The organism is Catenovulum agarivorans YM01 (assembly GCF_000281085.1).
Taxonomy (GTDB): domain Bacteria; phylum Pseudomonadota; class Gammaproteobacteria; order Enterobacterales; family Alteromonadaceae; genus Catenovulum; species Catenovulum agarivorans.
Genome location: NZ_JH767525.1, coordinates 208,973 through 263,632, shown reverse-complemented (window position 1 = coordinate 263,632; position 54,660 = coordinate 208,973). Strand labels below are relative to the sequence as shown.

Annotated in this window: 45 protein-coding genes and 1 other RNA gene (1 of these 46 running past the window's edge); 26 read left to right on the top strand and 20 right to left on the bottom strand. The window is 40.1% G+C overall.

Translation table 11 applies throughout. From position 1 onward, the window contains the following. Window positions 1-264: 264 nt before the first annotated feature. The 4 genes from WSC_RS24070 to WSC_RS0108515 all read right to left on the bottom strand — a co-directional run bounded on the left by WSC_RS24070 (window position 265) and on the right by WSC_RS0108515 (window position 4,168). Window positions 265-630 carry an antiterminator Q family protein gene (locus WSC_RS24070; RefSeq protein WP_016955507.1) on the bottom strand — a complete coding sequence of 122 codons (366 nt, stop codon included), beginning with the start codon at window positions 628-630 and terminating at the stop codon, window positions 265-267. A 10-nt stretch (window positions 631-640) separates the two neighbouring features. Further along, window positions 641-1,192 carry a recombinase family protein gene (locus tag WSC_RS0108525; protein WP_016955506.1) on the bottom strand — a complete coding sequence of 184 codons (552 nt, stop codon included), beginning with the start codon at window positions 1,190-1,192 and terminating at the stop codon, window positions 641-643. Between the two features lie 162 nt (window positions 1,193-1,354). Continuing rightward, window positions 1,355-2,056 carry a DUF2290 domain-containing protein gene (locus WSC_RS0108520; RefSeq protein WP_016955505.1) on the bottom strand — a complete coding sequence of 234 codons (702 nt, stop codon included), beginning with the start codon at window positions 2,054-2,056 and terminating at the stop codon, window positions 1,355-1,357. A 15-nt stretch (window positions 2,057-2,071) separates the two neighbouring features. After that, window positions 2,072-4,168 (bottom strand): DEAD/DEAH box helicase, encoded by a 2,097-nt coding sequence (locus WSC_RS0108515; protein ID WP_016955504.1) that lies wholly within the window; start codon window positions 4,166-4,168, stop codon window positions 2,072-2,074. A gap of 510 nt (window positions 4,169-4,678) precedes the next feature. On the opposite strand from WSC_RS0108515, the gene WSC_RS0108510 reads away from it, so the two are divergent. Next, window positions 4,679-5,527 (top strand): type 2 periplasmic-binding domain-containing protein, encoded by an 849-nt coding sequence (locus WSC_RS0108510; protein ID WP_016955503.1) that lies wholly within the window; start codon window positions 4,679-4,681, stop codon window positions 5,525-5,527. An 807-nt stretch (window positions 5,528-6,334) separates the two neighbouring features. Here the strand turns inward: WSC_RS0108510 and folA are convergent. From folA to rplU, 4 genes are all read right to left on the bottom strand, one after another. Next, window positions 6,335-6,832, bottom strand: a complete 498-nt coding sequence (folA, locus tag WSC_RS0108500; RefSeq protein WP_016955501.1) for a type 3 dihydrofolate reductase — start codon at window positions 6,830-6,832, stop codon at window positions 6,335-6,337. Between the two features lie 12 nt (window positions 6,833-6,844). Beyond that, complete coding sequence (gene cgtA, locus WSC_RS0108495; protein WP_016955500.1) at window positions 6,845-8,014, bottom strand: Obg family GTPase CgtA; 1,170 nt, start codon at window positions 8,012-8,014, stop codon at window positions 6,845-6,847. Between the two features lie 162 nt (window positions 8,015-8,176). Beyond that, on the bottom strand, window positions 8,177-8,434 hold the full coding sequence (rpmA, locus tag WSC_RS0108490; RefSeq protein WP_016955499.1) for a 50S ribosomal protein L27: 258 nt from the start codon (window positions 8,432-8,434) through the stop codon (window positions 8,177-8,179). Window positions 8,435-8,451: 17 nt separating this feature from the next. Continuing rightward, a complete protein-coding gene (rplU, locus tag WSC_RS0108485) occupies window positions 8,452-8,763 on the bottom strand; it encodes a 50S ribosomal protein L21 (protein WP_016955498.1) in 312 nt (103 codons plus the stop codon). A 266-nt stretch (window positions 8,764-9,029) separates the two neighbouring features. Between rplU and ispB the strand changes: the two genes are divergently transcribed. Then, complete coding sequence (ispB, locus tag WSC_RS0108480; RefSeq protein WP_026016745.1) at window positions 9,030-10,001, top strand: octaprenyl diphosphate synthase; 972 nt, start codon at window positions 9,030-9,032, stop codon at window positions 9,999-10,001. 9 nt (window positions 10,002-10,010) lie between these two features. Here ispB and WSC_RS22270 read toward each other — a convergent pair whose 3' ends face one another. Then, the gene (locus WSC_RS22270; RefSeq protein WP_016955496.1) at window positions 10,011-10,856 is read right to left on the bottom strand and encodes a DNA ligase; all 846 of its coding nucleotides are present in this window, start codon (window positions 10,854-10,856) and stop codon (window positions 10,011-10,013) included. A gap of 230 nt (window positions 10,857-11,086) precedes the next feature. Beyond that, on the bottom strand, window positions 11,087-11,605 hold the full coding sequence (locus tag WSC_RS0108470; protein ID WP_016955495.1) for a TIGR02281 family clan AA aspartic protease: 519 nt from the start codon (window positions 11,603-11,605) through the stop codon (window positions 11,087-11,089). A 1-nt stretch (window position 11,606) separates the two neighbouring features. Between WSC_RS0108470 and ampD the strand changes: the two genes are divergently transcribed. The 5 genes from ampD to WSC_RS0108445 all read left to right on the top strand — a co-directional run bounded on the left by ampD (window position 11,607) and on the right by WSC_RS0108445 (window position 14,836). Continuing rightward, window positions 11,607-12,176 carry a 1,6-anhydro-N-acetylmuramyl-L-alanine amidase AmpD gene (gene ampD / locus WSC_RS0108465; protein WP_016955494.1) on the top strand — a complete coding sequence of 190 codons (570 nt, stop codon included), beginning with the start codon at window positions 11,607-11,609 and terminating at the stop codon, window positions 12,174-12,176. Then, the gene (gene ampE / locus WSC_RS0108460) at window positions 12,173-13,012 is read left to right on the top strand and encodes a beta-lactamase regulator AmpE (RefSeq protein ID WP_016955493.1); all 840 of its coding nucleotides are present in this window, start codon (window positions 12,173-12,175) and stop codon (window positions 13,010-13,012) included. Before ampD ends, ampE begins: the two co-directional genes overlap by 4 nt. A 13-nt stretch (window positions 13,013-13,025) precedes the next feature. After that, window positions 13,026-13,493 (top strand): transcriptional regulator ArgR, encoded by a 468-nt coding sequence (gene argR, locus WSC_RS0108455; protein WP_026016743.1) that lies wholly within the window; start codon window positions 13,026-13,028, stop codon window positions 13,491-13,493. A 71-nt stretch (window positions 13,494-13,564) separates the two neighbouring features. Beyond that, window positions 13,565-14,077 (top strand): hypothetical protein, encoded by a 513-nt coding sequence (locus tag WSC_RS24065; RefSeq protein ID WP_016955491.1) that lies wholly within the window; start codon window positions 13,565-13,567, stop codon window positions 14,075-14,077. Between the two features lie 9 nt (window positions 14,078-14,086). Beyond that, window positions 14,087-14,836 (top strand): NRDE family protein, encoded by a 750-nt coding sequence (locus tag WSC_RS0108445; protein WP_016955490.1) that lies wholly within the window; start codon window positions 14,087-14,089, stop codon window positions 14,834-14,836. A 1-nt stretch (window position 14,837) separates the two neighbouring features. On the opposite strand, the gene WSC_RS0108440 is transcribed toward WSC_RS0108445, so the two are convergent. From WSC_RS0108440 to WSC_RS0108415, 6 genes are all read right to left on the bottom strand, one after another. After that, window positions 14,838-16,598: a lysophospholipid acyltransferase family protein gene (locus tag WSC_RS0108440; RefSeq protein ID WP_016955489.1), complete on the bottom strand. Its 1,761-nt coding sequence runs from the start codon at window positions 16,596-16,598 to the stop codon at window positions 14,838-14,840. Then, on the bottom strand, window positions 16,586-17,212 hold the full coding sequence (locus tag WSC_RS0108435) for an HvfX family Cu-binding RiPP maturation protein (protein WP_016955488.1): 627 nt from the start codon (window positions 17,210-17,212) through the stop codon (window positions 16,586-16,588). The genes WSC_RS0108440 and WSC_RS0108435 overlap by 13 nt, the downstream gene beginning before the upstream one ends. A 65-nt stretch (window positions 17,213-17,277) precedes the next feature. Beyond that, on the bottom strand, window positions 17,278-18,654 hold the full coding sequence (locus tag WSC_RS0108430) for a phospholipid carrier-dependent glycosyltransferase (RefSeq protein WP_016955487.1): 1,377 nt from the start codon (window positions 18,652-18,654) through the stop codon (window positions 17,278-17,280). 60 nt (window positions 18,655-18,714) lie between these two features. After that, window positions 18,715-19,689: an SEL1-like repeat protein gene (locus WSC_RS0108425; protein WP_016955486.1), complete on the bottom strand. Its 975-nt coding sequence runs from the start codon at window positions 19,687-19,689 to the stop codon at window positions 18,715-18,717. A gap of 11 nt (window positions 19,690-19,700) precedes the next feature. Next, on the bottom strand, window positions 19,701-19,976 hold the full coding sequence (locus WSC_RS0108420) for a hypothetical protein (RefSeq protein WP_016955485.1): 276 nt from the start codon (window positions 19,974-19,976) through the stop codon (window positions 19,701-19,703). A 27-nt stretch (window positions 19,977-20,003) separates the two neighbouring features. Next, window positions 20,004-20,705 (bottom strand): DUF445 domain-containing protein, encoded by a 702-nt coding sequence (locus WSC_RS0108415; RefSeq protein WP_026016742.1) that lies wholly within the window; start codon window positions 20,703-20,705, stop codon window positions 20,004-20,006. Window positions 20,706-20,931: 226 nt separating this feature from the next. On the opposite strand from WSC_RS0108415, the gene WSC_RS22260 reads away from it, so the two are divergent. Next, complete coding sequence (locus tag WSC_RS22260) at window positions 20,932-22,956, top strand: EAL domain-containing protein (RefSeq protein ID WP_016955482.1); 2,025 nt, start codon at window positions 20,932-20,934, stop codon at window positions 22,954-22,956. On the opposite strand, the gene WSC_RS22255 is transcribed toward WSC_RS22260, so the two are convergent. After that, the gene (locus tag WSC_RS22255) at window positions 22,953-23,705 is read right to left on the bottom strand and encodes a tRNA-uridine aminocarboxypropyltransferase (protein WP_157447235.1); all 753 of its coding nucleotides are present in this window, start codon (window positions 23,703-23,705) and stop codon (window positions 22,953-22,955) included. The two genes, WSC_RS22260 and WSC_RS22255, sit on opposite strands and share 4 nt — an antisense overlap. A 134-nt stretch (window positions 23,706-23,839) precedes the next feature. On the opposite strand from WSC_RS22255, the gene WSC_RS0108395 reads away from it, so the two are divergent. From WSC_RS0108395 to WSC_RS0108360, 8 genes are all read left to right on the top strand, one after another. Then, window positions 23,840-24,442 (top strand): DUF2726 domain-containing protein, encoded by a 603-nt coding sequence (locus tag WSC_RS0108395; RefSeq protein ID WP_016955480.1) that lies wholly within the window; start codon window positions 23,840-23,842, stop codon window positions 24,440-24,442. Between the two features lie 57 nt (window positions 24,443-24,499). Next, a complete protein-coding gene (mtnN, locus tag WSC_RS0108390) occupies window positions 24,500-25,192 on the top strand; it encodes a 5'-methylthioadenosine/S-adenosylhomocysteine nucleosidase (RefSeq protein ID WP_016955479.1) in 693 nt (230 codons plus the stop codon). Then, entirely contained in the window at window positions 25,186-26,163 is a 978-nt protein-coding gene (locus WSC_RS24060; RefSeq protein ID WP_016955478.1) for a cobalamin biosynthesis protein CobD/CbiB, read from the top strand. Before mtnN ends, WSC_RS24060 begins: the two co-directional genes overlap by 7 nt. Window positions 26,164-26,189: 26 nt before the next feature. Then, window positions 26,190-27,191 carry an adenosine kinase gene (locus tag WSC_RS0108380; RefSeq protein WP_016955477.1) on the top strand — a complete coding sequence of 334 codons (1,002 nt, stop codon included), beginning with the start codon at window positions 26,190-26,192 and terminating at the stop codon, window positions 27,189-27,191. A gap of 52 nt (window positions 27,192-27,243) precedes the next feature. Continuing rightward, window positions 27,244-28,608, top strand: a complete 1,365-nt coding sequence (gene ahcY, locus WSC_RS0108375; protein ID WP_016955476.1) for an adenosylhomocysteinase — start codon at window positions 27,244-27,246, stop codon at window positions 28,606-28,608. A 190-nt stretch (window positions 28,609-28,798) separates the two neighbouring features. Next, complete coding sequence (locus WSC_RS22245; protein ID WP_016955475.1) at window positions 28,799-30,055, top strand: extracellular solute-binding protein; 1,257 nt, start codon at window positions 28,799-28,801, stop codon at window positions 30,053-30,055. Further along, window positions 30,056-31,159, top strand: coding sequence for a carbohydrate ABC transporter permease (locus WSC_RS0108365; RefSeq protein WP_016955474.1), 1,104 nt, complete (start codon window positions 30,056-30,058; stop codon window positions 31,157-31,159). Then, entirely contained in the window at window positions 31,149-32,027 is an 879-nt protein-coding gene (locus WSC_RS0108360) for a carbohydrate ABC transporter permease (RefSeq protein ID WP_016955473.1), read from the top strand. The genes WSC_RS0108365 and WSC_RS0108360 overlap by 11 nt, the downstream gene beginning before the upstream one ends. Before the next feature lie 63 nt (window positions 32,028-32,090). Here the strand turns inward: WSC_RS0108360 and WSC_RS0108355 are convergent, their stop codons facing one another. Beyond that, window positions 32,091-33,053, bottom strand: a complete 963-nt coding sequence (locus WSC_RS0108355; protein WP_016955472.1) for a carbohydrate kinase family protein — start codon at window positions 33,051-33,053, stop codon at window positions 32,091-32,093. A 164-nt stretch (window positions 33,054-33,217) separates the two neighbouring features. Between WSC_RS0108355 and WSC_RS0108350 the strand changes: the two genes are divergently transcribed. From WSC_RS0108350 to WSC_RS0108310, 8 genes are all read left to right on the top strand, one after another. Next, the gene (locus tag WSC_RS0108350) at window positions 33,218-34,222 is read left to right on the top strand and encodes a LacI family DNA-binding transcriptional regulator (RefSeq protein WP_026016739.1); all 1,005 of its coding nucleotides are present in this window, start codon (window positions 33,218-33,220) and stop codon (window positions 34,220-34,222) included. A gap of 121 nt (window positions 34,223-34,343) precedes the next feature. Next, window positions 34,344-36,434: a glycoside hydrolase family 32 protein gene (locus tag WSC_RS0108345; protein ID WP_016955470.1), complete on the top strand. Its 2,091-nt coding sequence runs from the start codon at window positions 34,344-34,346 to the stop codon at window positions 36,432-36,434. Between the two features lie 141 nt (window positions 36,435-36,575). Next, the gene (locus tag WSC_RS0108340) at window positions 36,576-39,569 is read left to right on the top strand and encodes a SusC/RagA family TonB-linked outer membrane protein (protein ID WP_016955469.1); all 2,994 of its coding nucleotides are present in this window, start codon (window positions 36,576-36,578) and stop codon (window positions 39,567-39,569) included. Window positions 39,570-39,615: 46 nt separating this feature from the next. After that, a complete protein-coding gene (locus WSC_RS0108335) occupies window positions 39,616-41,370 on the top strand; it encodes a RagB/SusD family nutrient uptake outer membrane protein (RefSeq protein ID WP_016955468.1) in 1,755 nt (584 codons plus the stop codon). A 57-nt stretch (window positions 41,371-41,427) separates the two neighbouring features. Continuing rightward, entirely contained in the window at window positions 41,428-44,472 is a 3,045-nt protein-coding gene (locus tag WSC_RS24055; RefSeq protein WP_016955467.1) for an FG-GAP-like repeat-containing protein, read from the top strand. Between the two features lie 193 nt (window positions 44,473-44,665). After that, complete coding sequence (locus tag WSC_RS0108325) at window positions 44,666-46,615, top strand: hypothetical protein (protein WP_016955466.1); 1,950 nt, start codon at window positions 44,666-44,668, stop codon at window positions 46,613-46,615. Between the two features lie 272 nt (window positions 46,616-46,887). Then, on the top strand, window positions 46,888-47,211 hold the full coding sequence (locus WSC_RS0108320) for a hypothetical protein (protein WP_016955465.1): 324 nt from the start codon (window positions 46,888-46,890) through the stop codon (window positions 47,209-47,211). 108 nt (window positions 47,212-47,319) lie between these two features. Then, on the top strand, window positions 47,320-47,706 hold the full coding sequence (locus WSC_RS0108310; protein ID WP_016955463.1) for a hypothetical protein: 387 nt from the start codon (window positions 47,320-47,322) through the stop codon (window positions 47,704-47,706). Between the two features lie 256 nt (window positions 47,707-47,962). On the opposite strand, the gene ffs is transcribed toward WSC_RS0108310, so the two are convergent. After that, window positions 47,963-48,059: signal recognition particle sRNA small type (ffs, locus tag WSC_RS24620), an RNA gene on the bottom strand. Window positions 48,060-48,261: 202 nt separating this feature from the next. Between ffs and aroA the strand changes: the two genes are divergently transcribed. After that, window positions 48,262-49,548: a 3-phosphoshikimate 1-carboxyvinyltransferase gene (gene aroA / locus WSC_RS0108305; RefSeq protein WP_016955462.1), complete on the top strand. Its 1,287-nt coding sequence runs from the start codon at window positions 48,262-48,264 to the stop codon at window positions 49,546-49,548. Between the two features lie 501 nt (window positions 49,549-50,049). On the opposite strand, the gene WSC_RS0108300 is transcribed toward aroA, so the two are convergent. Continuing rightward, window positions 50,050-52,443 carry a glycoside hydrolase family 31 protein gene (locus WSC_RS0108300; RefSeq protein ID WP_016955461.1) on the bottom strand — a complete coding sequence of 798 codons (2,394 nt, stop codon included), beginning with the start codon at window positions 52,441-52,443 and terminating at the stop codon, window positions 50,050-50,052. Between the two features lie 251 nt (window positions 52,444-52,694). Between WSC_RS0108300 and WSC_RS0108295 the strand changes: the two genes are divergently transcribed. Continuing rightward, window positions 52,695-54,660: the 5' portion of a glycoside hydrolase family 97 protein gene (locus WSC_RS0108295; protein WP_157447234.1), read on the top strand. It continues 11 nt past the right edge of the window; only the first 1,966 of its 1,977 coding nucleotides appear in the window; the start codon lies at window positions 52,695-52,697; the stop codon falls past the right edge of the window.

Below are 54,660 nucleotides of genomic sequence, written 5' to 3'. Positions count from 1 at the left end.
TTAGCATCGATTTGTATCAACCGTTTAAGAAAACAATGACCATCGTGGATTGGCATCGATTTGTATCAACCGTTTAAGAAAACAATGACCATCGTGGATTGGTAAAGATTTCTGTAAACCGTCTAACAAAATGATGGGCATCTGGGATTGGCAGCGATTTGTATCAACCGTTCAGGAAATTGATGACCATCGTGGATAGGTAAAGATTTGTGTAGCTATCGAAAGAAAGGGCAGCGTTTTAAACGCGACCCTTTAGCAGGTGGGCTATTTTGCAAGACCAAGGCATAATAAAAAGGCATCTAACCAGCTAACCGCCTCTTTTAGCAGCTTGGCGGCCTTTTCACGCCCTACGCTTATTTGTTTGCTAATAGCTTCAAACGTCAGGCCAGCCAAATAATAAAGCTTAATGGTTTGGGCTAGTTGTGGGCTTCTATGTTCAAGGGCTGTAATTGCTCTATCAACTGCTAAGCCTATATCATCGGTAATTCGCATTGTTCGGCATAATCTTCGGCCTGATGTTTGCCCCATATCGACAATGGCACCCATAACAGAAGAATAACCAAGGTTGTTTCGTGTTTTACTCCAATTTCCCCAGGCATCTAATAGCCGTTCAGTGTATACAAAGCTCATTGTTTCCCCTTTATTGTTCAGATTGATTAAGTACACGTTGGACGGTTGAAAGCGCGCAACCGCACTGATCGGCAATTTTACGCAGTGACAAACCACCCGCTTTCAGTTCTAAAATTTTATCGTGCAATTCGGTATTGGTGGGGCGGCCTTTATACTTGCCTTTAGCTTTGGCCTGTGCGATTCCTTCTAGTTGGCGTTCCTTAATCATTGAACGTTCAAACTGGTAAACACTACCCAACAGGCTAAGCATTAAATCTTGCATAGGGTTTGATTCGCCCGTAAATGCAAGGTTCTCTTTGTGAAAGTGAATCGCTATGCCTTTTTCATTCACTGATTTAACGATATTCAATAAATCTTCAAGGTTACGGGCTAGGCGGCTAATATCGTGTACGTGGATTTCATCACCTGCCCGAACATAATCAAGTAGTTGTTTTAAGGCTGGTCGGTTTGTGTCTTTACCACTGCATTTATCTTCAAATGTTTTATCCAGTGTTAAACCTGCTAATTGACGGTCTGTGTTTTGTTCAACAGTAGAAACCCGAATATATCCAACCTTTGCCATAATGTATCCTTAAAGTGTACCGATTTAAGTCTAAGATGTTTTAATCTTATTGTACCGATAATTAAAAATCAAGTTAAATGAATACGGATAATGCAGGTTTTTGTACTCGTGCTTACTGTACCGATTTGGGTATAGGTAAAAGAATGTGTTTGTTGGCATTTATCAACTGAAGTGTAGACGCTCCAACTCTAAGTTTGAAAAATGTTTTGGGCTGTATATTGATATCTTTGGGCAATTCTCTTTTAGTTCTTTTCTATAGTGAATGTCTAACTCATTCTTGGTTGGATTTGTTGCATCAGCACTTTTTTTCCAAATATCGGGGTAATAGTGCATCAATATCTTTAGAAAAAACGCAAATGGTGTTAGTGCTCTGTTTACTGGCCATCGATTTTCGCTGTGGAGGCCTATATGGAAATGTGCCGCAGGGTGATACATTTCACAATGTTGTTGCATGGATAGGTCGTATCTTATGATAGGGATTTCTGAGGTAAAATCACACTCAGCTAACAACTGTTCAACTTCATCTTGAGTAAAGCCGCTTTGTTCATTGTATAAAGAGATTACTTCTGAGTGGTAACTTTTATACTCTGCAAATTGATACGGGTTGGGGTAAAAAACCAACCTACAGTTTTGTAGTTGTGTTTTCTGAGAAAATTGAAATATTGAGCGGTCATTTAACATAAGGTTGAAATGTTGTTTTGAGACGATTGCATCGTAAATCTCTTGATAACGAGCTGATGACCGCGTCATAGTTTTTACTTCGTTTGAAACATTTAGAGATGAGCTAGACCCAGCTTGAAACAAAATTTCCAATGAGTCTGCTAAGTCAATTGCACGAAAAATACTCTTTTCAAAGTCACTCAAAATGATTCTCTCCCGCTAAATATTTTTTGTTGACCACAATTCCAATTGATCTTTTATTTCTTGGTCTGACATGCCTTGCTCACGTAAATCGCTCCACATTTCTTGTATTTTCACAAGTTCTTTCGGTCTAGCGTCCAGATCTCTCTTAATTTTCTCTACATCTGGAACTTTAAAAATTAGCCTATTTTCATTGCCTAGGCTTGTACGGATTTCTTGGAAGAATCCATCGACTTTTTCTCCTATTCCAGTGACATTCAACCAAGCTTTTGTCCTTGTAAAGGCTGTAAATATTTTGTTTCGCCCGCTTCTAGTGTTTCGGTATCTATGCAAAGCATCTAATCCAATAGCAAATACTTCGGCCGCTTCATTTCCTTTTGCTCTGTGTACAGTTGTAAGTGTAACCATGTCATCAATTTTAAATGGCGGCGCATATGAGGTTGATGTCAATACATTGTTTGACCGAACACCAATGTTAGTTAGGTACTTAGATAATTTTGCAAAATAATTTTTTGCGTTGTAGTCATCAAAGCATATGACCATAATATCTTGAGGTTTCAATCCAGCTTCTATCGATTGCTGAATTTTGTCCGAAACCCATTGGCACTCCTCGCTTAGGTCTTTAGCCTTGAAACACCTTATTAGGTCTGACGCCGTTTGGTGACGATAAATAGACAGTGGACTATTCTCTCTATCTCGAATGATTGATGTTGTTGAGCCTACATCCAGAGTATATTTATCTTCTACTCTGTAGCCTACATCTTCCCAATGTTCTTTGTTTTCCAACATTTGAACAGGGTAATCACTATATAAACCAAAACCGAGAGCATGAGCTGTCACTAGAATTTCCAATGGATTACGATAACACTTGTACAGCACTAGATCGTTAGATTGCCCACCAGTCAATTCATTTTTTAGCGCTACAAGGTCTATTAACGGTTTACCTTTTTCATCGTGGCCAAAGAGTTCTTCAGGCGTTCGCTGGTAGACATTGAATATTGACTGTAATTCATCATAACCCCAAACTATATTTTTGTTTTTTGCAGTGGAGCCTTTACATAGTTTGTAGCAGATTTGAAAAAATTCATTTGGTAAATCTTGCGCTTCATCTATAAGAATGTAGTCATATTTCGCTTCGATTTTGTGTGGTAACAAATGTTTACAAACTTCTCTAAACGGATCATCAAAATTGATCGAGCGAGCTGTACTGAAAGTCATAGCCCCAACACCGTTTTCAAAACTAGCGTTATAGGTAACACCCTCTAAATTTTTCCCACCCCATGAGTGGTGCACGTCAATGACATCCCAATTTGGTTCTGTACCAGCAAAGTGCCTGTAAAATCTGTCTAGAAGATCGACAATCAGGCCATATAAGCTTTTTGTATAAAACGTGAATAGAATTTTTTTATGAGGGTGCTGCAAATGTATGTGAGCAGCTTTCATAGCCAATACGACTGTTTTACCCGAACCTGCTAGCCCTCGAATTCTCTGTGGACCATTGATCAAGCTAATGGCTATTTTGCGTTGTTCAATATCAAAGTTGGATATTTCGTTTTCTAGAGCGATCAGTATATTTAGTTTAGAGGCTGGATCTTCATCTGTTCTTGTTCTTTTGGAAGGTCTGCTTAATGCCTTTGCACCTTCTATGATAGACCTGACTTCGTCAAACTGGAAGTCGTCTAAAGGTGTCTCCAATTGTAGTTCACCAAATACTAGATCAATAGATTTGTAGGAATTTACAACGTCATTTTCGAATTCATCTGCGTCAACAGAATCCAAACAAACCAAATAACTTTCTAGTTCTAACGCTAGTGTTTTTTTATTTTTACGTAACAGTTTGCTTTTCTTAAGTGCTGCTTCTATAAAATTGTATACTTGGCTTAAGTTATCATCTGCCTCGAAAATATTGGCTTCAGTGCATGTTGAAAGCAAAATTAAGCCATGATTTTTCGATAAAACTACTATTTTAGATTTGACAGTTTGCTCTTCATAATCTTTAAAAACAGGAAAACCATAATAAAGTATAGAATCATCAAGTTGGATTTTCTCAATGTGTTCCAATACTTCTGCATCTAGGCCGTTAGGCTCTAACTCGGTGGCAATAATTTTTTCCAAAGTAATCTTCCCGTATTTGATATAGTCGGCTAACTATTTGTTATCTTTACAGATTATAGCTCAATATTACAAGTGGTTGAAAAGCAATTTTTACCATGGAATTCCATTAAACTATTATAGGTGTTTTGATCTTTTATACTTGAAGTAACACTGGTTGTAACATTTTATATTTAACTTTACTTAATTTTATTGTATATCAAATATTTGAATCTATTTATTGCTCCCTCCCTCTCCTTTTTAAGCAGTCCGAAATAATCCTTTTAAGCTAATAAAAATTTACTGGTTATTCCAGTGATTGCTCTGTCGTTTACTTCACTATTTCTCAATAAACTCGATTAATTTCCACTGAGTGATTTTTCATATTTTAATTGTTTAATAATTTGTTAATATCAACTACTTATAGCTATGCTTAGCAATAGATAGTTAAGCAGGTTATACAATAAAAATAATATTTTGGTTATAGCTAAATATAACCCGTTTAAAAACACATACACGAAGTTGGAAAACAAAATGAAGAACCTAGTTATAAGCTTGGCATGCAGCTTAGGCATTTGCTTATCTGCTGCTGCCGCACAAGTGACTTTGAAAGTGAACAATTCAGAGTCCATCAATAATAAGTACCAGTTACAACTATTGAAGGAAGCGCTTTCACGCGATCCGAACAATCAATACAAAATTCAAACTTCCCCGGTTGATTTAAACGAAGGGCAAATGCTTAATTACATTAGATCCGGTGAAATGGATGTGATGTGGGGCGGAACCAATAATGACTACGAAAATGCCATGCAGCCAATTCGTATTCCATTATTTAAAGGTTTATTAGGCCACAGACTCTTTATCATTCGAAACGGAGAGCAGGCAAGATTTAATGGCGTATCTAGTCTCTCTGGCTTGAAAGACTTTAAAGTAGGACAAGGGCGGCAGTGGGCTGATACACAAGTGCTTAAGTCTGCTGGCTTAGACGTTGTGACTTCGATGAAATACGATGGTTTGTTTTATATGTTAGAAGGAGGGCGCTTTGATGCTTTTCCTCGTGGCGTACATGAACCATTTGCAGAAGTAACAGCTCGTCCCGAGCTTAATTTAACCGTCGAAAAAAACTTACTCTTGGTTTATCCATTAGCAGCATATTTTTTTGTCGCGAAAGACAATAATAAATTAGCCAAAGTGATTGAGTCGGGTTTGATGGAGATGATAGATGATGGTTCGTTTGACCAATTTTTTTATCAAAACCCTATGGTTGCTGAAGCGTTAGAAAATGCGCAGCTCGCTAACCGAACTGTGTTTAGAATTGATAACCCTAATATGCCGCCTTTAACGCCATATGATAACGAAAAGTTGTGGTTTAAGATTGAGTAGGACGCTTGAGGTAAAGCGAGAAGAGTGAATGGTGGCGACCTCAGTCGCCACCCAAAGACATATCATCTAACCTTGATGAAGACTTGCCTGTCGTGTGTATCCCTAAAAGCACCTTGCGGTGTGTCCTAAAGTATTATTCTTCTTTTATTTTGCATCCAGCGGGATTCCACCCATCTTTCCTTATACCTCGTCCTGAGCTATCCCATTTCCCTAGCATCAATGCTCTCTGCTCCTTGCTTGCTAACTCCTTAGCCGTTGCTCCATTTCGTCCTACTTCCTATAATCCTTATTCCTATGTGTGTCCTTGGTGCTTATCCTAAGCTATTTTGTCCTTGTGTCCTTAAATTCCATACCGTCCTGGTTATCCAATCCTTCATCCATTCCTTTTTAACAGCAGTACCATCCGAGTACCCTAGTATCCATACACCTTGTTTTTCCAACTCCACCGGCGTAAGACCATTTACACCTTTTCTTTCCTAGAAAACTAAAATATCCATATATTCCATTTCCTGTTTTGTCCGTGTCGCTCTGAACCTTGGGTGCGTCCTTTTTCCTAAGCAACGAGTGTTATAGTACTTAATTGACTGTTAGTCTGGAACTAACTAAATGAAAATTAATTTTATTCATCAATTTTAAATATTGTTCAGTTGGATTAAAAAGTCAATTAATACAATTGTTTATGTATTTTTGTTTCTAAAGGATTGCGATAAGTAGGGATAAGTCTCAATGTTGGTGTGAGAAATGTCTTACATGGAAAGGGCGAAAATGATATTCAGCAGAATGAAATGGGAGCCTAGCTGCGCCGCATCAACGGCGCGTGTAAGTATAAAAGGTATGAGCTAGTGGATTTTTGTCGTCTACTAGGCCGGCTGTTTCTTCAGATACTTGCCAATCTTGTGGATCAATCTCAGGAAAGTAAGTGTCTGCATCCACTTCTGTTTCTACTATAGTTACGTATAGCTTGTCAGCATGGCTGAGCATGCTTTGGTAAATATGACCGCCGCCTATGACGACAATTTCTTGTTCGTCAGTTAATTCTCTTTTAGCGATTTCAACAGCTTGTTCAATTGATGAGGCGAGCTGCACATCTGGGTGAGGGCTGGTTTCCTGACGACTTATAACAATGTTTAAGCGACCCGGCAACGGGCGGCCAATCGAGTCATAAGTTTTACGCCCCATGATAACGGGTTTGCCTAAAGTTTGTTGTTTAAAAAACTTTAGGTCATTGGGTAAATGCCACAAGAGTTTATTGTCTTTACCTATGGCGCGTTGTGGCGTCATGGCCGCTATCATTGAAATGATCATGCAAAATACTCGCTATTTTTGATAGATAATTTCTGGGCCATCGTCATCATCATCCCAGTCATCGTCGTCCCAATCGTCATCGTCCCATTCTTCCGATTCCATCACACTATCATGGTAGTTTTGCCATTTGAACTCAACTTGTTCTTCAGTTTTTTGTTCTTCAAGGCTAGGTAATGGATGTTCTAACAACCAGTCACCTAATACGTTAACTAAATCTTGTGTGCCATTGCGCTCAGCAGCAGACATTGAATAGATAGGACCTTGCCAATCTAACGCTGCAACAATTTCATCCATTTTTGCTTTGGCGTCTTCTTCTAACATAAGGTCTATTTTGTTGAAAACCAACCAGCGCGGTTTTTCAGCCAACTCTGGGCTGTATTTAGCTAGTTCGTCAACTATAGTCACTGCGTCTTCAATTGGATCTGAGCCGTCAAAGGGTTCAATATCCACTATGTGGAGTAATACGCGACAGCGCTCTAAATGTTTTAAGAAACGAATACCTAAACCAGCACCTTCTGAGGCGCCTTCAATTAACCCTGGAATATCCGCAACAACAAAACTATTACCTACACCTTGGCGAACTACACCTAAGTTTGGTACTAAAGTTGTGAAAGGGTAGTTGGCAATTTTTGGTTTAGCCGCTGAAACCACGCTAATGAAAGTTGATTTACCCGCATTTGGCATACCTAACAAACCAACATCCGCCAGTAGCATAAGCTCTAATTTCAACTCGCGAACTTCACCCGAGGTGCCTGGCGTTTTTTGCCGCGGCGCGCGGTTTACACTACTTTTAAAACGTGTATTACCTAAACCGTGAAAACCACCTTTTGCCACCATTAACTTTTGTTCATGGCGTAATACTTCACCTATTACTTCACCGGTTTCCGCGTCAGTTGCACGCGTGCCAACAGGCACTTTTAAGTATTTATCTTGACCGCGACGACCTGTACAGTTTTTGCTTTTGCCGTTTTCACCACGCTCAGCTGCATGGAATCGTTCGAAACGATAGTCAATTAGGGTGTTTAAACCTTCATCGGCAATTAAATATACATCACCGCCATCGCCGCCATCACCGCCGTCAGGGCCACCGTTTGGAATGTATTTTTCACGACGAAAACTGACACAGCCATTACCACCGTCACCAGCATCTACTTTAATTTCAACTTCATCGACAAAATTCATGGGTTACCTCTTGGTGCTTACCATTAAACGCCAGCTTATTCTAATCTCAGCTTGATTAAATATTGTACATATTAATTTTAGTTGAGATTGGAATAAACTTGCGGAAATAAAACAAAAAACCCCGCCAGAGCGGGGTTTTTACAAACTTAAATCGGATTGGTCTTAAGCAGCTTCGATGCTTACAAATTTACGATTTTGTGGACCTTTAACTTCAAATTTAACTTTACCATCAGATAAAGCAAATAAAGTGTGGTCACGACCAATACCAACATTGCTACCCGCGTGGAACTTAGTACCACGTTGACGAACAAGGATGTTACCCGCTAATACTGACTCACCACCGAAACGCTTAACACCTAAGCGTTTACTTTCTGAATCACGTCCGTTACGAGTACTACCTGCAGCCTTTTTATGTGCCATTGATTCAGTCTCCTAAATTAAGCGTTAATGCCAGTGATCTTAACTTCAGTGTACCACTGACGATGACCAGCTTGCTTGCGAGAATGCTTACGACGTCTAAATTTAACAATCGTTACTTTCTCACCACGACCGTGACCAACAACTTCTGCAGTCACTTTACCGCCGTTTACATAAGGTGCGCCAATTTTGATGTCTTCGCCATTAGAGATTAACAATACGTTGTCGAATTCAATAGAAGAACCAGCTTCTAATTCAACTTTCTCTAGGCGGACGGTTTGGCCCTCAGTTACACGGTGTTGTTTACCACCACTTTGGAAAACCGCGTACATATTCTACTCCGCTCACTATAAAGACGTTAGCTTAACTAACGTACAAATCTTCAAAACAGGGCGCGAATTCTAAGGCAAAGCTTTTAAGATCGCAACCCTAATTTAGCTTAAAATTACTATTTATTCAGTGCTTACTCATATTAATTGTTTATGTTGACTAAATGGCTGAGTTACACGGCTTTGAAACTAGTATCTTGGGTATATTTGAAAAAGCGTGTAAACTTAGCGCAAATTTTAACTCAGACCAGACAATTCAGTTTTTATCAATGCAGCTAGAACAAATAAAGCAGTTGGCCAGCGAAGATATGTTGGCAGTTAACAAGGTTATTGCCGACCAATTACAAAGCGATGTTGCGCTTATTCAGCAGTTAGGTTTTTATATAGTTAATAGTGGTGGTAAACGAATTCGCCCATTAATTACCACGTTAGCTGCTAGAGCACTTGCCGCAAACACGTCTGAGCACATTACCTTAGCTGCAATTATCGAATTTATCCACACAGCTACCTTATTGCACGATGATGTTGTTGATGAATCAGATAAACGTCGTGGTCGTGATACGGCAAATGCTTTATTTGGTAATTCTGCGTCTGTGTTGGTTGGTGACTTTTTATATACTCGCTCGTTTCAAATGATGGTGTCACTCAATCAAATGAAAGTGATGCAGGTCTTATCCGATGCAACCAATGTGATTGCCGAAGGTGAGGTGATGCAATTAATGAATTGCAACGACCCTAGCACAACTGAAGCTTCATATATGGAAGTTATTTATTGTAAAACGGCTAAATTATTCGAAGCTGCGACACGTTTAGCTGCAGTATTAACAGATCAAGATGAAAAAGTTGAAAAAGCTTTAGCTGATTATGGCTGTTATTTAGGCACTGCCTTTCAATTAATGGATGATTGGTTAGATTACGCGGGTGAGTCTGAAAACTTAGGCAAAAACGTTGGTGACGATTTAGCCGAAGGCAAACCTACCTTGCCGCTTATTCATGCAATGCAACATGCACAGGCAACAGAAGCTGAGCTAATTAGTAATGTGATTGAGCAAGGTGATGGTTTAGCGCAACTTGATGCTGTATTAGCTATTATTAAACAAACCAATTCGTTGGACTACACCTACCAGCAAGCGGAAAAACATGCGCAAATGGCGGTTGATGCTTTAGCTGTGTTACCTGACTCTGATTATAAACAAGCACTAGAGTCGTTAGCTTGGTTATCTGTGCACCGAGACAGTTAGAAGCGAAAGTTAGAAACCTTCGCTTCTAATCCGCAAAAATACCGGAAATCTCGGTAATTCGTTTTTAGTTAAACCTGTGAATTTATAAGTGATTATGCTGCCAATTGCTGGTGGGTTGGCTCGCTGCGCTTTTGATAAACCACTGCCTATCTTAAATTGTTTACCCGTTAATAAATCTTCTACTAATAAAGCGCCAACTAAACCAGTAAATTGGCCTTTGCCTGCAATATATTCAATGACTTTCGCTTCAGCATCGGTAAATTTTTTCACTTTAATTAGGTCGTCGCTGCGTTTACCCCGATACAGTGCAGATTTTTTATGCAGCATTAGTCCTTCAGCACCATTATTTACGTATTGATTGAGCAGAGTTTGCAGTTTTTGGTGGGTATTTACATCAAATTGTTCAACTATTTTAATTGAACTGTTGCTGGGTAACTGCTGCATAAGCTCTAGCATTTTTTGATAGCGGGCAGAGAATTCAACCGGCAAATCCGGTAAATCAAACACCATGAAGCTCACTTGTTGCCACCTTGGGTCGGTCGCATCATGGATAATTGACATTAAGTCAGCAAATTGATTGTGCCCAAGCCACAATTCTCCATCAAGTGGTCTATTCGGGAAGTCTGCAACAAAACTAGCGGGTGGATTTATCGGATTGCCTTGTCTCGTCCAAAATTGTTTTCCATCCCAATAAGCACGCACACCATCATATTTTTCACTGACTAGATAGTCGCTGAGTTTTATGTCGGTAGAATATTTTTCTGCCAACATTAAATCTATAGGTTTGGCTTGGATTGAATAGCCGCAAGTTAGCAGCACAACAAAAAGAATAAAGCTAAGAGATCTTGGAAACATAGAACACTCCTTGTTCAAATTTTATTTTAACCTGAACTCGGAATAACAAATTAGCTAACGTTTTGAATTCATTGTGAAATGAAATTACGTTGGTTCTAGTGTGATATTTTTTCTTAGAGCAAGGCGAATTTGCGTACGTAATAGCTGGCTATTACTAGCGAATTCAACGTAGGTATAAGGAAAAATAGCCACTAGAAAGCAAGTTGTTATCCCGAGTTCAGGTTATTTAGTTAATTATATTGGCGCAAAGTCAGTATATTGCCACGTTGACTAAATTCAATACGTTTTAATGCACTCATGCCAAGTAAGATTGAGTCTTGTTGCATGTGCGGATTAATATTAGCTCGTACATTGGTTAAGGTGATATCACCTATTTCTAAACGCTCTATATTGGTGCTATACACAGTGACTGTGCCATTTGCCGTACCAACTGGGAAACTCTCGCCGTAACGTAAACCTAAACCTTGAGCTATATGTTCAGGTATAGAAACATGGGTTGCGCCCGTATCCAATAAAAAAGTGACAATGCGGCTATTAATTCTGCCATTGGTTACATAATGACCTTGGCGGTTGCGAGTTAATTCTACTTCAATGGCACCTTGACCTGTATAATGACTAGAAGGGTTTTGATTCGGGTTTTCTTTTTTGTTTAAATAGCCTTCAAACCAATAGGTTAATAGAAAAAATGCAATGATCCATGCGGCATAATTCATCCATTTGCCGGTTTTTTGATTTAAATCTGGTTCCACTATGACTCAACCTCAATTTATGTCTGAGCAACATGATATTTTAACTGACGTAATTTTTAAACCTTCGGCGTTTTATAATCAAAGGCCACAAGGCTGTGATATTGATTTATTGGTGATCCATTGTATTTCTCTGCCAGAAGGTCAATACGGTTTACCCTATATTGAAGATTTGTTTTTGGGCTGTTTAGATTGCACTAAACACCCAAGTTTTATTGACTTGCAAGGTTTAGAGGTATCGGCACACTTTTTAATTAAACGAAATGGCCAAGTGCTGCAATTTGTCCCTATGAATCAAAGGGCGTGGCATGCAGGTGTGTCTAATTTTGCTGGGCGAGATAATTGTAATGATTTTTCAATTGGCATAGAGTTAGAAGGCACAGACCAAAGTGACTTTACCCAAGTTCAGTATCAAGCTTTAGCAAAAACGACACGACAAATCATGGCTTTATACCCTAAAATAACCTTAGAACGTATTGTTGGGCATAGCGACATAGCACCGGGGCGAAAAACTGATCCTGGTATAGGTTTTAATTGGAAGACATATAAACAATTGGTGAGGGACATAGAATGACATTACTCAGTATCTTCATTGTTGTGCTACTTGAGCGTGTGGTAAAAGTAGAAGAGCAGTTTCACTACCGCCATTATTTCAATTGGTATCAGCAAAAATTTGCCGATAATTTTAAAGCGACAGATAACATGAGTGCTGAGTTATTTGTTGTAGTGTGGTTGGCATTACCGGTTCTTTTGTTGAGTTTATTGCTGTCGTTGTTGGGTGATGGTTTATTGGCGCTGGTAATAAACTGTTTTGTACTTTTTTTATGTTATGGCTGCCCACAGCACAGAAGTTGTTATCGTCAGTATTTAGAAGCGGCGTGTCGCAGTGATCAACAAGCTTGTTTTGAATATTCGCTGCAATTAGGCCAACAACTAACCGAAGAAAGCAAAAGCGAAAGTTTAGGGCAAACCTTAGTTTGGATTAATTTTAGACATTATTTTTCCGTGATCTTTTGGTTTGTTGTGTTAGGTGCACCAGGCGCTTTGTTATATGTATTTGCCCGTAATTTGGCAAAATTGTCTGCACAGCAGCAAGAGTTGGCGTGGATAAAAGATGCGAGCGAACGCTTGTTGGCTATTTTAGTTTGGTTACCTGTGCGTATTTCTGGTTTTGCGATTTTATTTGTCGGTCATTTTTCTAAAGCTTTACCTGTGTGGTTAGCCGGTGTTGGTAAACTTGGGTTGTCTGCGCGTAGCTATTTAGCCAATATTGCTAAAGCTGCCGAAGATGTGCATTCGCCAGAAGATGATCATTTAACAGAGCCTTGTGTCATGTTAAAACTAGCCAAACGTGCATTTTTATTTCAGTTAAGTGTTATTGCTGTTTTAACTTTGTCTGGTGTTATTTAAGGGTTGTAGTCGTTTGAATCAAACAGAAAAACAAGATGCGCTACTTAAAGCGTTTAAAACTTTATTACGAGAGCAAAGCTTTTCTTCGCAAGCGGATATTGTTGATGCTTTAAAAGAAGAGGGCTTTGACAATATTAGCCAATCAAAAGTCTCACGTTTGTTGAGCCGATTTGGCGCGGTGCGCACACGTAATGCATTACAAGAAATGGTTTATTGTTTGCCACCAGAATTAGGTGTGCCAACCACAGACAGCCCGCTAAAGCAGCTGGTTTTAGAGGTTAGCCATAACCAAGCTATGATAATTGTTAGAACAACACCTGGTGCAGCACAGTTGATAGCACGTATGTTAGATTCGTTAAATAAGTCGCATGGTGTGTTGGGGACAATTGCCGGTGACGATACTATTTTTATTGCGCCAGTTGATACATCTGTTATTGAAACTACCTGTGAACAGATAGAAGAATTTTTTCAAACCGTTTAATCGCGTATTTTCGCTGAAATTTCAGTTGGGTTTGTTCGGTCTATTCTTCTGTATTGTAATAAGGAAAACATATGGTTGAATATTGTCGGAGTGTACTTAAACAAATTGCAGTCGTAATAGATAGTTTATCTACACAAGAATATAGTTTGAGTCAGCAGCAACAATCGAGCGTGGGTGCACATATTCGGCATATTCTTGATCACTTTATGGCTGTGACCAAAGCATTAGATTCGGGTGTGGTTGACTATAGCCATCGCAGTCGTGGCAGTTTAATTGAGCATTGTGCTGATACTGCAATCGCAACAATAATCGAGTTAGATAACACACTAGCTGAACAATTTTGTCCAACAGTGTGCGAAAAGCGCATTAAACTCATCCCAGAAACGGCAGATTTATTAACTGACCAAGATTTTTTATATTCGAATATACAGCGTGAACTTATGTTTATTGCGAGCCACGCTGTTCACCATTTAGCTTTAATAAAAATGCGTTTCCCAACTGAGCATCCAATACAGCAAATCGAATATTTAGGTTATGCGCCTGCGACCATTCAAGCGCTTAAGTTATCGGCGCTACAACAATAATATAAACTTATGTGTACCTTAACTTGGCAAATGCAGGAAGGTGGTTATCGGCTACTGTTTACGCGGGATGAACAGCGCAGTCGAGCGCCAGCTTTGTTACCTCAAGTCGATGAAAAACTTGCTGCTGTTTATCCGCTCGACCCGCAAGGGCAAGGCACTTGGATTGCGACTAATAAACAAGGGCAAACTTGGTGTTTGTTAAATCTATACGCAGAGCACAGTTTTGAGTCCACCAACATTCGGCCTGTACAGACTAAAAACAGCCGCGGTAAAATTATTCTTATTTGCCTTGAGCAATTGATCCAAAGCACACTATCAGACGAGCAAATCAAAGACTGCTTGCAGCTTTTGTGTGAGTCCAAAGGTTTTACCCCTTTTACTTTGTGTTATTTTCCCAAGGTGACTGAGCAACAAGACTATCAACCTAAGTATTGGCAATGGAATGGCCGAGAGATATCACAAAGCAATTTACCTAAGATGTTTACATCATCAGGTAAATTATTCTCCGAAGTAAAAAACAATCGGCAAGCCGTTTTTGCGCATATGCCAAAGGTTAATCAGCAGGATGCTCAATGGGCATTTCACCAAAGCCATGTGCCGCTTAAAAGCCATTTAAGTGTGTGTATGCATAGGGAAGATGCAAAAAGCATCAGTATCACTGAAGTGATAGTCAAAAATAACTTGCAGCAGATGTCATACTGGCAAAGTTCCCCGTGCAAAGCCGACTATCAACAGCCGGATAAACTAATTCGCCTATAAATTAATCTGCAAACTCTATGTTGAAATCTCGATAGTTTTGCCAATTTTTGCCTAAATATAATTTTAACCACTTATCTGCCGTATCGGGCAGGTGAACTTTAAGTAACAATCCAGGTGTTTGGGCAAATTGCCCATCAATGGCTAACGCGATAAATTCAGCACCTAACTGATGGTATTGTTTGACTAATACAGGCAAGCCCTTGTTGTCTGGCTCTATTTGTTTAACCAGCCAATCTAAAATTTCTATCTTGCTCGCAGAGCTAATTTTATTCTGCTGCTGTGCGCTATCCAAAAACCTTTGTACTTCAGCTATTTTTGCATGAGTAAACGACTGTTTAGCTATAGCGCTGCTATCGGGCTGTTTAATCAAAAACTGTTCAATTAGATAGATGCTAAGTGGGCGATAACATCTACTTAAAGAGACAGTGCCGTATAAGGTGCGGTATTTAGGATATTTAACAACAAAATGACCTATGCCTTTAAACAGCATCAACAAGGCTTGATAGCTACGTTGGTATTCAGAAACAATAAAAGAACGACCCATCTCCAAACAAGCAGTTTGTTTACCGACAAACTTGGCAGAAAAATTAAACATTTGTTCCAGGTAGGTCGGTGATATTTGATCGGTTTGCCCCATGCGATAAGCACCAATAATTTGTTGCTGTTGTTGGTCGAAAATAAACAAATGTTGGTAGCTATAATCAAAATCATCGCCATCTTGTGCTGCCCCACTGCCTTCTTGCCAATCTCTAAAAGTTTGTTCTCGCAGCCGCCTGATTTGTGCCAAACAATGCGGAATTTGTTCACCATCCGCATGTAGTACTAACCAAGTTTTATAACTCACTAATGTTTGTGCCTCAGCAATCTTATTCACTTCAGCTGCCATTAAATCGCCACTTGCAGCAGGCGCGAGCGCTTGCATTTTTACACTTTCAACCGCTGGCCAATCACCTTGCAAGCTTGGCTGTTGTAGGTAGGTTGCTAATCTAACTAAATCACTTTGTTGCAGCGTACTTAGGTTAGGTATTGCTGTATTGTCTATTGTTGTTGTCATAGTGAGTTGAATATTTTTATTGGTGGAGGCGAGCATTTCTCTAACTAGCATGAGCAGGCGAAATCGAAAATATATTCGGCCAAAAAAATAAAAGCGTTTACGGTTACTCGCTTGAATATGTACTGGCAATATATCTGCGTTATAGCGTTCTGCTAGCTTAATAAAACTGCGGTTCCATCTGTGATCGCTCACTGTGTTAAATGCTTTCTGGTAATAACTAACTCGACCCGCAGGGAAAACAACTAATACGCCTTTCTGTTGTAAATGTTGCTCACACATTCTTAATGAAGTGACATTGCCTGTGGCGCCCGCTTGCAAAGGATTGGTGAAAATAAAATACTTTTGCAGAGGTTTAAATAAACTCAAACCAAGATTGGCCAATACTTTAACGTCGCTGCGCTGTTTTAATAGTTCACGTAACAATACCACACCATCAACGCCACCAAGCGGGTGGTTGGCAACAATAATAAGTGGTTTGTCCTTAGCTAAATTGTGGAAATTACTATTGATGTTAAGCTTAAATAAACGGACAAATGCATCTAAAAAATCTTGCCCATCTAAATGGGCAAAACCGTGTTGCTGGTAGAGTTGATTTAGTTTGTTGATGCCTAATAACTTATCAGCCACTTTAATTAAGCTAGCTTTAAACCCAGTCGCAGGTTTAGCTAGAAATTGGGCTAAGGATAATTCATTGTTTAGTTGTTGCATAATTTCCGTTTAATCCAATAATCTAGGCTGGTATAACGGCCCCCACCACTAAAGAGTAATACCAATAACATCACAAAATAAGTTGCCGCAAACTCAATACCATTGTTAAGAATAACAAACTTACCGCTAGAGGTGAGCCAATCAATATGACCATGTTGAGTTAAAATATCATTGGCCCGGGCAAGTTTATCTGCTGATTGCATAATCGACTCATTAAATAATATAGTCCCATTGGCTAACCAACTATTAGGATCGGCAATGGCTAACCAGCCGTGTTGCCAATGTACTGTAACCATGGCAACCAACATGGTAAAGATTAGCGGAATACTGACTAAACGTGTTAACAAACCGAATAATAATAACAAACCACCAACTAACTCAGCTGCGGTTGCGAAAAATGCCATTAAACCAGGTAAAGGCAAACCTAAGCCCCATTCGGCATCCCCAAACCAACTAACGATATTGTCGAAGTTTTGATATTTATTCCAGCCTGCTTGCAGCATAACAGGGGCTAAATACAGCCTTAATAACAAAGGCGCTAATCCATCTGCGAGTTTTAATTTGTTTATAGCACCTTGGTAGCAGTTAGTTAACTTACACAGCAAATCTGACATGAGGGCACCTTTTTAAAGCATCAATATAAATTTATAGACAGATGATCTCAGGGCTTTCTTTCAAATTAAATCCAACTGCTAAACCACATGCGTTGATAAAAAGCTGATTTTTCTACAGGAATGCCGAGTTGAAATGGTAGCCAATAAATAAAACTCATCGCTATACTGAGCAAAATTACCCAAGCAGTAAATCTTACATAGGTAGATTTACTATTTTGTAATCTAACAAGCAACACAGCCAAAGCGAAGAAGCTGAATACCGAAGCTGATTGATAGTGATATAAAAAGGTACAACGGCTCACCAAAGTCCAAGGTAACCAACAAGCAAAATAACCACATACGATAAATAGTGAGATAAATTGCGGTTGAGTTATGCTGCTTTGTTCTCGTCTAACCACTGATTTCACTATATTTATTAGCTGAGAAAGTGTCCAGAGCGTAAGCACCAACATAGCTAAACTAGACCACCAGTATAAAAGTGGATTGCCAAACGAATGAATATTTTTGTAACACTGCTGGCCATTTTCAACAGGTAACTTTTCAAAGTAGTAACTGATAGGCCTTTGCATTACAGGCCAGCTATACCATTTTGAGCAGTATGGATGAGCGTCTTCGGTAACTCGGTTTTTATGGTAGCTAAAAAATTGTTGGTGGGTTTCAACAAAGTCGTATTTAGTATTGAGTTTTAAATCAGGTATCCACAACAAACTATACACAAGTATAGGTAAGATCAGCAGTAAGGCAACAATGCCAGCAAAGCGCCGGTAACTGATTGAAACAATGTTAGTTTGTGTATCAGAGACGATAGAGAATCGCTTAACCAATAACAAAACGATAAGTATAGCTAGGCTAAATGCCCAGTAGCTTAGACCACTCCATTTCACGCAAACCACACAACCTAAACTAAGGCTCAATAAAACTGGATAGAGCCAAGAGTTTTTTTGTACTGTCAATATGGTCAGATAACAGCTCAAAGATCCCCAAAATAAAATATGGACATTGCTTAGGCCAAAGCGCGCGGCAACAATAAGTGCGCCATCTAAACAAGTAAAGGCAAAGACCAAGATCGTTATAAAATGTGATCGACTAAGTTTCCAAACACATAAAGTGAAAAACATAGCTGCAAAAAAGCCTAACAGTGCATTGATCCAACGATAACTAACAGGATTAAGTTGACTAAATTCAACAGAACCCAAGGTCGGCTCGTTTACCCAAGGCAGTGTGTGATAAAGCGTAATCGCACCTTGTAAAACGTATTTTGCCAATGGTGGATGTGAATGAAAAAAAGGTTGCTGCTGAATGTATTGGTAGGCAAATTTAGGAAAATAGACTTCATCAAAAACCGGTTTGTTAATATCGCCTAATTGATAAAAGCGCACAAATAGTGCAAGGCAGGCGATTAGTAGGTAACAAAGTGCATAGCGCTTGTTAGCAAGAGTCATTGTTATATTTTAATAATTGTTATTTCCATATACAGAGCATATTAAACAAAAATCGGTTTATTACCAATCGTACAATTGGGGTAGGGTGTCCATTTCTTCAATAAGCAGTTTAGTCATTTGTTCTACTTCGGCTTTTTGCCAAGTTTTCATTGAGTCAGTTAAATTGGCGACTGTATCTTCATACTGGTATTCAGGTAAAAAATGTTGCAGAACTTGATAATAGCTAGCTGCGCTCACTGGATCTGGCGAAACACCATGGTGGTGGCGGACAGCCAAATTAAATAAAGCGTTTAAACTCCCTTGTTGGCGTGCCTGCTCTAACCACATCATTTGTTTATGGTAAAAATCTTTTCTACGTGCTTCGTCTACTTGATTTGGGTCGGTCAGCGTCATATCAGGCAGATGTGAAAGTATCATCATGGCTTGAATATTACCTTGATTAGCTACATAGGTGACTTCTTGATAGAGCCTATGGACATAGTCCAACTTAACACCGTTGCACAAATTAATTTTATTAATAAGTGATTGGCTGATGTGTTCAGGTACACCTCGGCTCGCATGTTGGTTTAATGTCACTTCTAATCGCTGTGGTGAAATATTGATTCTGCCGGTTTTGTCGGCATAACGATGAAACGGCATGCATTTTTCTAATGCTAATAAATAACTTAGATATTGCTCTATAGTAGCCTGCTGTTTGAAAGCATCTAAGTCAATATCGGCTATGTCTGATTGCAACGGCTCGGCATGCGGATAATTTTCAATTTTATTGAGCTTGTTATCGCTGGTATTGGTTGAAATATTTTGCTCTGAGTGCGCCTGTTGTGAACCGGATTGAATTTGGATGTTGGAATTGTTGGAAGCCTGCGAAGTTTGGACTTGGGTAATTATTGTAGGGGGAGACTGCAACGTGCCGCTGGTTAGCTCTGGCTTTAGCTTAGCTTGAGTATTGGGCCATAAAAAATAAAACAGCCCAGCAATTAGCGCTAGGCCAAGTGAAAACAAACAAACTTGAAAAAATATTAGCCAGTGGCGCAAAATGACTCCTGTTATTTTCCTCCCCAAATTTTCGCCACAGCTTTGTCGTTACCTAACAAACCAACAATTAAACAGACGAAACTGGCCCCGCCAAATACAACAAGTGGAATTAAAAAGCCGAGCTCTTCTTTAGGGCTTAACCAAGTAACAGCACTCCCAAGTACTGCAAACAATAGACCTACAACTATTAATATAGTGCGGTTTAGTGGTTTGTAGACATAATTATCGTCACCTTTTTCAAATATATTTAAAACAGGTGAAAAAATGCTGCGTAAAATATTTTTCATTGTTTGTTCTCGTTATTAATTATCAAACTAAACCAAATGAGCGATTAACCCAAATATTGCACCAAAAACACCGCCCCATATAACTAACCAACCTAAATGTTCATTTATCATTTTATACACAATCTTTTTCACAGCTTGGGCAGTTAGTTCGTTGAGTCGGGCATCAATTATATGACTGACTTTTTCGCGCATTTCTGCAAGGATATTCGGTTGCTCTAAACTCTGTCTAACTAGGTCATCAAAATCAGGAGACTGGCTAATATCAATTAACTTTTGTTTGAGCTTTTCGATATATGGCTCTTTTAATGGGTCAATCAGCGAGCGCCCCCCCATCATTTCAAGCATCTGCCCAAATTTAGAGCTTAATACGGTTTCTACCAAAGATTCATAAGCGGGGTCAAAATCTATTTTCTCAATCACAGGTGATAAATCGAAATGACTGGCATGGCCCATATTGTCAGATAAAAATTTATCGATATTTTCATCGCTAAAAAACTCGTTCATCATTAAGTCTTTAATTGCAGCCTTAAATTGCTCGAACTTAGCTTCAATCACCCCTGAGCCGTACAGACCTGGAACTTTTTCAAACAGCATATGAATCGCTAACCAATTGGTACATGCGCCAGAAAGCGAAAATAACCCTATGGTTAATAATACAGGGACGGCGAAAAAATACCCTGCTAGGGTTGTGATTAATGCGATTAAACTGGTAACAGCACTCATGTTCATGGCAAGGTTGACCAAATTGACTAACTTAAAACTATTTGCAGAAGTGGGGGGCAAATCACAAATTTCAATAGGTAGACAATTTTATTGTGTATTAGCATTTAAAAGTTCGCTTATTGCTAACATATTGACTACTATTTATTTAGATATTTAACCTACCATAAACTTGTTTCTTTAGGTCGCTTAAATATCGCTGTTGCACGAGTGTGTTTTCCATATAGGGTTTGATATGTACGCAGCCATTTATCGGCTATTAAAACAATTTTCATTACATTCTTTAAAAGCGCGGGTGGTTTTGGCATTAATTGTCTCAAGCTTATGCGCCACTTTGCTAATTGTGTCGCTGTTTTCTACTTTACAGTTTTATAAAGTATCTGATCAGATAAAAACGGACATTCAAAAGAATATTGAATTAATTAGTGACAGTCTGTCTGAAGCACTATGGAGTTTTAAAGAAGAAACCGTGCAATATATGGCATCGGGCTTAAGTCAAACCCAGTATATTGCCGCTGCTGAAGTAATCAGTGAAACGGGTGAACATTATTTGTACGGCCTAAAGATAGGCGAGCCAGAATTTACTAAAACACTCAGCCATCAGAATGAAAAAGTCGGCACAATTTTTATTTGGTTAGACCAACAGGCAATCAATAGATATGTAAAAGACTCGGTTTTTTACGTTATTTTGGTGTATGTTTTTTCTGCCGCATTAGTGGCGATTATTTCCATCCGTTTGATTGGTTATATGTTATCTCGGCACCTGTCTAATATAGTCAACCACATGCGCTCATTTAAGTTAGATGATTCGTTAAAACATGAAATTGAGTTAGACAGAGCGCCCTATATAGATGATGAACTCAATCAAATCGTCACTAGCTTCAATCGATTACGTCACGACACGCAAGACTACTTATCTGCGAAACAACAGTACGAAAAACACTTAACATATCAAGCCAACCATGATGATTTGACTGGTATAGCAAACCGGCGTTACGGTTTACAGCTGCTCGAAGATAAAATCCGCCAAGTTGGCTTTAACGGTCGTTTTGCTTTGATGTTTGTCGATTTAGATGGTTTTAAGGATATCAATGATACCCACCACCACTTGGTTGGTGATGAAATACTCCGTATTGTTTCTGCTCGCATCCAGCAATTTGTTAAACCGCATGGTGGATTTTTGGCTCGGATTGGCGGTGATGAGTTTATGCTGGTGGTTGATTTACAGGGCGCAGAATTAAATGTTTTCGCCGAAAACATTTTGAAAAAAATTAAAGAGCCATATGGGGTTGCGAGCGACAAGCTCAACTTATCCTGCAGTATTGGTATTGCCATGTATCCAGATGACGCAGACACAGCAACGAATTTGATAGCCAATGCAGATACAGCAATGTTTCAAGCAAAAAATGCTGGCAAAAGCCAATATAAAACCTTTTCTGCCGAAATGTTTGAAGACCTTATGGTTAAATCTCGTTTAAAAACAGCGTTAAAAACTGCGCTAGAAAACGATGAGATTACGGTTTATTTCCAACCAATTTTTGCTATTGATGATGGTTCTATTGTTGGCTTTGAAGCTTTGTGTCGTTGGTTCCACCCCGAATATGGTGCGGTGCGCCCAGATGTGTTTATAGCGTTAGCTGAAGAAACGGGTGATGTTGTTGAGATTGATCGCTATGTATTAACTGAAACGGTTAAAAAGTTGCACAAGTTGCAAGGAAAAGGACTGCCGCTATTTGGCACTGTCAATTTTTGTCCGCTCGACTTTGAACAACCAGATATAGTTGATTATTTAGATAACGTATTAACTCGATATCCGTTAACTGAAAATCGTCTCGAAATTGAAGTAACAGAACGTTCCATGATTAATGAATCTGGGAACGTTAATATAAATAGGTTATTGGCAGAGCTTGAAAAACTTGGGGTCAAAATAGCGATTGACGACTTTGGTACAGGTTATTCTGCACTAAGTTACGTTAAAAACTACCGTTCGTTTATCTCCAAAATTAAGGTGGATAGGTTGTTTGTTCGAGACATTGAACAAGACACAGCAGATGTTGCTTTGGTTAGCTCCATTATTAATATGGCCACCGGGCTAAATATGACTGTGGTTGCTGAAGGGATAGAGACAGTTCAGCAACAAGACTTACTCGCCAGCTTAGGCTGTCAATATGGCCAAGGGTATTTAATTAGCAAACCTTTACCGATAGAGGAGTTTTGCCAACTGGTGGCTAAACAGTCAGCACGGGATAAAGTCAGTTAACTCGAGACGCTTTTGTCGAGGTAGTTTTGCAAAAAACTATGTTCGTGACTTAATTGCGGAATAACGTTGAGTTTACTGGCGGCATAGTGTTGGTTAAATATGGCAAAATAGTTTTGTAATACGTGCGCCGCCTCGATTTGTTGCCATTGAGCAAAGGCTAAAGCGGCAGCCTCAGCGGTTGCCAATTGGTGGGCCTCTACTGATTTTCTTAGTTTGTATTGTGCTTGCTGGCTTACATCTAAATCAAAACATGGAATATGGTACAACCATTGGCTTTGGTTAAACATGCGTTTACATTGCCGCCAAGTGCCATCTAATACTACTAAGGTCAGTTTTTTTTCAGGGCTTTGCGCTTGGAGCTCTTCGATTGTCGGCGCTATTGTTATTGGGCGGCTAGGTTGTCTAGCCTGCTCTAATGGCGGTGGAAACAATATCGCATATTGGCGATCTTTTTGATTAAGCAGTTGCAGCAGTTCTGCTGCTGGTTCGGTACGCGACCATTCAAATAAATGGCAATTGTCACCTAATACTTCGCTGATCAAATGGCCGGTATTACTCGGTTTGAGTATTTCATCAGAGTGCATGATTAATATCACTTCCAACTGACATTTTACGCTAGGCTTCCAATTGCATATGCAAGCGTATAACGGCAGTTGGCACTGCTCACACCGTTTTACCGTGATCCCTCGCGCATTAAAAGCTCGAGTGGCTTTGGCAAGGCGCTGCTGACGAAATTGATAAAAATTCACACTAAACTCTACTTTTATTTTATGTTGGCTATTTTACTCCTATTTATGATTCTTGGTACAGCCTTTGCTAAATCACTCCCATAACAGTCATTTTTTTGTTTGAACGTCAATTTTTTGTTGTTTAGGAGTGGTATATGGATCTATTAATTATTGTGCTAATTATGGTGCTGGTAATTGTTGCTGGTGCGGCAATACATTTAACTCAATCAGGTGCGCCTTTTCCATTTCAAAAACGAAATACCTTATATTCAGCGCCTGAAGTAGCCTTTATGATTAAACTTGAACAAGCAGTTGGTGATCAATTTCGCGTAATCAGCCGAGTAAAACTTAATGACTTGTTGCAGCCTGAAGGGAGTGTAAAACCGCGAGCTGCACAAATAGCTAAAACTAAAGCGTCAAACAAAAGTTTAGACTTTGTCTTGTTAGATAGAAAAACATTCGAGCCAGTTGCGGCAATTGACTTAGTTAATACTGAATCAAAACAAGGTTACAAAGCCAAACCTGATTGGTTTGTTCGTGGAGCACTAGAAACGGTTGGCATTCCGCACGTTCGTATACGTATAAAAGCAGGTTACAAAGCGTCAGAAATCCGCGAATGTTTGTCGGCGAAAATAGGTAAAGGCAAACTTACACCATTAAACGTGCGTCCAGTTGAGCCTAAAGGCCCAACACGCCCGGTTAAACCACTAATTGCAAAAATGCCGCAAGATCTTAACGGCTCACAAGCTGTTGCTTAACCTTTATTGTTTTATGGTATGCTGCAACAAATTAGCTGCTTACAAGGTTATAAATAGATGAAAATCGGCATTATCGGCGCAATGGAGCAAGAGGTGAGTATCTTGCTCAAACAAATGGAAAACAAAGTTGCCGAGCAACATGGCCCCTGTACTATTTATACTGGCAGTTTATCAGGTAAAAATGTTGTATTAGTGCAAAGTGGTGTTGGCAAAACAGCTGCGGCTATGTCGACCACTATGTTGCTTGATAACCACAAACCTGATTTGGTTTTAAACACTGGCTCTGCTGGTGGTTTTGCTGAAGACTTAGAAGTTGGTGATTTGGTTATTTCTAACGAAGTGCGTCACCACGATGTTGACTTAACCGCCTTTGGTTTTGAGATGGGGCAGGGTTATGGTTTTCCCGCTGCTTTTACCTCGGATGCGAAGTTGGTTGAACGTGCGTTAGCGGCTGCATCTCGTCAAAGTGACTTACAGGCTAAAGTGGGTTTAATTTGTTCCGGCGACAGTTTTATGGCGTGTCCAGACAAAGTTGCCCAAGCCAGAGATAACTTTCCAAATATGATAGCTGTTGAAATGGAAGCTGCGTCTATTGCACAAGTGTGCGCGCAATTTAATACCCCATTTGTGGTGGTGAGAGCTTTGTCTGATATTGCAGGCAAGTCATCACACCAAAGTTTTGAAACCTTTTTACAGCAAGCTGCTAAACATTCATCGCAACTTGTATGTGATTTTATTCGTTTATGTTAGACACTGCGGCATTACCTGAGTTTCCGGCTTATACCTGTCAAGTCTTGGTATTAGCGCTGGCTGCAATAACAGCTCGGGTTTTGCCAATTTCGGTTAAATATCATCCAATCTTCTTTTTCGCTTTAGTGACTTATAAACTCGGTGAAAAAATTAATCCAGACCCAAAACGCAACTCAAGTCAATTAGCTATTTCTGGTTTTATGGGCTTAATCAGTGCCGTATTACCTTTGTTGGCCATTATCTGGTTTTTTATTCCTTTGGTTGAATTCCCTTTATTTGTTGATTGGTTGATATTGTGGTTGTGTTTAACCGACCAAACAAATTGGAAAGCACAGCTCAAAGTAAAACAAGCATTAGACAAGCAACAAAAGTTGCTGGCTCGAGATAGGTTAAGTGACACTGTTTTGCGTGATGTCAGCAAGTTATCACCAATGGGCATAGCCAAAGCCAGCATAGAATCTATGCTGCTGCACAGTGCCTATCAATACTTTGCTATCTTGTTTTGGTATTTGCTGCTAGGGCCTCTGTTTGTATTGTTTTATCGTTTGTTGGCTGTGCTGCAGCAAAGTTGGAACATCAAACAGCCTGCGTTTAAGCATTTCAGTACAAGCATCAATTTTCTTTTTACCTTAATTAGTTATTTGCCAGTGCGTTTATTTGCATGGTCAATTTTATTATTCCGAGCGCCTGTTAAATCATTTTTTAAAATGGGCAAAACATTGCGCCAGTTTGATAAACAATATCGCTGTGGTAGTTTTTGTTTATTTTATGCCATGTCACACAGTTTAAAACGTCAGTTAGCCGGGCCGGTTTTTTATGGAGAGCAAAAGATAAATCGTCCGCGAATTGGCGACTTTCCACCACCAGAAGCTGCGGATATTCAACATTGTCGGCGAATTATCAAAGAAACTGCGATGATTTGGTGGATAGTGATTGTAATTAGCTCAGTAGTCATTATGATCTCCGGCTAAATTACTAAGCAATAATCGGAATCTTAATGGCCAAGTACAATGTATACGGACTCGGTAACGCACTGGTTGACCTAGAGTTTGAAGTAACGGACGACTTTTTGGCGCGTCAAAACATTGAAAAAGGTTTAATGACCTTATTAGACGAGCAAGCCCATCAAGTTTTATTAGATAAGTTAAACCAAGAATTCAGCTTGCTTAAACGCGCTGGTGGTGGCTCTGCAGCCAACTCATTAGTGGGTTTATGCCAATTTGGTGGTAGCGCATTTTTATCTTGTAAAGTCGGTGATGACGAGAGTGGTCAATTTTATAGTGACAACTTGCAGCAAGCAGGTGTGGCTATTCGTGTTGCTGAGCTCGATTTACAGGGGCAAACCGGTAAATGTATGGTTATGGTAACCGACGATGCTGAGCGCACCATGAATACCTATCTTGGTATTACTGCCGATTTTTCTGCTAAAGAATTATTTATTGAAGAACTAGCTGACGCTGAATATTTATATATTGAAGGTTATTTAGTCACTTCAGATATTGCACGCCAAGCAATTTTGCAAGCAAAATCGCAAGCTAAAACAAACGGCAACAAAATTGCCATGACTTTCTCAGATCCTTCTATGGTTAAATATTTCAAAGATGGTTTAGATGAGTTATTGGGTAGTGATCCAATCGACTTATTATTCTGTAATGAGGAAGAAGCTTTAACTTTTGCTGGCACAGATAACTTAGCAGATGCTGCCAAAGTTTTGTTAACTCGCGCTAAACAAGTAGCGGTAACTCGCGGTGCAGATGGCGCCAGCGTATTTATAGCTGAAGGTGAAGTAAAAGTAGCTGCGCCAAAAGTAAAACCTGTTGATACCAATGGGGCGGGTGATATGTTTGCCGGCGCGTTTTTGTACGCAACTTGTAATGGTTGGCAAACAGCTAAAGCGGCTGAATTCGCTTGTGCTGCCGCTTCTGAGGTTGTGCAAAGTTTTGGCCCTCGCATCAGTAAAGAACAGCAACAAACTTTATTAGCTCAATATCAAGGCTAGCATTAGCTCAGATATTCAGAATTAAAAATTAATCGTAATAACGGAGTCCAGAATGACAGACTATAAAGTCGCCGATATCAGCCTTGCCGATTGGGGCCGTAAAGAATTATCTATCGCCGAAAGTGAAATGCCAGCATTAATGGCAATTCGTGAAAAATACAAAGCAGAACAACCATTAAAAGGTGCAAAAATCTTAGGTTGTATTCACATGACAATTCAAACTGGTGTGTTAATTGAAACATTAGTTGAGTTGGGTGCTGAAGTGCGTTGGTCATCTTGTAATATTTTCTCTACGCAAGATCACGCTGCTGCGGCTATCGCTGCTGCTGGTGTTCCTGTGTTTGCGTGGAAAGGCGAAACTGAAGAAGAATACGTTTGGTGTATCGAGCAAACCATTAATAAAGATGGTCAGCCATGGGATGCAAACATGGTATTAGACGATGGTGGCGACTTAACTGAAATTCTTCACGACAAATACCCAGCATTATTAGAGCGCATTCACGGTATTACTGAAGAAACAACAACTGGTGTACACCGTTTACAAGAAATGATGGCAAAAGGTGAATTAAAAGTTCCAGCTATTAATGTAAATGACTCGGTCACTAAATCTAAAAATGACAACAAATACGGTTGTCGCCACAGCTTAAATGATGCAATTAAACGTGGTACTGACCATTTATTATCTGGCAAAAAAGCCTTGGTTATTGGTTATGGTGATGTAGGTAAAGGCTCTGCGCAAAGCTTACGTCAAGAAGGTATGATAGTTTCTGTAACTGAAGTTGACCCAATTTGTGCAATGCAAGCTTGTATGGACGGCTACGAAGTTGTTTCTACCTACAACAATGGTATCAACACTGGCAAACTTGAAGACATTAACACTGCTTTACTTGCAAAAACTGACCTAATTGTTACTACAACAGGTAACTTTAATGTTTGTGATAAAAACGTATTACAAGCATTAAAAGCAGGTGCGGTTGTATGTAATATAGGTCACTTTGACAACGAAATTGACACTGCATTTATGCGTGAAAATTGGCGTTGGGAAGAAGTTAAACCACAAGTACACCAAGTGTACCGCAGTGACGACGCAACTGATTTCTTAATCTTATTGTCAGAAGGTCGTTTGGTTAACTTAGGTAATGCAACAGGTCACCCATCACGTATTATGGATGGTTCTTTTGCTAACCAAGTATTAGCGCAAATTCACTTATACGGCGCTAAATTTGCTGATTTACCAGCAACAGAGAAAGCCGAAAAAATTACTGTTGAAGTATTACCAAAACAATTAGATGAAGAAGTTGCTTCATACATGGTTAAAGGTTTTGGCGGTGTTGTGACTAAGCTAACTGAAAAGCAAGCTGAGTACATTGGTGTTGAAGTTGAAGGCCCATTCAAGCCTGAGACTTATAGATACTAAAAATTACTGCTAGTAGTAAAATTAAAACCCCGTCAGTGTGATCACTACGGGGTTTTTTATTATCTACAATTTACATATTAAATATCTAAATAGTCAACGTTGTTAAAATTTGCAATTTTTAACGCTAAAAACATGACAGAAGTCAAAGTGCGTGCGATTATTAGCTAGTTGCTTATAAAATGTATTGGTTATGTTGCGTAAAGTTTGTTTAGTTGTGTTTTTTGTCTTTTGTACTCAGGTTAGATCTGAAACGATACAGTTGTGGCGTACTTTGTCTGCAGCAGATGAAATGCGCACTTTTACTCAGCAGGTTGAGCGATTTAATCTAGCGAATCCACAGTATCAAGTTTCAGTTCAAGCAATCCCGCATGGCGCGTATGCCGAAAGTGTTATTGGTGGTGCTTTAGCGCAAGATTTACCTTGTATATTGGCTGTTGATCAGCCAAACGTCGCAAACTACGCTTGGTCTGGGTTAATTCAACCTTTGTATACCGATACTCATAGTGCGAGTAATTTAATCTCGCCGTTAGATTTCAACCATGTCAATGCAAACGGTATTGGCAAGTATAACGGCAAAGTATATTCGTTGGGGCCCTTTGATATTGCTTTGGCATTATTTACCCGCCGTTCGTTGCTGAATTCTTTGGACTTTCGTATACCGACCTTAGCTCAACCTTGGTCGGTTGACGAGTTCAATATGCTATTAGAGAAAATTAAACAGCAAGGCCAATTTAAATATATCTTGGATATGAATTTAGCTGGAGTTGGAGAGTGGCCCGCCTATGGGTTTTTACCCATGATTGTCAGTGCGGGTGGTGATTTTATCGAACGCAGCACTTATCGTCAGGCTGAAGGTTTTTTAAACAGTAAAGGTGCCGTGCAATGGGGGCATTGGCTACAGAATTTACTCGATAACGAGCTAACCCAACTCAGCAACTTAGAGCATGGTCAATTTGAAAAAGGTTTGTTGGCAATTCATTACACGGGCAGTTGGATGGTTGATCGATATCAGAAAGCGATAGGGGATGATCTACTGATTTTGCCGCCAGTTGACTTTGGCAGCGGTGCTTATATAGGTGGGGGCAGTTGGCACTATACTGTCACCCGCAATTGCCCTCAACCAAAACAAGCTGCAAAATTCATTGCTTATTTGATGACAAATAACGAGATAGCTTTTTTTAATCGGGGCAGTGGATTTATCCCCACCTCGGCTGAAGCCGCAAATCAACTAGCGCTGTACAGCGAACAAGGCGCATTACGCAAGTTATATTTAACCTCGGAGCGCAACGTTGTTTTGCGCCCGGCAACACCCGCTTACCCAGCTATTTCTGCTATATTTTCACAAGCTGTCAGGCGCATCGCACAAGGCGCGGATGTAACCGAGTCGCTTGATAGGGCGGTCGACGAAATAGAGCTTAATATTTTGGATAATCGTGGGTATAGATAAATGCCAATAAAATTAGCTAAAGATTCAGAATATCAATTTAATTACACTGGAATGCAACAGGGCAAATCATATGCGCGGCTGATGTTGCTGCCTGCAGCACTGTTGTTATTTTTATTTTTGTGTTTGCCTTTGGTTGTGTCGGTCGGCGTATCTTTAACCGACGAAAGGTTATTGTCACCAAACTCAGCACATTTTGTTGGTTTAGAAAACTATAAAAGGTTGTTGGCAGTTAAAGTTATTGAGTTGAAGCGTGCAAATAACCTCAAAGAGCAAACGGAAGATATGTTTATTTACCAACACAAGCGTTATCGAAAATTACGTGAGCTCGTCCGTGATAATGCCGAGTTGTTTGGGTATTCCGAGTTAACGCAATTTAATGTGTTTGGCCATACTAGGGTTGTACTCGCTAGAGATGTGCTGTTTATTCGCTCTTTTATCAACACCTGCAAATTTGTTGCAATGGTGGTGCCAATGCAAGTGGTACTCGCACTTTTGTTAGCCTTGGCTTTGCGCCGCAACTTTACTGGCTCAGGTGTTTTAAAAGTTGTTTTTTTTACGCCTGTTGTCACTTCTATGGTTGTTGTTTGTGTTGTATGGACGCTGATGTTGCATCAACAAGAAGGTTTGATAAATCAAGCTATTAAATATATCTGGCCAGCGTATGTCCAAATTGACTGGCTAAACGATCCTCAGTGGAGTTTATTTGCTATCGCCTGTTTGTCCGCTTGGCAAGGCGTGGGTGTACAAATGCTCATAATACTTGCTGGTTTGCAGGCTATTCCTAACACCTTGTATGAAGCCGCGAGCTTAGATGGTGCATCACCTTGGTCGCAGTTTAGGCACGTCACTTTGCCAGGTTTACGACACACACTGATTTTTGTTGTGTTATCAACCACTATTTTTGCATTTGCATTATTTGTTCAGGTCGACGTTATGACTCAAGGTGGCCCGCAAGATTCAACATCAACCGTTTTATTTTATGCCATCGAAAAAGGCTTTCGCCAACAACAAATCGCCTATGGCTCAACCGTTTGTATCTTGTATTTTGTTGTAATTTTAGCCTTGTCGTTACTACAAAAAAAATTGTTAAGTTATGATAAATAAATCACTCATAGTATCTAAATATATACGCAGAATGCTGCTTGTCGCCTTAGGTGGGTTATTTGTATTACCTATTGTTTTTGTGTTTGTTGCGTCTTTTAAAAATGAAAGCCAAATATTTTCTGAGGCAGGCTTACTCTCAATATTTAACCTCACAGAGGGCGTAGGTTTAGCTAACTATAAAAACGTAATAGAGCAGACGCCTTTTTTAACTTATTTAACCAATTCGTTCATCATTACCTCATTGTCTGTTGCTTTGAGCACTTTGGTCAATTCGATGGCGGCCTATTCGTTACTCAGATTTCCTTGGGTTGGCAAACAATGTTTATTGATTCTGTTGTTGGCGCTGTTAATAGTGCCTTTTGAGGCAGTGGTGTTGCCATTAGTTTTTATTGTTACCCAGTTACCTTGGGTAGAGTACCAAAATGGTAGTTGGTCTTTGATATATTCTTGGTTTAATAGCCTGCATGTACAAATTATTCCAGAGTTAGCGAATCCATTTTTTATCTTTCTGTTTTATCAATATTTTAAAAGTATTCCAAAAGATTACGAGGAAGCCGCATTAATTGATGGTGCCAGTATTTGGAAGATTTTCTTCACAATTGTAATGCCACAGGCCAAGCCTGTTATTGCGACAGTTGCCATTTTAACCTTTTTACGTAGTTGGAACGCTTATTTGTTACCTGTATTAGTGGCGAATGCACAGGACGTCAGGCCTTTAATGCCAGGCATGCAGCAGTTTTTTAGTCATAGTGTCGATTGGGGGGCGGTAATGGCCTATGCAAGTATGACGACCTTACCTGTGTTAATTGTGTTTTTTGCCTTGCACAAATATTTGGTTGATGCGATGAAAACAGGTATCAAAAGATAAAAAAAACCGCCTTGAGGAAGGCGGCAAAGGTCACACATGGTAACCAACACTTGGGAGCGCGTTTTAAGCCGTTTTTAAAGGTTTGTCTAAACTTTGGATGGAAGCGAAGTCTGTCAGTCCTGTCATAGGGCCTAAATACTCACAAACTACCCCACTGACTTTGTTACCTAGTTGGACATAGCCAGCGAGTTCCGCATAAGTTAATTCATCGAGGTTTGCCTGTGATAGTTGATATAAAACAGCTCCAATAAATGAATCGCCGGCACCTGTGGTATCGACCGGGGTTATTGCATATGCTGGAATAATACTCTGGTGGGTTGTAGTTGATAAAAAGCAGCCTCTGCTGCCTATAGTAACAGTGATATATTGCACACCTTGTGCATGCAGGTGTTCACAACCTTTAGCTATATCATCTTCACCCGTTAACAAGCTGAGTTCTTCTTCACTGACTTTGACAAAATTTGCCATGGACAACATTTGCATACTGCGTTCGATAAACACATCAAGCTTATCTTTCCATAAATCTTCGCGATAGTTGGGATCAAAACAAATAAAGTGTTTGTGGTCGTGGGCGTATTTTGCAGCGGTTAAGTAGCTTTCAAATAGGTGATTGCCGAGTAATGCGGTTGCTGAACCTAAATGTAAGATGCTGTTTTGCAAAAGCAAACTTGTTTGATTATGCGGCAAGGAAAATTCAGCGTCAGCACCACGATTAAAAACAAAATCACGTTCGCCATCTTGCGCCAGCGAAATAAAGGCTAAGGTTGTCGGTGTCGTGACTTTGTGGACGTACTCGATATTTACGCCAAAATCGATTAACTCATTAATTAAACAAGCACCAAAAGGGTCGTTGCCGACAGCGCCGGCAAAGTATGAATTACCACCTAATTTAGCGACACAAGCAGCCACATTTGCAGGGGCACCACCTGGTTTTTTTAAAAATTGTTCTGCTTCTACTAAATTTGTGCCGACATCAGTACTGACGAAGTCGATTAACATTTCGCCTATACACACAACCTTTTTCATACTCTAACCTTAGTTTGCTGAATTTTTGTTAAGTATATTTGAATAAACAACGTTGTCAATTTGTCTTAAGCATTTTTTACATCTTGAGAATTAATGGTCTTTTATTAGATAATAACGTTGTTTAAGCATACAATAACAATATTCTGAATAAGTGAAATGTATCCATGGTAACAATTAAGCAGGTAGCAAAGCGGGCTGGAGTCTCATTTAAAACCGTCTCCAGAGTGGTGAATAATGACCCGACTGTTAAGGAAGAAAATCGAGTAAAAATACTTGCTGCAATTGAAGAGCTTGGTTATCAACCAAACTTAGCCGCGAGAATGGTGCGCAAAAAAAATTCAGATGTAATTGGTTTTATCTCGGATGAAATATCAACAACACCTGCTTCGGTTGATATTTTGCGTGGCGCTCAGGATAGAGCGTGGGAGCTGGGTAAAACATTGATGGTGTTTAATATAGATCCGAAAAAACCTTCTGCGAGCAACTTATTAGAGCAATGCCGACAACATAGAGCTGAAGGGGTTGTTTATGGTGCCATGTACCACCAACCTGTCAAACTACCGGTTCAATTTGATCAGCAGCCATTGGTTATGGTCAATTGTTTCGATCCAAACCAACAGCGAGCCGCAATTATTCCAGATGATGAACAAGCAGCTTATGACGTAACCTTACAATTACTGAACAAAGGTTATAAACGCATTGCTTTTCTTAATTTAAATCCTAAAATTGTTGCTGCCAAACTCAGGTTATCCGGCTTCTTAACCGCTCTAAAAGAATTCAGTATCGACGATGATCAATATGTGGTTGAGTCGGTTGAGAAAGTTGTTGAAGGACGCACCATAGATATAACACGGGAAGTGGCTGATAGAGTCATCACTGAGTTTAAACCGGACGCTATTTTGTGCGGCAAAGACTTAGTTGCCTTGAGTTTGTATTTTGTCTTGGAGCGACGTGATTTACGTGTTGGCCATGACATAGGTGTTGCGAGTTTTGATGACTGGGATTGTATCCCGCAAATATTAGTGCCGTCGTTATCTTCAGTTGCCTTGCCATATTACCAAATGGGCAGGGCATCAGTTACTCGACTGGTCAATCTTATATCGGGTAAACAAACGTCACTTGCAACAGAGCGTGTTAAGTGCCAGCTCTCGTCGAGAGAATCTTTCTAAGCTAGTTTTAGTTATTTTCATCTATACTTTGTTTTATTTTTGTAAATTTGTTGCAAACAACGTTGTTTTTGATTTATATTGTAGACAACGTTGTTAAATTCATTGGAACTGGTATATAAATATGAAATTCGTTTACCCATTGATAGCTGCGGGTATGTTAGCAGCTTGTAGCCAAAGCAATTTAGACTCTATGTCTCAATCGCCAACACTATCAGGAGACAATCTAGTGAAAGCGGCCAACACCTTTCATTATCAAGACCATCATCGACCGCAATTTCACTTTACCCCACAAGCGAATTGGATGAACGATCCAAATGGTATGGTTTATCACAATGGTGAATACCATTTATTTTTTCAATATTATCCTGAAGCAACTGTTTGGGGTCCTATGCATTGGGGTCATGCAGTATCTAAAGATCTAGTCCATTGGCAAGAATTACCTATTGCCCTTTATCCAGACCAACATGGTTGGATATTTTCTGGTAGTGCCGTAGCCGATGTAAACAATACTTCAGGTTTAGGCACTAAAGATAACCCACCTTTAATTGCAATTTACACTTATCACAATGAAGCAGAACGTTTGGCTGGTAGTAAAAACTTTCAAACACAGGGCATAGCATATAGCTTGGATGATGGCCGTAGCTGGACACCTTATGCGGGCAATCCGGTTTTAATTGGCCCAGACATTCCAGATTTTCGAGATCCGAAAGTTGCTTGGTATGCACCAGAAAATAAATGGATCATGACTTTAGCTGTCGATGATCATATTAGTTTTTATTCTTCGCCTAACCTAAAAGAATGGAAGTTTGAGAGTGATTTTGGCATTGACGCAGGTACACACGGTGGTGTTTGGGAATGCCCTGATTTATTAAAAATGCCAGTAGAAGGCAGTGATGAAGAAAAATACGTTTTGTTAGTGAGTATTAACCCAGGTGGGCCAAATGGTGGTTCAGCAACTCAATATTTTGTTGGTGATTTTGACGGCAATAAATTCACTTTAGACGACAAATTTAAGCAAGATGTGAGCAAAATACCATCACAATTTCCAGATGGTTTAGTCTTTGCCGATTTTGAGACGGACTTTTCTGATTGGACATTAACCGGTACGGCTTTTTCAGCCGGGCCAGTGGCAGGTAATTACCCAAACCAAGGTGGCGTGGGCAATTATATTGGTAAAAGGTTAGTTAATTCATTTTATAAAGGGGATGCTGCTACCGGTGCAATGACTTCAAAAACTTTCACTGTAGAGCAGCCATTTATTAACTTTTATGTTGGTGGTGGCATGCACCCTGGCAAAACCGCGGTTAATTTATTGGTCAAGGGTGAGGTGGTACGTACGGCTACAGGGCCAAACAATGAGCGTTTAGAAATTGCTAGTTGGGATGTTTCCGAGTTGCTTGGTCAACAAGCACAAATTGAAATTGTCGATCGTGTTTCCGGCGGTTGGGGACATATCAATGTTGATCATATTGTTTTCGCAGACAAAGCAGCCCATCCAGATATTGAACCCGCAGTGTGGTTAGATTATGGCACAGATAATTATGCTGGCGTTACTTGGTCGAACGTACCAGAAGAAGATGGCCGATTTTTGTTTATTGGTTGGATGAGCAATTGGTTATATGCCAACAATACACCCACTGACAGATGGCGTAGTGCGACGACAATTCCACGCGAGTTACGCTTATACCAAGCTGAAGCAGGTTATCGAGTTCGTTCGGTACCTATTGACGAGTTGGACAAATTGCGTGCTCAGTCATTCAGTGCTGAAAATACCCTAGTGTATGGCAGTGCTAACCTAAGTGCATTAGCCAAAATATCAAGCGCGCAATTTGAGCTCAATGCCACAGTTGACGCCCAATCAGCTGAACAATTTAGCATTGATATTGGCAATGCTGTTGGTGAAAAAGTTTCAATTAAATTTGATCGAAACAACAATCAATTGGTATTAGACAGAACACAATCGGGTAAATCTCGTTTCCATGGTTCATTTGCCAGTGAGCAGTTTGCCCCATTAGATGGTGCTGCTCAACAGTACCAAATTACGCTATATCAAGACGCGTCTTCTACCGAATTATTTGTTAATAATGGCGAAATTGTTATGACTGCACTAGTCTTTCCTAATCAAGACTATCAGCAAGTAACAATAAATGCCGAGCAAGAAATCAAGTTGACAGATTGGTCGCTGCACCAATTGCAGTCTATTTGGAAATAACAAGTTTAGGTGGGCTAGGATGCCTGCCTACTGATTTCTAACTCGGGCAAGGATGCATTTGTGTTGGATAAATTTATAAAATTTAAACAACGTTGTATTTTGTTGTTACTTAATAACCTATAAACATGGGGACACACAAGCATGAAAATGTTCAAGTTAAATCCGTTTAGTAGCAAAAATGCGATCCCACAATTATGTGGTTCGCTGTTGTTGATGTTACCAACTGCTGGCTATACCGCCCAACAAAGTGCACCAGAAGAATGTACTGCAGAGCAAATTGAATTAGCTGTAAACGGCTGTGAAGTTGAAGAAACTATTATAGTCACAGGTTATAGCACACAAAGAAAAGAAGACTTAACAGGTGCTGTATCTGTTGTTGAGCTGAGTGAACTAGAGGATTTACCCGCAGGCAATATTATGAAAAACCTGCAAGGTAAAATTCCGGGTTTATCTATTCGCACTGATGGTAACCCTGGCTCAGGTGCTTCAATTCGTATTCGCGGGCAAGGTATAGGCCGTTTGGGCAATAATGATCCACTGTATATTATTGATGGCATCCCAACAAAGTTAGGTATGCACGAACTTAACTCACGTGATTTTGCTTCAGTGCAAGTGTTAAAAGACGCTTCAGCTGCAAGTATTTATGGTGCACGTTCTGGTAATGGTGTTATTGTGATCACCACAAAAAACGGCGCATCTGAAGACATTAAGCTCGATGTTTCGTACAGCCAATCCACCCAAGACTTTAATTACGACTTAAACCCACTCAATACAGAACAACGTGCTCAGGTCATTTGGCAAGCTGCGGTTAATGATGGTAGTGATCCTAATACCGCAAGTCCGCTATATCAATTCGATTGGAACGGCGATTACACCAACCCACAATTGAATAAAATTATTTTACCTAATTCGCTTGACCAAGAAGGGAATACTACACCAGCAGTTCCGGGGACTGATTGGTTTAACGAAGTTATTCAAACATCTAAAATTCGTGATTTCCATATCTCAGCATCAGGTGGATCAGACCGAGGGCAGGGTTATATTTCACTTGGATATTTTGACGCTGAAGGTGTTGTTAAAGGTTCTAAGTTTGAACGTATTTCATTTAGAGCGAATTCTCGCTACGAAATCATTGATGATATTTTTGCTGTGGGTGAAAACTTAACGGTTACTCATCAAGTTGAAAACCAAAACAATCGAGATGCAGGCAACATAGTTAGTTTAGCGATAGAGCAGCAATCTATTGTTCCTGTATACAACGATGATGGTAGCGACTTTGGTGGCCCACGTTCGGGTATTAATGACAGGCGTAACCCAGTTTCACTTATTGAAGGCAATAAAGGCAACGACAGCCGCTATAATCGCCTAATGGGTAACGTATATGCAGAGCTAAAACCTCTCGACGGCTTAACTTTGCGTTCAAACTTTGGCTTAGATTATGGCCAGTTTTATTATCGCAGATTGTTCCCAACGGTTTCTGAAGGAAACTTATACAACGAAGAGCGTTTAACAACTCAACAAAATTGGGAGCAAACAACAGTTTGGTCGAATACGGCTGAGTATAAAGCTAAGTTCGACAATAAACATAATCTCACCATTTTGGCGGGTACAGAATCAATTGAATTTGAACGTGAAGGCTTATTTGTATCTTCTACCGGCTTATTGGTAGAAGACAGAGACTATGCCTTTTTAGATGCCGCAACAGGTGGAGCGGTTGCATCTGGTGGTGGTGATGAATGGTCACTGAACTCATATTTTGCCAAAGTGGATTATAACTACGATGATAAATACTTGTTGTCAGGTACGATTCGTCGCGATGGTTCTTCACGTTTTGGTGAAAACAATCAATATGGTAATTTCCCTGCATTTTCAGCCGGTTGGGTTATCAGCAACGAAGACTTTTTTGATGTTCCACTGTTATCAACATTAAAACTTAGAGCAAGTTGGGGGCGCACAGGTAATCAAGAAATTGATACCAGAGCAACGTCATTCACTTATCAAACCTTATATTCAACACCTTCTGTGTTCACCACGCAGCAAGACAATGGCACAGCTTACGATATCGGCGGTAACGACCAAGGTGTATTGCCATCTGGTTTTGTCCGTACCCAAACCGCAAACCCTGACTTGAAATGGGAAACGTCGGAAATGGTTAACTTTGGTATCGATTTTAGCCTTTATTACGGCACCATCTACGGTACTTTTGATATTTTCGACAAAGAAACTAGCGACATATTAACCCTAACCGAACCGTTAGCCACATTAGGTGAAGGTGCACAACAAATTGTCAACGGCGGCACAGTCACTAACAAAGGTTGGGAATTCACCATCGGTTACGATGATTACATTGAAATTAACGGCATAGGTGAAATTAAATTCGATGTTTTTGCCAATATCTTTGCTGGCGAAAATGAAGTAACCGACTTACCTGACAATGTTAAAAATAGTTTCGGCGGTAATGGTGACGACATTACTATTTTGGGTCATTCAGTTAATGCTAACTATGGTTATGTTGCCGACGGTTTGTTCCAAAGTGATGACGAAGTTGCCGCGCATGCACAGCAAACTGGCGCTGCACCAGGGCGTATTCGTTACGCTGATTTAAACCAAGATGGTGTTATTGATGATAAAGACCAAACTTTCTTTGCTGAAATGGACCCAGACTATGAATACGGTTTTGGTATTAACCTCGAATACGAAAATTGGGATTTCAGCATGTTCTGGCAGGGTATTGAAGGTGGCCAAATTCGTAATGGTTGGCGCAACTTCACTGACCTAGTATCTGTTGGCACAACCAGTAATTTTGGTGATCGTGTATTGTCAGCTTGGACGCCTGAAAATTCAAACTCAGATATTCCAGCCTTGTCATTACAAGATACTAATGGTGAGGGCCGCAATTCAACTTTCTATTACGAAGATGCCTCTTATTTAAAACTTCGCAATATTACCCTTGGTTACAAACCTGACGATAAAACAGTGCGTGATTTAGGGATCAGCAGTTTACGTGTCTATTTGTCAGCATCTAATTTATTGACCTTCACACCAAGCGGCACAATTAGTCAAGATCCAGAGACACCAGATGCAACTTTCCCAGTACCAAGAACCATCACATTTGGTATTGATGTCGGTTTCTAATTCAACCACGTGTAATAACTCAGGAACAGTATTTAGAGAGAAGATTATGAAAAACTTAAAGAAACTTATCAGTGCGTCAGTATTGGCCGGTTTGTTAGCTGCATGTGGTGCAGATTTAGATGAGCCAGAACCAAAAGCCGTGTTAGGCCCAGACGCAGTAACAGAAGCAGAAAATATCGACCGTTTGGTTATCGCAGCGTATGCGTTTTTAGGCAATGATCACTATTCAATTCCACATTCGTTCTGGCTAACGGGCAACTTGCGCGCGGGTGATGCCCATAAAGGTGGTGACGGTATTGATGATGTGCAATGGGGTCATGAGCTATCGGTATTTACCGGTTTAAAACCTGATTTATCTCAGTTACCTAGAGACTTTATCGACATCAACAACAATCAATGGGTGCGTTGGTACGCCGCCGTTTCGCGTGCAAATGCAGCTTTATCAGCTATGCAAGCGGCGGATGTTGATGAACCTGCAAAAGAAGCTGAATTGAGATTTGTCCGTGGTATTTTCTACTTTTGGCTGAAAATTCATTACAAACATATACCGATTGTACCAGCTGATGCTTTACCTGCAGAGGTCGCACAAATTGGTAATCGTGATATGACAGACCAACAAACTTGGCAGTTTATTGTTGATGAGTTTGCCTTTGCAGCAAATAATCTTCCTGCTGTGCAAGCTGATGTTGGCCGAGCGAATAAATACTCAGCGCAAGCTTTCCAAGCTAAAGCCTTATTGTTTAAAGCTTATGTCCAAGATGAAAATCATCAAGTTACCAGTATTAACCAAAGTGAATTGGCAGACGTTGTGAGCTTAACCGAAAGCATTATTTCATCGGGTGAATATGCATTAAATGAAGATTACGCGAATAACTTTTTGTACGAATTCGAAAATAGTAAAGAGTCTGTCTTTTCTATTCAACGTTCTCAACAAGACGGTTCGCAAGATGGCAAAGGCGCATTTGCTTTTGCGTTAAACGGCCCGCAAGTTGAAATTGATGGTTTTTACGGTTGTTGTGGTTTCCACGTACCAACGGATAACTTTGTCAACGCGTTTAAAACAGACGCGACAACAGGTTTACCTTTGTTTGACAGCTATAACGACAGCATATACGTATATGCTGATCCAGTTGACCCTCGTTTAGACCATACGGTCGCGATGGAAGATAAGCCTGTTAAATATGACTCAAATGTTGTTCATAAAGGGGCTGACTGGGCGCGTAAAGCTGACCAATATGGTTCACACACCTCGATAAAAGAGTTAGAACTGCCTTCGTGCAATTGTTTAATGAAAAACGGTAATAACGACGTTAAACCATTTACTTTAACTTCAATGAATACACCGATTTTACGTTATTCAGATGTATTGTTGATGCAAGCAGAAGCTTTGATTGAAATTGGCGGTAATGACAATTTAGAAAAAGCACGAGAATTGATTAATCAATTGCGTGCGCGTGCGAAAAACAGTACTGACAAATTGGTCGCTGCTGGCGTGCAAAGTAACTACAAAGTTGAAGAGTATAGCCAAGCATTTGTTGACCAAGACGAAGCGCGTAAAGCGTTACGTTGGGAACGTCGTTTAGAGCTTGGTTTAGAAGGGCATAGATTCTTTGACTTAGTGCGCTGGGGAATTGCAGCCTCTTGGCTAAACAACAGTTATTTTCCAACTGAGCGTGAGCGCAAAGTATATCTAGCCGGTGCAGAGTTTAGCCCAGGTAAACATGAATATTTACCTATTCCGTTAGAGCAAATCGTATTAAGCCGTAACGGTAAAGAATACGTGCAAAACCCAGGTTATTAATCTGTTTTGAGAGTGTTGCTGCCCAGTGCAGTAACACTCTCCTTTTTAGAGGTAGATATGCGTTATTTATATTTTGTTTTGTTCTTGCCTATTGTTGTAGCTTGCGGCGGCGGCTCAAATTCTGATGCTACCAATGGCAACACTGACACGCCAACCCATGAACAACCACAAACTGAACAAACTATAGATGATGAAATTGCAAATTTGGCGGCACTTGCAACTTTTGATGCCAATGCAGCCAAACCACAGCATAATTTAGCAGCACAAGGTGCTATTTTTGAGTTAGGTAAAGCTTTGTTTTTTAGCACTGACCTGAGCATGCAAGATGATGTAGCTTGTGTATCTTGTCATCATCCACAGTTAGGTGGTGGAGATGCACTGTCATTACCTGTTGGTGTAGATGCACTTGATATTAAAGTGATAGGACCAGGTCGTACACACGACGGTGAACGAGTTAAAGACCCGTTAGCCGATGGTGGGCCAAATGTTCCACGCAACGCCCAAACCACCTTTAACTTGCACGTATACACAGAGCATATGTTTTGGGATGGCAGAATTGAGCGCTTAACTGACGGGATAAAAACACCTGATAGTGTAGCAAAACAAGCAGACCCAAGTGTAGGTGATGATTTAGTTGAAGCCCAAGCTAGATTTCCAATAGTATCAACTAACGAAATGTTTGGTCATGGCAGTGATGCTGGTAAATCCAATACAGACAAACGTCAAATATTAGTTGAAAAGCTTAAACAGAAACAAGTTTGGTTAGATCTTTTTACTACCGCATTTGCAGATGGCAGCGATGAAAATGCTGCTGATTTGCTGACAGTTGATAACATAGCTAAAGCTTTAGCCCACTATCAAAAATCGCAAGTTTTTATCGACGCCCCTTGGTTTGACTATTTGGCGGGCGACACATCTGCTATTTCTGAATCAGCCAAAAAAGGTGCATTATTGTTTTACAAACCGCTTGGGCAAGGTGGTTATGGTTGCAATGTTTGTCACAGCGGTGCAGGTTTTACCGATAATCAATTTCATAACATTGCGGTGCCGCAAATCGGCCGTGGCAAAAATACCGCTGCTTTTGACACAGGTCGTGCACTTGTCACTTCATTGCAGCAGGATAAATATAGCTTTCGCACACCAAGCTTGTTAAACATCGAAGTGACAGCACCTTACGGGCATTCAGGTGCTTATTTAACTTTGGCGCAAATGGTTAAACACCATGTGGGTGTTGAATCTGCACTTAGTGAGTTCGATTATTCTTTAACGAATAATTCACAGTTTGCCCATTTACCGGTAGACGCGCAGCGTAATCAAGAGCGTAGCAGTCGCGCATTTGAAATATGGCAATCGTCAGCAGATAGAGATTTATTGGCAACATCTGTATTTGGTCAAAACAATATCAATGATTTGGTTGCTTTTTTAACCACATTGACTGACCCATGCACTAAAGATGCAGCGTGTTTACAACCTTGGGTTGCAACAGGCTCAAATTCGGCCGAAGCACTCGCAATATTGCCCGCACAGTTTGCTACTTTTGATGAACAGGTAAATACATGGCAGCCTGCTACCAATAACGGCGGACAGCAAGGTCAAGGTGTAGATGAGTCGACAGCCTTTACTCATGTAAGTTCATTAACAGGGTTAGATTATAATTTAGCGGCTGCTGAATTTACCGATGAAATGCATACCATTGCTGGTGGGGTCAGTGTTGCCGATATCGATCAAGATGGTTGGCTAGATATATTTGTGAGCCATGGCAATCAGCCAGGCAAGCTATTTAGAAACAACCAAGGTGTATACCAAGAAATAACATCAACACAGTTAAGTAGTTTGAAAGGTATCCAATTTAGCTCGATATTTATCGATTTGAACGCAGATTCTTGGCCAGATTTAATTGTGCTTAATGACGATATCAGCTTGGGATATGTGCAAGTATTTATCAATCAAGCTGGCAATGGTTTTGTTGAAGATAGTAGTAAACAAGGTTTGAGTTTTAGTCGGTTTTCGCACTCAATTGCCGCAGGTGATTATGATGCAGATGGTGATTTAGACCTGTACGTAACTCATTGGAATACAGGCCGAATTAAACCTGTAAGCCGAGAGAATCTGTGGAGAAATGACAATGGTGTTTTTACCGATGTAAGCCATCTATTACCGGCAGCACGTAGCTCACAGCTTTATGGTGATATTGACATGCAATTTACCCCTGCATTTTACGATTACGACCAAGATGGCCGGTTAGACATACTTATTGCTGCAGATTTTGGAACATCACAAGTGCTAAAAAATACCGGTGACGAGGGTTTTATTGATGCGACTCCTGCAAGTATAACCGATGAAAACGGCATGGGCAGTGCATTAGGTGATTACGACAATGACGGTGATTTAGACTGGTTTGTTTCGTCAATATGGAACCCGTCAGTTCATAAAGCATATGACGGTGGTGAGTCGGGTAATCGATTATATCGTAATGATAACGGTAGTTGGGTAGATGCTACCGACACGGCTGGTGTGCGTTTTGGTTATTGGGGCTGGGGCGCTTGTTTTGCTGACTTCAACCAAGATGGTTGGGATGATATTTTTCATACCAATGGCATGACAGATGGACGTATTGCCAGTGAGTCGCAAGTCAGCCAGTTTTTTACTGATCCAAGCCTTTTGTACATCAACCAACAAAACGGAACTTTTACCGAAGAGTCGGTTGAGTGGGGCATATCGCATACAGGACAAGGGCGAGGTATAAGCTGTTTTGATTTTGATAACGACGGCGACCAAGACATCCTAATTGCACATAATGGTAAAGCACCACAGCTATATAGGAATAATAATCAAGGCAATTATTTAACTGTTCAACTTGAGCAGTCAGGGATTAATCGCAATGCGATAGGCGCAAAAGTGACAGTGGTTACAGATGCTGGCAGCCAAACAAAATGGCTAACGTTAAACTCTAACTATATGTCGAATAACCCAACGCTCGTTTATTTTGGATTAGGCCAAGCTCAGGGCATAACGCGCGTTGAAATTGTATGGCCAGATGGCAGTACAACATCAAAGCAGCAGGTTTCATTAAATCAAGTAATTGTTATTGCAAAACCGTAGGTAAAATATTTGTTGTAAATGTTGCAAATAAGGTTGTTATTAAATATATTAAAACAACGTTGTTAATTTGTTGAGTTGCAAGCAGCACCTTGTAACTCAAAGTAATTTGAACATGACACGGCGGAGTTATTATTTAAATTTCTATATTTACATAAGACAACGTTGTTAATGTTTGTATTCATGGGGATCAGAAATGAAAAATTTAAGTTCTATCGCGGGTTTAACTGCTTTAACTATTGCGCTTGCTGGTTGCAAAACCGGAATCGAAGATGCGCCTGCACTATCTGTGCAGCCGGGTAATTCAGAGGTGGTGATATCCGATCCACCGGAACCACCAAAAGAGTCTTATCAAGAGAGCAATGTTAATCAAACATTGAGCAATGTGAGTGTTGCGCCAGATGCATTTGCTCAAGTAATTGGTAGTTTTGACAATGCGGTTGCCACCTTGGATGCGGGATGGGTTGCAAGCGGCGCTTTTGCTAATCCGTCAAGCGAAGCAAGCTGGGCATTCTTACCGGATAACCAAGCAACTAACGAAACAGAGCCAACTGCATTTGTCGGTTTACATGGTGTTTCAACCTGTGAAATTAATGAAAATGCCCAAGGATGTGATGGCCCAACGGGAACTTTATTGTCACCATTTTTTAAAGTGGAATCTGCTCGTCCTTACGCAAGGCTATTAATGTCTGGTGGTAATCCAGAGGGAAGCAATGATGTTGGTTTGAGAGTATTAGACGAAAGTGGCAATGAAATTACTCGATTAAATCCTGGTAATTGCGCTGGAGCTTGGAATAAATCAAATGACGATTGGCAAACTATCGACCTAACTGCATATGCTGGAAAATTTGTTCAAGTTGAAATTTATGACAATGAAGAAGCAGGTTGTGGTTTTATCGCCTTTGATCATTTGCACATGAGTGCTTTTGCTTCACTTGTAACCGATTATTCAGAAACTGATGTTGATCAGTCTTTATTAAACGTCAGTGTATCAAACGATTCATTTACTCAAGTTATTGGTAGTTTTGATGATGCATTGGCCATGTTAGATAATGGTTGGAGCGCCACTGGTGCGTTTGCATCACCGGCTAGTTCAACTAGTTGGGCGTTTTTACCTGACAACAACATGACAGGTGAAACACCGGCAGCTGGCGTAGTTGGTTTGCACGCGGCATCTACTTGTGAAATCAACGAAAATGAAGCTGGCTGTGATGCGCCAACAGGTACACTCACATCGCCGCTATTTTTGGTGAACGAAGCACGTCCTATTTTAAATATCTTGTTATCGGGTGGTAACCCTGAAGGCAGCAATAATGTAGGGATGAAAATATTAGCTGCAGATGGCAGTGAAATTGCCAGCTACAATCCGGGCACCTGTGGAGACGCGTTTGTAAAAGGTGATCATAATTGGGTATCTCACGATTTAACCGATTATATTGGTCAAAATGTCCGAGTAGAAATTTACGATAATGAAGAAGCAGGCTGCGGTTTTGTCGCCTTTGATCATTTACATATGAGCTCAACCGCTGGCCCAGCAAATGATTACAAAGAGAGTAACCCAGACCAAAGTGTTGCTAATGTCACAGTTGCGGATGATAGTTTTACCCAAGTGATAGCCAGTTTTGACAACCCATCAGCAATGATAGCGAGTGGTTGGCAGGCAACGGGTGATTTTGTCCCAGCTGAAGGTACTTCTGCTTGGACATTTTTACCAGACAATCACTCTGGCGATAATGGTGAAAAAAATGCGCAAGTCGTAGGTTTATCAGCGGGTTCAACCTGTGAAATTAACGACAATGAAAAAGGTTGCGATGCACCTACTGGTACACTCACTTCACCACAATTTGTGGTAAATGCTGAGCGCCCTTATTTAAACGTTAATTTAGGCGGCGGCGATGCAGGCAAAGCAGTTGGCTTAAAAGTGTTAAATAGCAATGGCGAAGAAATTGCTATTACCCAACCACAAACCTGCAATCAAGCTTGGTTAGGCGCAGGTGGGACTGTTGACACCAACTGGCATACTTTAGATTTGTCTGATTATATTGACCAAAGCGTCCAGGTTCAGTTATTTGACAATGAATCGGGCGGCTGTGGTTTCTTAGCATTTGACCACATTCATATGAGTGCGACTCCGTTGGCACAATAGTAAATTACAGCACAGAGTTCTGTTGGAACACTGTGCTTTTCTCAAAACCTTCCTGAGATCAACCGAGCTAACGCAATATAAACTGCTGAGATTGTTCCAATTTATGCTCGAATAAGTCAAACCTTGCTTCTACAGTAAAAATTGTAGTTGACTTTAATTATATATGAACTAAGTTTCTGAAATTAATTATTTTTATTGATAGATTTACTGTTTTGCAACAAGCGAAAAAGTGTAAATATCGATCAATATGCTGTTAGCAATGAAGGGGAGTTATGCGTAAAGTATTATCGTTTCTATTTGGATTAGCTATGCTCATAGGCATTGCTTGGGGCGGGTATTGGATTATTTCCCAAATTTGGGCACAGTTTAAGTCTTTAGACTCAAAGATCGCGTTGGCAGCTATAACAGCTTTCACCACTGTTACAGTATCAACTTTAACGGTTGTATTAGGTAAGTACTATGAGCGTAAAAAAGACATCGAAGCGCACTTAATACTACAAAATGCAGAGCTTTTTCTTCAAATGGCAAAAAAAAATCCAAAAGTCACATTGGATGATTTAGCAAAAAAAGAGAAGGAGCTTGGCCTAAATGGTTAACAAAGCCATCATGAAGATATACAAAAAGCTTGGTTTGCGTCACTTAGCTCCTAACTCTAGCCAAGCTTTTTATCGTCCAGATAGCGGGCTGTATTTGCCAAGGAAACTATGAAGTTAAACTCACCACATATTCCGTTAGGTATAACCTTTGAAGACGGTTTAGCAATACTAAATACAGTTTCGACTGCAATTGAAAGGTTTGAGAAAGATAACGAGGATTTTTATCAAGTTAGTTCTAACGAATTCTCTTGCGGCTTTTATGTAAAAAATGGTTTCGTAAGCTCTACTTGGTATGATGACTCGCTGGGGCGAGATTCAGAGGAGGGTATTAATTTAAAAGTTACTCTTTACCTACAAAGATACGGCGATATTTCAGATTGGGAAGAAGGTATAAATAACGGTTGGATTCAATTTTTTTCAAATAAAAAGTCTGGTATTGGTTTAGCTTACGGCCTTCATAAAGATGTCATTAGGTTTAATCAAATTGGTAAATAACAAGGCCTTTAAATTGGATTTATAACAATTGTCTTGCTTCTGATGTGGTTCAGATTTTAACCACCCAAAATAAATTATCTTCACAAAAACCGAAATGAAGCGGTGGCAAAGTAACTCAGAAAGTATTTTAAATTTTTTAGACCACTTTTTACCTAATTTAGAAAATGAGTATGGGATTGAATTTGAAAAACAAGACTATTCAAAAGTTCGGAACAGTTGAAGCGTTGGAAAAATTAGTAAAATAAATGGGTGGCAACCTTGCCAGCGACACCTCGGCACATGAGTTATTCGCTGTGGCTGCTACCTTCCGGTCCTGACCAGGTTCACGAACTATCATTGCGAGGGAACCAACAAGGTTACCATAATGAGACGCTGTGCATTATCCATATTCATAGGTGTTTCGCAAGCCTTGTTGCTTAATTTTAGCTTTTTGTCGTCTGAATGCTGTTTTATTCAACAAATTCATGGTTTTTAGTTGAGGGTTAAATCGCATTAATGCTCAATACTGGGTATAATCTTGCCAATTTTTTAAGTTTATAGATAAGAGCAGAGTTGATGGAAAGCTTAACAGTTGCACCTATTACCGCAGTTGACGGTGAAGTGACCATTCCAGGTTCTAAAAGTTTGTCGAACCGCATTTTATTATTAGCTGCACTCGCAAAAGGCGAAACGCACATTACCAATTTATTAGACAGTGACGATATTCGCCACATGTTAACTGCACTTAAACAGTTAGGTGTGAGTTACGAATTATCAGCGGATAAAACTGAATGTAAAGTAACAGGTTTAGCAGGTCCAATTAACTTTGATGGTAGTGCAGAGCTATTTTTAGGTAATGCTGGTACAGCAATGCGCCCATTAGCTGCGGCTTTATGTTTAGGCCAAGGTGAGTTTGTTTTAACAGGCGAGCCACGAATGTTTGAGCGCCCAATCGGCCATTTGGTTGATGCTTTACGTCAAGTTGGTGCTGACATCGAATATTTAAAAGATACGGATTTCCCACCATTAAAAATTAATGCGACTGGTTTAAAAGGCGGTCGTGTTGAAATTAAAGGTAGTATTTCTAGCCAGTTTTTAACTGCTTTATTAATGGCTGCGCCTTTAGCTCAACAAGATTTAGAAATTGTTGTGATTGATGAGTTGGTTTCTAAACCTTACATTGAAATTACTTTAAGTTTGATGAAGCAGTTTGGTGTTGAAGTTGAAAACCAAAACTACCAAGTATTTAAAGTTAAAGCGGGTCAAACTTATCAGTCACCGGGTCGTATTTTAGTTGAAGGTGATGCGTCTTCTGCTTCATACTTTTTAGCTGCTGCGGCCATTAAAGGTGGTACGGTTAAAGTAAATGGTGTTGGTACTAAGAGTGTGCAAGGTGATGCGCGTTTTGCTGAAGTTTTAGAGCAAATGGGCGCGATTGTTGAGTGGGGCGAAGAGTACATTTCTGTAACTAAGAGTGGTCCATTACGTGCGGTTGATGTTGATTTAAACCATATCCCAGATGCTGCTATGACTATTGCTACGGCGGCTTTATTTGCTGAAGGTACTACGGCTATTCGCAATATTTACAACTGGCGTGTTAAAGAAACAGATCGTTTATCTGCTATGGCGACTGAGTTGCGTAAAGTTGGCGCTACGGTTGAAGAGGGTGAAGATTATATTATTGTAACTCCACCAGTTGAGGTGCAAACTGCGGCAATTGATACTTATAACGATCATCGTATGGCGATGTGTTTTAGTTTAGCTGCTATGGGTAAAAACCCTATGATCATTAATGATCCTAAGTGTACTGCGAAAACTTTCCCGAATTATTTTGAGTTATTTGAGTCAGTTGTAAGTCACTAATTATTAGATCTCATATCCCAGAATATGCCCACTTAAATAAGATTTGAGTGGGCTTGCTTTTCCCCACATCATTTCACATTTTTTGAATTGTATTGCGTCAAGTGTGGTGCAATATGTATGGAAATCACTAGAGCATAACTATCACAAAAACGCTGTTTCTAGATTCAAGCAAACTTTGAGTAGATTATTCGTCCCTGAAGGGCAGGCCCTGTCGCCGTCCTTGGCTCCACCTCATCAGACTGCGAAGCGGTGCTTCGGTTCTGATTCGCCCCTGAAAAAGAGATTTTGCTCTAAGTTATTGCACTAGCACTTTCCTACATTTTTATCGCTGTTGTTTATTCTAGTAGCAATAAAAATGCTCGATAAAAGTCCAACTGAATGCTGATTTTCTAAAACTTCACAAGGCAGGGAAGCCTTGTGAGAGCGACCATGGACGGTGTACAGCGCTTTTAGAAAATCATGCTTCAGTTGGGCGTGTTGCCACTGGACCTGAACCCCTTATTAGTTTTTAACTATTAAATCGATAGCTTGATGATTCCATTCAAACTCGACCACAAGTTGTTTTAAATAGGGTAAATAAGTGCTTTTGTGGACTAAATTTGTTTGATTCAACAATACCGAGTTTGGTTCTGCAATATTGTGAATAACCAATTTTATTTGTCGCTGCGCCGGCATACCGTCATAAGCTGTATTTGGACGCTTTGCTGCTAAATTAATCTTTAGATTGTTGTTAGTATGTTCAGCAGTAAAGTTCAGGCGCTCGTACAGACCTTTAGCAAATGCTTCAGGTGTTTCACCGTCATCTTCATACATATAGCCACTTGCTTGGTTAATCGAGTTGCTGTGGTAATAATGCAATGTAAGCTGGTTACTAGTGTAGTTCGCCGCATTGGTTACAGTTTCTACCATAGGGATAAAAGAGCCAGCTTTCACCAAGACAGGAATGGTTTCTAAGTTGACAGGAATTTTGTGTTCAGCACCACCTAGATAGCGGGTGTCATCCCAAAAATCGAACCACTCGCCAGCGGGTAAATAGACAGATTGGTGTTTCACTCCGGCGGTTGTGACTGGCGATACTAACAAGGCATCACCCCACATATAGGCGCTGTTGTTGTTAATTAACTCTAAGTTGTTTTGTTCTTGCAAAAATAGTGGGCGCATTAGTGGCATGCCAGACTGGCTATTTTCAAACGACATAGTGTAGAGATAAGGGATTAACTGGTAGCGTAAATGCACATAACGTCGAATAATATCTTTAGTTTGTTGATCGTGAAATACAGGCTCAGGCGCAATATTTTCTAAGCCATGTGGACGGTATATGGGTTGAAACACACCGTATTGCAGCCAGCGTATATAAGCCTCTGCATCCCAGTTATCACCAACAAAACCACCTAAATCTGAATGGGTATAAGCCAGTCCCATTAAGCCCATTTGCAAACTCAGTTCCACTTGGCCTTTTAAGCCACCCCAGCCTCTTTGCACATCACCTGTCCATGGAATTAACCCATATCTTTGTGAACCAGCGAAACCTGCGCGCATAAATAAAAATAGACGTTTATCAGGAAAGTCGACTTTCTGATTTTCATAAATTAATTTTGCCCACTCATGGCCAAAGGCATTGTGTATTTCATCACCTCGACCTGCTTTATGGATTATATCGTCAGGGTGTACTTCAGGCTCGCCTAAGTCGCCCCACCATCCGGCAACACCTTGTTTCATTAAACCTTGGTATATATTCCAAAACCACTGTTTGGCTTTGTCGTCAAATACATCAACTATGCCTGTATGGCCGAAGTAAAAATCAAATGTTTGTGCTTGGCCTGAGCTGTCTTTGGCCAAAACTTGATTGTCGACCGCGTCTTGCCATTTTTTAGAGCTGGTTAAAATAAATGGCTCTGTGATTAACACTGTATTTATGCCTTGCTGTTGAAAATCTGCCATCATCTTTTCTGGTTGAGGAAATGCTTCTCTGTCCCATTGCAAGTTACCCATGTGGCCTTTAATGTCCTTGCCAAACCAATACAAATCGAAAATAATTGCATCCAGTGGGAAGTCGTCTTCGGCAAATTTACTAACTAAGTTAGTTGCTTCTTGTTCGTTGCGATAACCAAATCGGCTGGCTAAATAGCCAAATGCCCAGCGTGGTGGCATAGGTTGTTTACCTGTTAGCTGTGTATAGGTATTGATGATATTTTTATAATCAGTGTCAGCGACTATGTAATAGGCGAGGCGACCACCAACAGCTTCAAACGACACTGTGTTTGCTTCTGTTTTTGCTAAGTCCATCCAACCTTTGGCTGCATTGTCGAACATTAGCAGGTATTTTTTCGAAGAAATAACCCCGGGCAAACTGTAATTCATTTGCTCAGAGTAGGTTGAATAATCACCATGTGGTTTGTTGTATAGCGGTAGGCGATGGCCACGTCTATCCATACCGAGCACACGCTCGCCACCGCCTAATAATTTTTCGTCATCCGATATTTTAAACTTAACGCCGGAGCCATTTTCCCCGCTGAAAAAACCTTGTTCTTTAACAATCAACTGCTGATGTTTATCAAGGTAACTGATTGTTAGAGGTGATTTTTGGATAAACGCTTGCAGCTCACTCGTTTTTAAAACTAGCTGGTGTTTGTTATTCAGCAGTTGAGCGGGTGATGTGGTTAACTCGGGTAGTAAGCTGAATGACGCGGGGTGTTTTTTCCCCTCAGGTTGGAACTCTGTTTCAATTGCGTTGTTTGCTAGCACTCTAACAATAATTTTGCCATCGTCTGCTTGAATGATCAGCTGACCGGCATTATAGCTGTGCGATATATAATCTCTTGCCTGTAGTGACCATGCAAAACAAAAGCACAATAACGCAAAGATTATTTTCAATAGTGAATTATGTTTTATCATTTCTGTAAAACCTCATGTTTTAACCTTTAAAGGTGTTAATTAACTTTATATTTACACTATTCTAAAACGATTAAGTTGGCTATTGATTTACTTAGCTTCACATTTGAATACGTATGCAGCGAAAAATGGGTGCCGATTTTTTAAATATAGAGTCTTTAAGTTAAATAGGTAAATTTTTGAAATCATGTAGGTGGGTAATGCAGTTAGTTAAACTATACATAAAGCTCTTATTTATAAGTGCTTTTTCTCTAATGAGCTTGTTGGCTCAAGCTCAAAGTAACAGTGAAACCATTGAGGTGTTGTCACCAAATGGACAAGTTAAGGTCAGTTTTTTACTAGAGCATGGCAGTATTTATTATCAAGTTGGCTTTAAAAATATGCCAATTATCAATAAATCATCACTCGGGTTTGAGCTATTGGATAAGCCCCAGCTTGCACAAAATTTCAAAATTGTTGCCAGTGAACAAACTCAAGTCAATCAAAGCTGGCAAGCTGTTTGGGGCGAAAATGCCCAAGTTGAAAATAATTACACTCAAGCCATTATCCGCTTGGCGCAACAAGACCAATTATCTAGGCAGTTAAATATACATTTTCGGGTATTTAACGACGGTGTAGGCTTTAGATACGAATTTCCACAACAGCCCAATTTAACCTCTTTTGCAATCAGCAAAGAACTGACTCAGTTTGCAATGGCAGAAAATTACACTGCCTGGTGGATACCTGCATATAGAGATCAGCGCTATGAGTATCAATATTTAAAATCAGCGCTCAGCAGTATAGATTACGCACATACGCCTTTGTTAATGCAAAACAAAAAAGTCGCAGTTGCCATTCACGAAGCCGCGTTAGTTGATTACGCGTCTATGACCCTTAAATTATTGACCGATAATCACAAAACACTGGAGGCAGATTTAGTGCCTTGGGCAAATGGGGTAAAAGTATATGCGCAAGCACCTATGTCGACCCCGTGGCGAACCATTCAAGTTGCTGATAGTGCAGTGCAACTTATTAATTCGAATCTGATTTTGAATTTAAATGAAGAGAATAAATTACAAGACGTCAGTTGGATTGAACCAAGCAAATATATGGGTATTTGGTGGGAGATGCATATTGGGCAAAAGTCATGGAGTCCGGGACCTATGCAAGGTGCGACAACTGAACGAGCAAAACAATATATTGATTTTGCGGCTAAGCACAATATTAAAGGTGTATTGGTAGAAGGTTGGAATAAAGGTTGGGAAGGCAACTGGTGGGAGCGAAAACCAACTTTTATTTTTGACCAAGCTGTAGATGGTTTTGATTTGGCTCAGGTCAGCCAATATGCTCAAGAAAAAGGTGTTGAACTTGTAGGCCATCATGAAACTGCAGCCGGTATCGCCCACTATGAAGCACAAATGGAACAGGCATTTGCCTATTATCAAAAACACGGTATTCGCTCAGTAAAAATGGGGTATGTAGGCACTCGCGTAGATGGTGGCGAATGGCATCATGGCCAGTTTATGGTACGCCACTTTAATAAGTTAATTAAAACTGCAGCCAAATACCAAATAATGGTTAACGCGCATGAAACCATTAAAGATACTGGCTTGCGTCGTACTTACCCAAATATGATGACGCGAGAGTGCGTGCGTGGTATGGAATATAATGGTGGCAGTCCAGACGGTGGCAACTTGCCTAACCACACTGTGATCATTCCATTTACCCGTGGGTTGTCAGGACCGACAGACTTTACCCCTGGGATCTTCAATTTTGCTTATCAAGAAAAACGGCCAAATAATCGGGTACCGACGACACTTGCTAAACAGTTGGCTTTATATGTAACTATTTATAGCCCACAGCAAATGGCTGCCGATTTACCTGAAAACTACCAAGATCACCCTGCATTTCAGTTTATCTACGACGTTCCGACTGATTGGCGTAAAAGCATCGCATTGGCTGGAGACGTTGGTGAATATTTAGTGGTTGCTCGCCAAGACAAACACAGTGAACAATGGTTTTTGGGTGCAACCAGTAATGAAGACGCACGTAACCTCAGCGTGCAACTTGATTTTTTACCTAAGGGACAAAAGTTCAAAGCTGTTATTTATGCCGATGGTGCAAATGCGCATTGGCAACATAATCCGGCTGCTTACCAGATAACTAGCCAGCAGGTTACAGCTAAATCAAACCTTTCACTGCAACTTGCAGCGGGTGGTGGCGCGGCTGTTCAATTTATAC

Bases quoted from the DNA above. Each gene is read 5' to 3' on its own strand.
- WSC_RS24070 (WP_016955507.1), bottom strand. From the start codon at position 630: ATGAGCTTTGTATACACTGAACGGCTATTAGATGCCTGGGGAAATTGG.
- WSC_RS0108525 (WP_016955506.1), bottom strand. From the start codon at position 1,192: ATGGCAAAGGTTGGATATATTCGGGTTTCTACTGTTGAACAAAACACA.
- WSC_RS0108510 (WP_016955503.1), top strand. From the start codon at position 4,679: ATGAAGAACCTAGTTATAAGCTTGGCATGCAGCTTAGGCATTTGCTTA.
- folA (WP_016955501.1), bottom strand. From the start codon at position 6,832: ATGATCATTTCAATGATAGCGGCCATGACGCCACAACGCGCCATAGGT.
- cgtA (WP_016955500.1), bottom strand. From the start codon at position 8,014: ATGAATTTTGTCGATGAAGTTGAAATTAAAGTAGATGCTGGTGACGGT.
- rpmA (WP_016955499.1), bottom strand. From the start codon at position 8,434: ATGGCACATAAAAAGGCTGCAGGTAGTACTCGTAACGGACGTGATTCA.
- rplU (WP_016955498.1), bottom strand. From the start codon at position 8,763: ATGTACGCGGTTTTCCAAAGTGGTGGTAAACAACACCGTGTAACTGAG.
- ispB (WP_026016745.1), top strand. From the start codon at position 9,030: ATGCAGCTAGAACAAATAAAGCAGTTGGCCAGCGAAGATATGTTGGCA.
- WSC_RS22270 (WP_016955496.1), bottom strand. From the start codon at position 10,856: ATGTTTCCAAGATCTCTTAGCTTTATTCTTTTTGTTGTGCTGCTAACT.
- ampD (WP_016955494.1), top strand. From the start codon at position 11,607: ATGACTCAACCTCAATTTATGTCTGAGCAACATGATATTTTAACTGAC.
- ampE (WP_016955493.1), top strand. From the start codon at position 12,173: ATGACATTACTCAGTATCTTCATTGTTGTGCTACTTGAGCGTGTGGTA.
- WSC_RS24065 (WP_016955491.1), top strand. From the start codon at position 13,565: ATGGTTGAATATTGTCGGAGTGTACTTAAACAAATTGCAGTCGTAATA.
- WSC_RS0108445 (WP_016955490.1), top strand. From the start codon at position 14,087: ATGTGTACCTTAACTTGGCAAATGCAGGAAGGTGGTTATCGGCTACTG.
- WSC_RS0108440 (WP_016955489.1), bottom strand. From the start codon at position 16,598: ATGCAACAACTAAACAATGAATTATCCTTAGCCCAATTTCTAGCTAAA.
- WSC_RS0108435 (WP_016955488.1), bottom strand. From the start codon at position 17,212: ATGTCAGATTTGCTGTGTAAGTTAACTAACTGCTACCAAGGTGCTATA.
- WSC_RS0108430 (WP_016955487.1), bottom strand. From the start codon at position 18,654: ATGACTCTTGCTAACAAGCGCTATGCACTTTGTTACCTACTAATCGCC.
- WSC_RS0108420 (WP_016955485.1), bottom strand. From the start codon at position 19,976: ATGAAAAATATTTTACGCAGCATTTTTTCACCTGTTTTAAATATATTT.
- WSC_RS0108415 (WP_026016742.1), bottom strand. From the start codon at position 20,705: ATGAACATGAGTGCTGTTACCAGTTTAATCGCATTAATCACAACCCTA.
- WSC_RS22260 (WP_016955482.1), top strand. From the start codon at position 20,932: ATGTACGCAGCCATTTATCGGCTATTAAAACAATTTTCATTACATTCT.
- WSC_RS0108395 (WP_016955480.1), top strand. From the start codon at position 23,840: ATGGATCTATTAATTATTGTGCTAATTATGGTGCTGGTAATTGTTGCT.
- mtnN (WP_016955479.1), top strand. From the start codon at position 24,500: ATGAAAATCGGCATTATCGGCGCAATGGAGCAAGAGGTGAGTATCTTG.
- WSC_RS24060 (WP_016955478.1), top strand. From the start codon at position 25,186: ATGTTAGACACTGCGGCATTACCTGAGTTTCCGGCTTATACCTGTCAA.
- WSC_RS0108380 (WP_016955477.1), top strand. From the start codon at position 26,190: ATGGCCAAGTACAATGTATACGGACTCGGTAACGCACTGGTTGACCTA.
- ahcY (WP_016955476.1), top strand. From the start codon at position 27,244: ATGACAGACTATAAAGTCGCCGATATCAGCCTTGCCGATTGGGGCCGT.
- WSC_RS22245 (WP_016955475.1), top strand. From the start codon at position 28,799: ATGTTGCGTAAAGTTTGTTTAGTTGTGTTTTTTGTCTTTTGTACTCAG.
- WSC_RS0108365 (WP_016955474.1), top strand. From the start codon at position 30,056: ATGCCAATAAAATTAGCTAAAGATTCAGAATATCAATTTAATTACACT.
- WSC_RS0108360 (WP_016955473.1), top strand. From the start codon at position 31,149: ATGATAAATAAATCACTCATAGTATCTAAATATATACGCAGAATGCTG.
- WSC_RS0108355 (WP_016955472.1), bottom strand. From the start codon at position 33,053: ATGAAAAAGGTTGTGTGTATAGGCGAAATGTTAATCGACTTCGTCAGT.
- WSC_RS0108350 (WP_026016739.1), top strand. From the start codon at position 33,218: ATGGTAACAATTAAGCAGGTAGCAAAGCGGGCTGGAGTCTCATTTAAA.
- WSC_RS0108345 (WP_016955470.1), top strand. From the start codon at position 34,344: ATGAAATTCGTTTACCCATTGATAGCTGCGGGTATGTTAGCAGCTTGT.
- WSC_RS0108340 (WP_016955469.1), top strand. From the start codon at position 36,576: ATGAAAATGTTCAAGTTAAATCCGTTTAGTAGCAAAAATGCGATCCCA.
- WSC_RS0108335 (WP_016955468.1), top strand. From the start codon at position 39,616: ATGAAAAACTTAAAGAAACTTATCAGTGCGTCAGTATTGGCCGGTTTG.
- WSC_RS24055 (WP_016955467.1), top strand. From the start codon at position 41,428: ATGCGTTATTTATATTTTGTTTTGTTCTTGCCTATTGTTGTAGCTTGC.
- WSC_RS0108325 (WP_016955466.1), top strand. From the start codon at position 44,666: ATGAAAAATTTAAGTTCTATCGCGGGTTTAACTGCTTTAACTATTGCG.
- WSC_RS0108320 (WP_016955465.1), top strand. From the start codon at position 46,888: ATGCGTAAAGTATTATCGTTTCTATTTGGATTAGCTATGCTCATAGGC.
- WSC_RS0108310 (WP_016955463.1), top strand. From the start codon at position 47,320: ATGAAGTTAAACTCACCACATATTCCGTTAGGTATAACCTTTGAAGAC.
- aroA (WP_016955462.1), top strand. From the start codon at position 48,262: ATGGAAAGCTTAACAGTTGCACCTATTACCGCAGTTGACGGTGAAGTG.
- WSC_RS0108300 (WP_016955461.1), bottom strand. From the start codon at position 52,443: ATGATAAAACATAATTCACTATTGAAAATAATCTTTGCGTTATTGTGC.